We start from the raw sequence: 54401 nt of genomic DNA, 5'->3' as shown, positions 1-54401 counted from the left end.
AGCTGCGCATCCCGATCGAGTACCTCGCCGAGCTGTTCACCGCGGGCGACGTCGCGCCGGTGGATGCCGCGCTGCGCAAGCTCGCCGCGATGCGCTCCTACATGAGGGGGGTCAGCATCGACGACGTGCGCGAGGAGAGCATCGCGGAGGCCGTCGGCATGACCGGCACCGAGATCGAGGAGATGTACCGCCTGCTCGCGATCGCGAAGTACGAGGAGCGGTACGTGATCCCGCCGGCGCACTACGAACAGGCGCACGACCTCGAGGAGATGGCCTGCTCGCTCGACTACGACGGCGGACCGGGCATGGGAGGTGCTGCGAGCGGAGGGCCGTTCGGCGCCGCCAGCGGTCAGTCCGTTCCGGTCGCGGTGGAGAATTTCCACGCCCTCGCCGACCGGCAGACCGCGGATCGTCCGTCGACCGGAGGCAGGGTCAACCTGCTGAACTGGGACGGCAACGGGCATCCGGACGGGCTGTTCCCACCGGAGGACCGCACATGAGCACCGTCCTCCCGGTTCCTGAGCGCCCTTCGTCTCGCTCCGCTCGCTCAGGATCCGGAGCGCAGCGACGAGACGAAGGGCACGTCACGCCTCGACGGCGGATGCCGGACGAAGCGCTGGCCCCCGTGCGGCTGACCGGCGCGCAGCGCCGGACCGTGCACATGCTCGCCTCGCTGCTGCTGGACTACCCGGATGCCGCGTGGTTCGCGCGGCTCGATCAGCTGCGCACCCACGCGGCAGGTCTCCCGGCGGCCGTGGCCGTCCCGCTGACGGAGTTCATCGACCGGGCATCCGACGCCGGGGCATCCGTCTGGCAGCGCGACTACGTGAACACCTTCGACCTGAAGCGGAAGTGCTCGCTGTACCTGAGCTATTTCGCGACCGGCGACACCCGCCGGCGCGGCACCGCGCTGGTGACCTTCCTCGACGCGTACCGCGCGGCGGGGTGGGAGTTCGATGCGGCGGAGCTGCCCGACTACCTGCCGGCGGTGCTGGAGTTCTCGGCACGTTCGGACTCCGAGGTGGCGAGCGCCCTGCTGACCGCGCACCGCGAGGGCATCGAGGTGCTGCGCGCGGCACTCGAGGGCATGGACAGTCCGTGGGCGCTGGTGGTGCGCGCGGTGACGCTGTCACTGCCGAAGGTGGATCAGCGCACCCAGGAGCGGGTGCTCGCGCTGGTCAACGAAGGCCCGCCGACCGAGACGGTCGGCCTCAGTCTGCCCATGCCGGCCTTCCGGTCGGTCTCGAATCAGGGGGTGTGATCGTGACTGCTCTGCAGATCGTGCTGTGGGTGGTGCTGCCGTACGTGTGTGCCGCGGTGTTCATCCTGGGACACATCTGGCGCTACCGCTACGACAAGTTCGGCTGGACGACCCGCTCTTCCCAGACTTACGAGAACAAGCTCCTGCAGTGGGGCTCGCCGATGTTCCATCTCGGCATCCTCATGGTGATCGCCGGTCACGTGGTCGGTCTGCTGATCCCGCGGGAGTGGCTGTACGCGATCGGGATCGACGAGCACATGTACCACATCGGCGCGACGGTGCTCGGGACGGCGGCCGCCATCCTCACCCTCGCTGGGCTGGCCATCCTGATCTTCCGGCGCCGCACAGTCGCGGCGGTGTTCCTCGCCACCACGAACATGGACAAGGTGATGTACGTCTTCCTCGGCGCGACGCTGCTGTTCGGCACCGCGGCGACCGTCGTGCACCAGGTGTTCGGCGGCGGGTTCGCATACCGCGAGACGATCTCCCCGTGGGTCAGGCAGATGATCATCTTCCGGCCGGATCCCGAGCTGATGGTGGGTGTGCCGCTGCTGTTCCAGCTGCACGTCATCACCGCGTGCCTGCTTTTCGCGCTGTGGCCGTTCACGCGCCTGGTGCACGTGTTCTCGGCGCCGGTCGGCTACCTGTTCCGGCCGTACATCGTGTACCGCTCGCGTGACGAGCAGCGCGGCAGTCGTGCGCCCAAGCGCGGCTGGGACCCGGTCGCTGCCCCGGACCCGGCCCGGCTGCGTCGCCCGTGACGGCGCTCCGCTCCGTCGAGGATCAGCTCGACCGCGTGCTCGCGGCCTTGAGGCCGCCGGCCGTCGAGCGGATGCCGCTGGGTCAGGCATCCGGTCGTGTGCTCACCGAGCCGGCGCTCGCGCGCAACGCGGTGCCGCCGTTCGACAACTCCGCGATGGACGGCTTCGCGGTGCGGTTCGCGGATGCCGCGGATGCGACGCCCGCGCATCCGGTGTCCCTGCGGGTCGTGGCCGACGTGCCGGCCGGCAGCGCTCTCGACCCGGCGATCGGGCCCGGCGAAGCCGCGCGCATCATGACCGGCGCTCCGGTGCCGTCCGAGGCCGATGCGATCGTCCCGTTCGAGGACACCGCGGGCGGACTGGCCGATTCCCTGGCATCCGCCGTCGTCCTCGCCGCACCGCGTCGCCGCGGCGCGCATGTGCGCGCAGCGGGGGAGGACGTCGCGGCCGGTGCGGAGGTTCTTCCGGCCGGCACCCGGCTCGGTGCGCGGCAGCTGTCGGCCCTGGCGTCTGTGGGGATCGCGCAGGTCGCGGTGGCCCGCCGTCCACGGGTGATGGTCGTGGCCACCGGCAGCGAGCTGGTGCCGCCGGGGCAGCCGCTGACCCGGGGCACGATCCCGGAGTCGAACAGCCTGCTGATCGCGGGGCTGGTCGCCGACACCGGGGCCGAGGTGGTCGCGCGTCGCGTCGTCGACGATTCCGGAGACGGGCCGGCCGAGGCGGTCGCGGCGGCGCGGCAGCACGCATGCGACGCGGTGATCTTCTCCGGAGGCGTCAGCGCAGGAGCCTACGAGGTGGTGCGGCAGAGTCTGGGCGACGCGATGGAGTTCACGAAGGTCGCGATGCAGCCCGGCAAGCCGCAGGGCTTCGGCGCGACGGATGACGGGATGCTGCTGTTCGGGCTGCCGGGCAACCCGGTGAGCGCGGCGGTCTCGTTCGAGGTGTTCGTGCGACCGGCTCTGCTGCGGATGCAGGGATGCGTCGATGTCGCCCGTGTGGTGTGGCGACTGCCGGCGGGCGAGGCGTGGAGCTCCGCACCTGGGCGGCGGCAGTATCTTCCGGCGGTGATCGACCGCAGCGACCCCGCACGTCCGGTCGTGCGGTCGGCGAGTAGCGGCGGTTCCGGGTCGCACCTGGTGGTGGGGCTCGGCGGAGCGGAGGCCTACGCGATCGTGCCGGAGTCGGTGACAGCCGTCGAGGCGAGCGACCTCGTGGACGTCGTGCTGCTGTAGGCACATTTCGTCCGCCACCGAAACGATTCCGTTCCAGGATGAAGACATGACCATGTACGACATCACGGTTCCTGCGCCGGACGGGGCGGCCTCGCTCGCCGGGATCGGCGCGATCCTCGGCAGGGCCGGGATCTCGCTCGAAGGCGGCGGCATGTGGGCCGGCATCGCTCACTACCTCGTCGCGGAGGGGGATGCCGCAGTGCAGGCACTCGAGTCGGCCGGCATCCGGGACGTCGTCCTGCAGCCGACGGTCGTCGTGCCGCTGGATGCTGATGTCCCGGAGCACTGGGCAGGATCATGACCAGGCTGGCTGACGCAGGGGTGCGCCTGATCGCACAGTACAGCGACCACGACAACCGCAAGGTACTGATCGTCGACGATCCGACTGCAGCGCAGGCGCCGCTGGCATGAGCGGTGAGGTGCGCCTTCCGCTCGACGAGCTCGGGCGCGTGCTCGGCGAGCCGGCGCGGCTACGCATCCTGCACGAGCTGTTCGGCGGCACGCCGCTGCCCGCGGGCGCACTGGCGACCCGGCTGGGGCTGGCGCCCTCGACGGTCAGCGCGCACCTCGCGAAGCTGCAGGATGCCGGGCTGATCACCGTCGAGCAGCGCGGGCGGGCGCGGCTGGCGAGCCTCGCCGACCCCGCCGTCGCGACGGCGGTCGAGGCGTTGCTGCAGCTCTCCGGCGAGGCTCGGGTGAACTCTGCGACGGCCTTCGACCGGCGCGCGGCCATGCGTGAGGCGCGGTCGTGCTACGACCACCTGGCCGGTCGCGCCGGGGTGTTCATCGCAGATCTCGCCGTCGAGCGATCCTGGATCTCGGACTCGGCCGGCGCCTGGACGCTGCCGGCCGGTGAGGATGTCACGGGCATCGGTGACGGCCTCGGCCTCGAGCTGCCGTGGCAGCGGTCCCCGCGGCCGGCGGTGCGCCCGTGCACGGACTGGACCGAGCGGGCGCCGCACATCGCCGGACGGCTCGGGCACAGCATCCTCGCCGCGATGATCGACGACGGCTGGCTGCGCCGACGTCGCGATGACCGCGCGCTGACGATCACCGCCCACGGCAGGGAGCGATTCGCGGCGCTGGGACACACCGGGGTGTGAGTGCGCCCCTGTGCTCCTCAAGTGCTCGTCGAGCGAGCGAGGAATGAGCGAGACGAACGTCGAGAGGATTCCCCGGCTGACGGTTCTCGCCCGCGCGGTGCAATCACGGAGATCTGCGGAATCGCGGATGCCTGCAGGCGCTTGTCTCCGCGACATTGCAGATCTCCGCGTGATGATGCGCCTCGGCGGCCGTCCGCGGGGCATGAGCGAGGCCCCGGCGTAGGCTGTGGCCGTGCCGCTCGCGATCTTCGACCTGGACGGGACGCTCGTCGATCAGGAGGGCGCCGCCCGGGAATGGGCGCGGCGGTTCGTACAGACCTGGTCGCTCGCGCCGGATGCCTGCGACCTGATCTCCGCAGCGCTCGCCGAGCGCCGTCCGAAGGACGAGGTCTTCGCGGGGATCGTTCGGCGCTACGCGCTGCCGGTGCCCGCCGAAGACGTCTGGGCCGACTATCGCGGACAGATGCCCGGACTGGTCCGCTGCTCCGATGAGGACCGCGCCGCTCTGATCGACCTGCGCTCCGCGGGCTGGAGCATCGGCATCGTGACCAACGGCATGGTCGACAGCCAGGCGGGCAAGATCCGTGCCACGGGTTTGTCCGAACTCGTCGACGGCTGGGTCGTGTCGTCTGAGATCGGCGTCCGCAAGCCGGAGCCCGAGATCTTCCACGAGCTCGCCCGCCGCCTGGACGTCGCTCTCGACGGATGGATGATCGGCGACAGCCTCGACATGGATGTCGCCGGCGGGCGGCGCGTGGGACTGCGGACCGCTTGGATCACGACCGATTCCGCGCCGAGCTCCGGCCCCGCGCCGACCTTCGCCGCGCCCACGGTGGCCGACGCTGTGCAACTGATCCTCGCCTGACTCGCGGCGGACGTCGTCGCGCGGCAGCATCGCGGATTTCGTCAGGATCTCGGCTCCTGACGGGCGATTGCGTCCGGAATACTGCAGATCTCCGACGATGTGACGCGCGGGGACCGCACCGAGCCGGGGCGTCGCGCGGCAGCACCGCGGAGTTCTGCCGGATCTCGGGTCCGGACGGGCGGCGGGGTCCGTCATTCTGCAGATCTCCGAGGATGTGACCCGCACCCTGCGCGCGGCACCCACCGATATCCCCGACGCGGATGCTGGCATCGGCAGCACTGCCCCGCAATAGTGGAGGCATGAGCGACCTGGCCCCGCACCCCGCGAGTATCGGTGCGGTCTTGCTGGTCGGCGGACGGGCGTCGCGCATGGGCGGCGGCGACAAGCCGCTGCTCGATGTCGGCGGCGCGAGCCTGTTCGCCCGCGCAGCGCGTGCGCTGCAGAATGCCGGATGCCGGCCGATCGTCGCGGTCGGGCCCGAGCTCGATGCATCCGCTGACGTGCGCTGGGTCCGCGAGGATCCGCCGTTCGGCGGGCCGGTGGCGGCGCTCGCCGCGGCTCTCGACGGTGCGGAGGCCGGCGACTGGACCGTCCTGCTCGCCGGGGACCTGCCCCGGGCGGACGAGCTCGTGCCTCGTCTGCTGGCCGGGCGCTCGGAGAGCACTGCCGGCACCGTGTTCGTCGCCGACGGGCATCCGCAGTGGCTGGCCGGTGTCTATCGGACGTCGGCTCTCCGCCGTGCGCTCGCCGATCTCGGCGGCGAAGTCGCCGGAGCATCCTGCCGCGCTCTGCTCGGCGAACTGGAGCTGACCCTGCTGCCGGATGATGACGGCGTGACCGCCGACGTCGACACCCCCGACGACCTCGCGCGGGCGCGCCTGCGCGCGGTACCTTCGCAGAGGATCGAGGAGACGACGCATGACTGAGAAGAACCGCACCCTGCCGCCCGAGGCCCTCGAGGAGTGGGCGGTCGCCCTGCGCGAGCGCTTCGGCCTCGGTGCGGAGGACGTGCCGATCGGGCTGATCCTCGACCTCGCGCGTGACGTCGCGAACGGCGTCGCCCGCCCGGCGGCCCCGTTCAGTGCGTTCGTGGCCGGACTCGTCGCCGGACGTCAGGGAGGTTCACCCGACGACGTCCGTGCCGCGGTCGCCGCCGTGGTCGAGCTCGCCGGCACCTGGCCCGACCGCGACGCCTGACCTCCCTCTGAGGAGTGTCCCTGTTTGCCGCATCAGCGGGCCGGATGCGGCCATCTGCGACATTCCTCAACGACCGAGATGGTCAGTGGTCAGAGCCGTCGAGCTGCGCGATCACATGCGCGGCGACGGAGAGGATCACCGGCATCCCGTCGCGGACCCCGCCCGGCGATCCGGGCAGGTTGACGATCAGCGCGCCGCCGGCGACGCCGGCCAGACCGCGGGTGAGCAGGGCGACCGGCTTCTGCGCGGCGCCGACGCGGCGCAGCTCTTCGGGGATGCCGGGCAGCTCGCGCTCGAGGACCCGAGCAGTGCCCTCCGGCGTGGCGTCCCTGGGCGCGACGCCCGTGCCACCGCTGGTCACGATCAGTCTGAACCCGTCGGCGATCGCCGCCCGGAGAGCCGCCTCCACGGCATCCGCTCCGTCGGGAACGACGCGGGCGTCGTCGCAGGCGAAGCCCGCCGCGCGCAGCGCCTCGACCGCCACGGGCCCCGATCCGTCGGGCCGCAGGCCCGCCGCCGAACGATCCGACACCGTGATCACTGCAGCCTGGAGCATGGCCCCAGCATAGGGGCGCGATTATTCACGGCCCCTTCTCTCGGGCCGTTCAGGAGGCTGGGTCATACTGTTGGCATGGTGACCGCCAGGCCCGTCTGCGGGCCGATCTCGAGTTATTCACGGGTGCAGATCCTGCACCTGGTCCAGACGCGAGCCGAGCGCACGATCGCGGAGATCTGCGAGGAGACCGGCCTGCACGCCAACACGGTGCGCGAGCATCTGCAGCGGCTCGCCGAGGGCGGCTACATCATCCAGAAGACCGAGCACCGCACCACCCGCGGCCGCCCGCGCACGCTGTACAGCGCTGCGACCGGTGCGCCCGGCGCCTCCAGCCCGGTGGCGCGCGAGAAGGTCAACGAAGCGGCTCGCCGCGGCGACCTGATGCGTCGCGTGCTGCACACGGATGCCTCCGAGCTGGGTCGCGAGGCCACCTATCAGCTCGATGCGCTGGTGGAGCACCTCGAGGAGAGCGGCTTCGACCCGATCATCGACGAGCGAGAGCTGACCGTCGAGCTCACCCCGTGCCCGCACGCCGCGGCCTCGCCCGAGAACCGTCCGCTGCTGTGCCAGGTGCACCTCGGACTCATGCAGGGCGTGCTCACCCAGGCCGGTGGCCCGATCGCCGCGGAGTGCGTCCGCGCCGTGGCGAACCCCTCCGAGTGCACGGTGCAGCTGCGCGTCGACGCCGCCTGACCCACGGAGGTCCGTGGCGAACGGTGGGGGTGCGCCCGCGGCATCCGGTCCGTAGCGTGGACGCATGACGAGAACAGACGAGGCGACGACGACCATCGACGCATCCTCGGTGCGCGTCTACAAGGCGCTCACCGACCCCGAGGCGCTGGAGCGCTGGCTTCCGCCGGACGGGATGATGGGACGTGTCGAGCGCTACGACCTGCGCGAGGGCGGCACCAGCCGCATCGTGCTCCGCTACGCCGGTGACGAAGCCGGCAAGGCCGGCGACGGAACGGATGTCGTGGAGGGCACCTTCGTCGAGGTGACGCCAGGCGTCCGGATCGTGCAGGATTTCGACTTCGTCTCGGACGACCCGGCCTTCGCCGGCACCATGCGGATGACGTGGGAGGTCACGGCCCGCGGCGCGGCATCCGAGGTCGTGTTCCGCGCTGAGAACGTGCCCTCCGGCATCTCGGCGGAGGACCACAGGGCCGGCCTCGAGGCCTCGCTGCGCAATCTCGCCGCGTACGTCGGCGGATAATGGACGCATGACCAAGCCCCAAGGCGCGCTCCTCGTCGGCAGCGTGAACTACGACGACGCCGAGAAGACCATGCGCACCGCCGCCGAGATGCTGGGCGGTCTGCTCCGCCGCATCCCCGACGGTGAGGTCGGCAAGAGGTTCCACTGGATCATGTTCCAGCCGGACGTCCTGGGTCAGGCCGACGGCATCGAGCGGGTGGGCGAGCACCCGATCCCGTTCAAGGCCGGCATCGACGCACGCCCGCTCCGTCTCGCCGACGGCGTGGATGCTGCCGCGATCGAGCTCCCGCCGCTCGGCTACGCCGCTGCGGCACGGGAGTCGTACGAGATCTTCCGCAGGCTGCGCGATGAGGGCGCGATCGCCCGGAGCATCCGTTTCCAGGTGTCGCTGCCCACGCCGCTGGCCGTCGTCTCGTCGTACTTCTCCGGCGATGACCGTGCCGCCATCGAGCCCGTGTACGCAGACGCGATCCTGCGCGAGCTCGATGCGATCCTTGCGACGATCCCGCACCAGGACCTCGCGATCCAGTGGGACGTGGCCAGCGAGATGGGCATCATCGAGCGTGCATCCGGGTACGGCAAGGTCATGGACGCCTGGTGGCAGGGCGACCCCTTCGACGGGCTGGTGTCGCGCTTGGTCGCGCTGACCGATGCGGTCCCCGCGGACGTCGAGGCGGGGGTGCACCTCTGCTACGGCGACGCAGGCGAGAAGCACTTCGTCGAGCCGTCGGATGCCGGGAACCTGGTGCGCTTCGCGAACGCCGTCATCGCTGCGGCCGGTCGCGACCTGACCTGGCTGCATCTTCCGGTGCCGATCGAGCGCGATGACGAGGCCTACTTCGCCCCTCTCGCCGGTCTCACCCCTGTCGATGAGCTCTACCTGGGTCTGGTGCACCGCGAGGACGGCGCCGAGGGAGCGCAGCGGCGCATCGTCGCGGCATCCGCCTTCGTGCCGGAATTCGGCGTCGCGACCGAGTGCGGAATCGGCCGCGCGCCGGCCGGAACCACGGAGGGCATCCTGCAGACCCACGCGGACGTCGCCGCGGCCTGGTGAGTGGGCCGGAACGGTCGTGCGGGTACCATATGCCACATGACCGACCATCTCCGTGGTGACCTGTGAGCGGCTTCGCCACCCTGCTCTCGCCGGCCGAGAGCCTGCGCGAGCAGGTCGAAGCGCAGCTGGCATCACGCATCGTCTCGGGTGAGATCCCCCCGGGCGAGGTGCTCACGGTGCCCACGCTCGCGGGCGAGTTCGGCGTCAGCGCGACGCCGGTGCGCGAGGCGATGCTGAATCTGGCCCGCCGGGGCTTCCTGCGTCCGATCCGCAACCGCGGATTCGAGGTCACCGAGGTCTCACCCGACGAGCTCCGTCAGCTGAGCGAGGTGCGGATGCTGCTGGAGGCGCCGCCGATGGTCGTCGTCGCCGGCACTCTCGACGACGAGACCGTCGCCGAGCTTCGCGGAACCGCCGATCGGATCGTCGCCGCTGCGCGGGACGGCCGGTTCGACGAGTACCTCGCGGCCGACACCGAGTTCCACCTGCGCATCCTGGAGTGCACCGGCAACGCCAAACTGGTCGAGACCGTGCGGGAACTGCGGCAGCAGACCCGCCTGGTCGGCCTCGTGCAGCTCGCCGAGAGCGACGCGCTGGTGGCGACATCGCTCGAGCATGCCGAGTTGGTCGACCTGCTCGTCGCTGGGCGGGGAGAGGATGCCGAGGCGCTGATGCGCCGCCACATCCGTCACGTGGGCGGTATCTGGAGTGGCCGGCACGAGGCCTGACCGGCGCCGTTCCGCTGCGGCTTCCCGGCGCGCGGCATCCAGCGCCGGGGAGAGTCGACGTTCTGCTCGAAGTAGAGTAATATGTCACACGGTACAACGTGGATCGAGCGCAGAGGAGGCGAACGGATGCGGGTTGTCGTGATCGGTGCGGGCGCTGTCGGCGCCGCTTGCGCTCTCGCGCTCACCGAGGCGGGCGCCGAGGTGATCGTGCTCGACCGCACCGGCGTCGCGGGGGAGACCTCGAGCCGCTGCGAGGGCAACATCCTCGTCTCCGACAAGGAGCCCGGCGCCGAGGCGCTGATGGCGATCGAGGCGAACCGCGCCTGGCGCGAGCTCGCCGAGCGGCTGGACGCCGATCGCGTTCCCGGCCAGCCGGCGACCGAGTTCGAGGCCAAAGGGGGCATCGTCGTGGCCTTCGCCGGCGGAGCATCCGCGTTGGAAGAGTTCGCGGAGACGCAGCGCGGGATCGGCATCCGGGCCGAGGCGCTTGACGAGGTGGCGCTGCGCGACGCCGAGCCGCACCTCTCACCCGAGGTCGCCCTCGGCGTGCACTACCCCGACGACGCGCAAGTGCAGCCCAGCCTCGCCGCGCAGGCGATGCTCGCCCGCGCCAGGCACCTCGGTGCGCAGTTCCTGATCACCGGGGTGACAGGCGGCATCGTCGACGGCGACCGCGTGCGCGGCGTGCTCACCGCGCACGGAAGCATCGAGGGTGATGCGGTCGTCAACTGTGCGGGGCCCTGGGCGGGCGACGCTGCAGCACTGTTCGGCTCGGTGCTCGACATCCGGCCGCGACGCGGCACGATCCTCGTGACGGCGCCGATGCCGCAGCGGGTGTTCCACAAGGTCTACGACGCCGACTACGTCGGCGCGGTCGGCTCGGGGGACGCCGCGCTGCAGACCTCCACCGTCGTGGAATCGACCCCCGGCGGCACTGTGCTGATCGGGTCGAGCCGTGAGCGGGTCGGCTTCTCGGGCGAAGGACTGCTCGAGCCGCTCGCGGAGATCGCCGACAAGGCGACCCGGCTGTTCCCGTTCCTCCGCGACACCATGCTGCTGCGCACGTACTACGGCTTCCGCCCCTACGCACCCGACCACCTCCCCGCAATCGGAGCGGATGCCCGCATCGCCGGCCTGTTCCACGCGGCCGGCCACGAGGGAGCCGGCATCGGGCTTGCGCCGACCACCGGCGCGCTCATCGCGCACGCCGTGCTCGGCACGCCCGCGCCGCTCGACCCGACGCCGTTCCTGCCCTCGCGCTCCACGCTGCAGGGGGTGCCCGCATGACCCGGCATCCGCTCACCGGCGGTCGCACCGTCCAGGTCGCAGTTCGTCCCGCTTTCCCGACGTCTTTCCGGGACGAAGTGCGACCTGAATCGTCGGGGGCGGCCGCTATCCCTGCCGAACGGCGACCTGGACGCACCGCCGAGGGGGTACCCGCATGACCGTCACGATCAGCTTCGACGGCGAGCAGCTCGACGGGCGCGAGGGACAGAGCATCGGCGGCATCCTGCTCGCGAACGGTCACCGCACCTGGCGCGACGCGCAGGGCGGCGAGCGCGGCATCTTCTGCGGCATCGGCATCTGCCAGGACTGCGTCATCACGGTGAACGGCGTCGAGGGCGTCCGCGCCTGTCAGCGCACCGCCTGCGAGGGCGACATCGTCGAGCGGGAGGTGCGGGCATGACACGCATCGTCGTGATCGGCGCGGGTCCCGCGGGACTCGCCGCTGCGGCATCCGCCGCCGGCGCAGGCGCCGAGGTCGTCCTCGTCGACGAGGGGGAGCGCGTCGGCGGACAGTTCTGGCGGCACCACCCCGCCTTCACCGACCCCCGGATGCAGCATCAGCTCGGCCGCTTCGGCGAGCTGCAGCAGGCTCTCGCCGGCGTCCGCACCATGTCGTCGACGAGCGTCTGGCGAGTGGAGGCAGGCGAGCCGCTTCGCGTGCACACGCTCACCGGACCCGTCGACGACGCGCAGCGCCGCGGCGAGACCCTCCAGGCCGACGCTGTAGTGCTGGCCACAGGCGCGCACGACCGTGTGCTCCCGGTGCCGGGCTGGACCCTGCCCGGCGTCACCTCGGCCGGTGCCGTGCAGGCGCTCGCCAAGCGCGACGGGGTCGCCCTCGGCACCCGCGTCGTCGTCGCCGGCGCCGGTCCCTTCCTGCTGCCGGTCGCGCAGAGCGCCGCGCTGCTCGGCGTCGAGGTCGTCGAGGTCGTCGAGGCCGCCACGGCCGGCACGCTCGTGCGCGGCTGGGGCCGCAGGCCCTGGGAGCTCACCACCGCTGCCGCCAAGGCCGGCGAGCTCGGCTCTTACGCTGCCACCCTGCTGAAGCACCGCACCCCGTACCGCCTGGGCAGCGCCGTCACCCGCATCCATGGCGCGAGGTCGGTCGAAGCCGTCACCGTGCAGCGCATCGACGAGGACTGGCGTCCGATCGCCGGCACCGAGCGCATCGTCGAGTGCGACTCCGTCGCCCTCGGGCACGGCTTCACGCCTCGACTCGAGGTCGCCATCCAGTTCGGATGCGAGATCACCTCCGACCGCTTCGTGCGGGTCGACGGGCAGCAGCTCACCAGCATCCCGGGCGTGTACGCGGCCGGAGAGATCACCGGGATCGGCGGGGCGGATGCCGCGCTCGCCGAAGGCGCGATCGCCGGACTGGCCACCGCCGGAGTCCCCGGAGCCGACCTGCGCTACCGCAAGCCGCTGAACGCCCGCCGCCGGATGCGCGCTTTCGCGCAGCGCCTGCAGACCCATGCCGTCCGCCCCGGCTGGACCGCCTGGCTCGACGACGACACCGTCGTCTGTCGCTGCGAGGCCGCGACCGCGGCAGCCCTCCGCGAATACGCGGACGCGTCGAGCAGGGGCATGCGCCTCGCCACCCGCGCCGGCCTCGGCCCCTGCCAGGGCCGCACCTGCGGCCGCAGCGTCGAGGACATCATCGGCGCGGCATCCGGATTCGACCGCAGACCCGTCCTCTCCTCGGTGCGCATCGGCGAACTCGCCGCGCACCGGCACACCCACGAATGAAAGAGCAGAAATGACCGAGCAGAACATGGACCTCGGCGGCGTCGTCGTCGCCACGACCCTCGCGTTCAAGGAAGACGCGTCGGCTCCGGCAGGTCTCGCCGTCGACTACGACAAGTTCGGCGAGCACGTCGACTTCCTGATGTCCAACGGATGCCGCGGCGTCGGACCGAACGGATCGCTGGGCGAGTACTCCTCGCTCACGGACGAGGAGCGCCGCCAGGTGATCCGCGTCGCGGTCGAGGCAGTCGACGGCCGCGGCATCGTGATCGCCGGCGCGCACGGGGTGGGCAGTCACCAGGCCCGCCAGTGGGCCGAGTACGCCCGCGAGGACGGTGCCGACGGCGTCCTGCTGCTGCCGCCGACCCTGTACCGCGCCAACGAGGGCGAGGTCATCGCGCACTACGAGGAGGTCGCGAAGGTCGGCCTGCCGATCATGGCCTACAACAACCCCTACGACACGAAGGTCGACCTGGTGCCGTCGCTGGTCGCGAAGCTCGCCGAGATTCCCGAGGTCGTCGCGATCAAGGAGTTCTCCGGCGACGTGCGCCGCGTCTACGAGATCAAGGAGCTCTGCGACATCGACATCATCGCCGGTGCCGACGACGTGCTCTTCGAACTCATGGTCAACGGCGCCGTCGGCTGGTTCGCCGGCTACCCGAACGCGTTCCCGCGCGAGGCCGTCGAGCTGTACGACCTGCTCACCGCCGGCCGGTGGCAGGAGGCCAAGGCGCTCTACGAGCAGCTCGTCGCCGTGTTCCGCTGGGACTCGCGCACCGAGTTCGTTCAGGCCATCAAGCTGTCGATGGACATCTGCGGCAACTCCTACGGCGGCGTCACCCGCCCGCCGCGCGGACCGCTGAGCGACGAGCAGCGCGCGCAGGTCACCGCCGACACCGAGCGCGCGCTCGCGGCGCTCGCCGCGCGCGCAGCCGTGCTCGCGTGACACATGTGATGATTCTCGACGGGGATGCCGCATGCCGGCGTCCCCGTCGGACCCGCACGATCCACGGAGGCAGCTGATGCGCGCTCGCCGCACCATCCAGGCCGTCGACTCCCACACCGAGGGGATGCCGACGCGCGTCGTGACCGGCGGTGTCGGTCGCATCCCCGGGGCGACGATGAACGACCGTCGCCTGTACGCGATGGAGCACCTCGACGGGCTGCGCGGGTTCCTGATGAACGAGCCCCGCGGGCACGCGTCGATGTCGGGCGCGCTGCTGCAGCCGCCGGCCCGCGACGACGCCGACTGGGGCGCCGTGTTCATCGAGGCATCCGGATTCCTGCCGATGTGCGGGCACGGAACGATCGGGGTCGCGACCGTGCTGGTCGAGACCGGCATGGTGGAGGTCACCGAGCCGGTCACCGAGATCCGCCTCGACGTGCCTGCAGGGCTCGTGATCGCGCGCGTGCGCGTGGAGGACGGTCGCGCCGTCGACGTCACCATCGAGAACGTGCCGAGCTTCGTCGACCGGCTGGACGAGCGCATCGAGGTGCCGGGGATCGGCGAGATCACCTACTCGGTCGCGTTCGGAGGCAACTACTACGCGCTCGTCGATCTCGATCAGGTGGGGCTTCCGTTCGATCGGTCCCGGCAGGGCGACATCCTCGCCGCGGGGCTGAAGATCATGGACGCGATCAACGATCAGGCGCCTCCCGTGCATCCGGTGCTTCAGGGCGCGAACCACGTGCACCACGTGGAGTTCATCGCGCCCGGCTCGGATGCGGTGCGCTCGCGGCACGCGATGGCGATCCACCCCGGATGGTTCGACCGCTCGCCGTGCGGCACCGGCACCAGCGCCCGGATGGCCGAGCTGCACACCCGCGGTGAGTTGGCGCTGGACGCCCCGTTCGTGAACGAGTCGTTCATCGGCACGGAGTTCACCGGACGCCTGGTGGGCGAGACCACGGTCGGCGGCAAGCCGGCAGTGATCCCCACGATCACCGGCCGCGCCTGGGTCACCGGGCTCGGCCAGTACATGCTCGACGAGAACGACCCGTTCCCCGAGGGGTTCGTGTTCTGACCGTCGGCGCCGAGCGCACGGCATCCTGCCGAAAGCACGGCTTCTCGAGGTGAACAGCCCGTGCGCTCGGCAACAGGTCGCGCGCTGGCGCACAGCACAGGAGGAATCATGACCGACACCACCATCGACGAGGTTGCCGCCGCGGCGGCGGGCGCCGCGCGCACGTTCGCACGCACCAGCCCGCGGGACCGCGGGGCGGCGCTGGTCGCCGTCGCGGACGCGCTGGATGCCGCGGCATCCGACCTCATCGCGATCGCGATGCGCGAGACCGGCCTGGGCGAGACCAGGCTGACCGGCGAGGTGCGCCGCACGTCATGGCAGCTGCGACTGTTCGCCGACACGATCGTCGACGGCGCCTACCTCGACGCCCGGATCGACCGCGCCGACCCCGAGTACGTCATCGGCCCGCGTCCGGACCTGCGCCGGATGCTGGAGCCGGTCGGCCCTGTGCTGAACTTCGCCGCGTCGAACTTCCCGTTCGCGTTCTCGGTCGCCGGCGGTGACACGGCCGCCGCGCTCGCCGCGGGCTGCCCCGTCGTCGTGAAGGCGCACTCGGGGCATCCGGAGCTGTCGCGCGCGACCGCCGCCGTCGTCATCGACGCGCTGCGCGGTGCCGGGATGCCGGACGGCGTGTTCCAGCTGATCGAGGGACAGCAGAACGGGGTCGCGCTCCTGAAGGACGAGCGCATCCGCGCCGGAGCGTTCACCGGTTCGACGCACGTCGGGCGGATGCTGGCCGACATCGCCGCCGCGCGCGAGGTGCCGATCCCGTTCTACGGCGAGCTCGGCAGTGTGAACCCCGCGTACGCGACCTATGTCGACGAGGCGCTGCTGGACGGCTTCGTGACCTCGGTGTCGGGCTCGGCGGGCCAGCTCTGCACGAAGCCGGGCTTCCTGTTCGTGCCGGAGGATGCCGACCTGGCATCCGTCACGGGTACGGCGGGGGCAGTAGCCGAACACCGCCTGCTCAACCCCGGTATCGGGCGCGCGTTCGCGCAGCGCCGGGAGGATGTGCTCGCAGCGGACGGCGTGACCGTGCTGTCGGCGGGGGAGACCCGCACCGACGAGGACGGGCAGACCTTCGCGACCCCGACCGTCGTGACGGTCGACGTCGACGGGCTGGTCGCCGCAGGCGACGCGCTGCTCGAGGAGTCGTTCGGACCGCTGTCGGTGATCGTGCGGTACTCCGACCTGTCGACCCTGCCTGCGCTGCACGCGGGGCTGTTCCCGGGCAATCTCACCTCGACCGTTCACGCGCGGCCGGCGGAGCTGGAGGACGGCTCACTCGCCGAGCTCGTCGAGGTGCTGGCCGAGACCAGCGGACGCGTGCTGTTCGGCGGCTGGCCGACCGGCGTCTCGGTGACCCCGGCGATGCAGCACGGCGGGCCCTACCCGGCGACCACGAGCGACGGCACGAGCGTCGGCACCGCCGCCATCACCCGTTTCCTGCGCGGCGTCTCCTACCAGAACGCGCCGCAGGCGCTGCTGCCCGAGCCGCTGCGCGACGACAACCCCTGGGACGTACCGCAGAGCTTCAGCGAGGCCGGCCGCTCGACGGACTGGGGCGCGTTCGCCCGCTGATCCGCGCTCGTCACGGACGCCGAACTGGTGGGCCTCGAGCGCGCTCGCTGGCGGCGAGTGGACCCCTTGCCGTCGAGTGCACCGGTTGTTGACGTCGATAAGTGGTGCACTCGTCGCCAGTTCGTTCGCTCGGCGTACCCCGGCGCTACGCGACGACGAGGCCCCCGCGGACCACGGCGACCCGAGCATCCTGCTCCCACAGCGCCGAGGGGGCGGCGAGCGGGTCGGCGCTCAGCAGCACGGCATCGCCGTAGGCGCCGTCGCCGAGATGTCCGAGCGCGTCATCGCCGATCAGCTCGGCGTTCACCGCCGTCATCGAGCGCAGCGTCGCGGCGGCGCCGGATGCCTCGACCTGCAGCCGCACACCGGCGAGCTGGTCGTCCTCGAGGTCGCCCATCAGGTCGCTGCCGAAGCCGACGCGCACGCCGGTCTCGTGCGCGAGTCGCACAGCATCCTGTCCCTTCGTCAGCACCTCGGTGTTCTTCGCGAGCGAGGTCGCGTTCAGGCCGATGGATGCGCCGCGCCGGTCCATGGCGTCGTAGGCGGCGAGCGTGGGCACCAGGAAGGCGCCGGCATCCGCCATCCGCTCGGCCGTCTCACGGTCGATGAGGTTGCCGTGCTCGATCGAACGGATGCCGGCGGCGACCGCGTGCTGCACCGCCTCGGAGGAGTACGCGTGCGCGCAGACGTAACTGCCGCGGCGCGTCGCCTCCTCGACCACGGCGCGCAGCTCCTCCTGCGAGTACTGGGGCACGCGGATCGGGTCCGTCAGGGAGAACACTCCGCCGGATGCCATGACCTTGATCGCGTGCGCGCCGGTGCGCAGCCGGTTGCGCACCGCGAGTCGCAGGTTGTCGACGCCGTCTACGACCTCGCACATGTGCCCGTGCGAGAAGCACACGTCGACGTGCGCCGCGCGGGGATCGCCGTGCCCGCCGGTCTGGCTGAGCGCCGGGCCGGTGAAGTGGTAGCGCGGCGAGTCGAACAGGTCGGCGTCGATCGCCTGCGCGAGCCCGATGTCGCCGCCGGCCACGTCGCGCACGGTCGTGAAGCCGCGACCGAGTGCGCGCGACAGGCGCCGCGCCCCGTTCAGCGCCGCGTAGCTGAGCGGCCCCCGTTCGTTCTCGAAGCCGTCCATGCTGGTCGCATAGGCATGAAAATGCGCGTCGATGAGGCCGGGGATGAGCCAGTGTCCGGTGCCGTCCAGCGTCGCGGCATCCGATGCCGCGGCCGGTGTGACCCGGCCGTCCGCGATGTGCACGTCGCGGGGCGCGAAGGACGTGCCGTCCCAGACCTGTGCGCCGGTGATGGTGAGCGATCCTGTGCGCATGTCGTTTCCCTTCAACGCAGACTGAAACCGTCGGCGACCGGGTCGCCTTCGTCGAGCTCGAAGACCGACGCACCCACACGGTACGCGTTGCCGCGGACTTCCGGAATGACCCCATCGGATGTCCGTTCGGCGACGGTCGCCAGGAAGCGGGTGCCGATGATCGAGTCGTGCGTGAGCGTTTCGCCCTCGCCGAGCTCGCCGGTCGCGGCCAAGAGCGCCACGCGAGCGGCGGTGCCGGATCCGCAGGGACTGCGGTCGACCTCGCCGTCGGCGAAGACGGTGACGTTGCGCTGGTGCGGTCCGTCGGCGGTACGGCCGAGATCGTCGAACAGGATCGTCCCGTAGACGCCGGAGAGCCGGGCATCCGCCAGCTGCGCGGCCGGGTGCTCGTTCAGCGCCCACTTGATCTCGCGGCCGATCGCGATGAGATCCGCCGTGTCCGACGGCGTCACCGACAGGCCGACGGCGGACGCCGGGAGCGTGGCGTACACGGCGCCGCCGAACACCAGGTCGACCGTGACCTCGCCGCGGGAGGTCTGCAGCGGGATTCCTCGCGACAGCACCCGCGACTCGACGTTGCGGAACACGATCTCCTCGATCCGGCCGCCGCTCTGCCGCACGCGTGCCTGCACGCGTCCGCTCGGCACGTCGATGGTCACGACGGTCTCGCCGTCGGGGTCGGATGCGACCAGCCCGGTGCGCACCGCCCACGCGCCGAGCGCGATCGTGCCGTGCCCGCAAGCGGTCGAGAAGCCGTCCTTGTGCCAGAACAGCACGCCGAAGTCGGCGCCCTCATCGTCCGGCGGCGTGATGAATCCGCCGTACATGTCGTCGTGGCCGCGCGGCTCCAGGCAGAGGAAGCGACGGATGCCGTCAGCTTCGCCCGTGATGGCCTCGACGCGCCTCTCGGCGACGGTCGCGCCGTGCGTCGGCACGTCCTGCACGATGCGGAACGGCTCGCCGGCGGTGTGCCAGTCCTCGGTGCTCCAGCGCATCAGGGTTTCCTTTCTCAGAAGTGTCGCCGATGGTCGCTTCCCGTCCCGGGAAGCGGCAAATTGCGACATTCCCCAGGGGTGGGAGCGGGATCAGAGGGCCAGGCGGGCGACGGCGAGGTCCTGCCAGCCCATGCCGCAGGTCTTCACGATGCGGGGACGATCGGATGCCGCGGACACGGCGCCCGTGAACAGCTCGTGCTGCGTCACCAGGTCGCCCTCGTGCAGGGTTCCGGCCGCGATCGCACGGATCACGTCGCCGGCCTCGGACAGCCCGACGCGGCGGCTCTCCACCACGACCTGCGAGCGCCCGACCAGCGCCGGGTCGAGCTCGGCCTTCTGCGGCTCGTGCGAGCCGATCGCGACGAGGGTCGCGGCGTCGCGGGCCAGAGAAGCGGGGAACAGCGGTTCGGACGCCGTGGTCGCGCAGACCACCAGGTCGGCGGATCGCACGTCCGCCACATCGCCTGCCTCGATCTGCGCCTCCGGCGCCAGCAGGCGCGCGGCGCGCACGGCCGACGTGGTGCGGTCGGCGTCCCGCCCGATCATCCGCACGGTGCGCAGCGGACGGATCGCCTGCAGCGCCTCGACATGCCGGACGGCCTGAGGCCCGGTGCCGAAGACGACCAGGTCACCGGCATCCGATCCGGCGAGCAGATCGACCACGGCGGCCGACATCGCCGGCGTGCGCAGTGAGGTCAGCGCGGTGCCGTCGAGCACGGCGGTGGGGGCGAGGGTCTCGCCGTCGAGCAGGATGTACAGCGCCTGGATGCGCTCCAGTCCGCGCGCCGGGTTGGCCGGTGCGACGGTGGCGAACTTCTGACCGGCGGCGCCGTCGATGGCGGCGGGCATGAGCAGCAGCTGGCCGTGCGGCACGTCCTGGATGGTGCGGGGGAGGTCGCCCTCGGGATCGAACCCCGCGCGCAGCACGTCCTGCAGCGCACGGATGGCGGCGGGCATGCTCACGCGGTCGGCGATCTCCGCGGCGGTGACGAGCGTGAGGTCGGCGATGACGTCGGACATGTTCCCATCCTAGAGCGTGATGTGTAATATGTCACGTATCGCGGCGGCGAGGCTGCCCCGCGAGACGCCGTCCCGAGCCTGGGGCTGCGGCTCCCACCCGAGAATCGAAGGCGACTCATGGCGAGAAGAAGAATCCTCACGGCGGCGGCCGCGGCCGCAGCGGTGCTGCTGATCACGACAGGCTGCTCCACGGCGAACACGGGCGGCACCGCCTCGGACGGCGAACCCGTCAAGGGCGGCACTCTCAAGGTGCTGGCCAACGGCGACGTCGACCACCTCGACCCGCAACTGGTGGCGTACGTGCCGGTGTACAGCTTCATGCGCGCGATGTCGCGCTCGCTGCTCAGCTACGAGGCCAGCGACGACGCCGACAAGCGCATCCAGCTCCAGCCCGACCTCGCGACCGCCGTTCCGGAGCCCAGCGCGGACGGCCTGAAGTACAGCATCACCCTGCGCGACGGCGTCACCTGGGGTGCCCCGGACGGCGCTCGTGCCATCGTGGCATCCGACGTGGAGCGCGGCTTCAAGCGCCTGTGCAACCCGCTCATCTCGGGCGCTCTCTCGGGCTACTTCGTCGACCTGATCGACGGCATGTCCGCGTTCTGCGCGGACTTCTCGAAGGTCGCCCCCGAGGTCGGCCCGATGAAGGAGTTCATCGAGGGCAACGACATCGCGGGCATCGCGACCCCCGACGACAAGACCATCGAGTTCACGCTCACCAAACCCGCCAGCGACTTCCCGTTCATGCTCTCGCTGGACGCTGCGGACCCGGCCCCCATCGAGGCGCTGGACTACCTGCCGGACTCGCCCGAGTACCGCAAGGCCTTCGTCTCGTCCGGACCGTACAGGGTCAAGGAGTACAGCCCGGACGCCAAGTTCGTGCTCGAGCGCAACGACGCCTGGGACGCGAAGAGCGACCCGCTGCGCAAGGCCTACGTCGACGGCATCGAGATGACGATGGGCGTCGAGGGCGACGCGGCCATGCAGCAGCTGCAGGCAGGCTCCGCAGACGTGCTGTTCGACCTCGCCCCGAGCCCGGCGAACATCACGCAGCTGAAGGCGGCGAATGACAAGAAGTTCTCCACCATGACCAACGGCGGCGTGGACCAGTTCATGTGGATCAACACCAAGTCGCCGAACAACGACGGTGCCCTGACCGACCTCAAGGTGCGCCAGGCGCTGCAGTACGCGATGGACAAGACCGCGGTCGTGCAGACCATGGGCGGCAAGGACCTCGCCGGCGTCACCAACGGCATCTTCGGCCCGGGCGTCCTGGGGTACGAGGAGTACGACCCGTACCCCGCGAACGACGGCAAGGGCGACCCCGAGAAGGCCAAGCAGCTGCTCGCCGAGGCCGGCTTCCCCGACGGCATCACCCTGAAGATGCCGTACCGCAACGTGGGCACGCAGCCCGACATCGCGCAGACCGTGCAGGCCAGCCTGAAGAAGGCGGGCATCACGATCGAACTGACGCCGGTGCCGCCGACGGACTACTACGCGAACTTCATGACCAACGTCGAGAACGCCACCACCGGCAAGTGGGATGTCGCGCTCGTCGGCTGGTCGCCGGACTGGCAGGGTGGGGCCGCGCGCAGCGTGTTCCAGCCGCAGTTCGTGTTCACGGGCACCCCGCAGGCCTACAACTACGTCGACTACAACAGCGACAAGGCGAACGACCTTGCTGCGCAGGCGCTCGCCGCGTCGACCGCCGAGGAGTCGGGCAGGCTCTGGCACCAGGTGGACGAGGCCGTGATGGCGGATTCCCCGATCGTCAGCATCGCGTACCGCCTGAAGCCGAACTACCACTCCGAGCGGGTGGCCGGTTTCACGCCCTACGCCCAGAGCCAGAACGGCGACTGGACCAACCTCTGGCTGACCAAGTAGTCGGACGACGCTGAGCCCGGCGGCGGTGCTCCCATCCGCCGCTGCCGGGCCCTCCCGAAGGAGAAACGATGCCACTTCTCGACGTGCAGAACCTCGTCGTGGACATCCCGACAGAGGACGGCACCGTGCACGCCGTGCGCGACGTGTCGTTCACGGTCGAGCAGGGCGAGTTCTTCGGCGTGGTCGGAGAATCCGGGTCGGGCAAGTCCGTGCTCGTGCAGTCGATCATGGGACTGATCCCCGGCGCCGAGACCTCGGGAACCGCGATGTTCCGCGGCCGCGATCTGCTCACCCTCGAGCCCGCCGGCATGCGGTCGGTGCGGGGAAGGGAGATCAGCATGATCTTCCAGGATCCGCTGTCCAGCCTGCATCCGCAGTACACCGTGGGCTGGCAGATCGTGGAGCAGATCCGCGCGCACGACAAGCGGATCAGCGCGCAGGGCGCGAAGGCCCGCGCGATCGAGCTGCTCGAGAAGGTGCGGATCCCGGATGCCGGTGCGCGCTTCGACGCATACCCGCACCAGTTCTCCGGTGGCATGCGCCAGCGCGTGATGATCGCCATGGGACTGTCGCTCGGGCCGGCGCTGATCATCGCCGACGAGCCGACCACCGCGCTGGACTCGACCGTGCAGGCGCAGATCCTGGACCTGCTCGGCGAGATGCGGGAGGACACCGGGTCGACGGTGCTGATGATCAGCCACGACCTCGGCGTGCTCTCCCGCGTCGCCGACCGGGTGATGGTGATGTACGGCGGGCGCCGGCTCGAGCTGGGCACTAGCGCGAGCGTGCTGGGCTCACCGGCGCATCCGTACACCGCGGGGCTGCTGCGCTCGTCGTCGTTCAACCGTGAGCCGGGCGTGCCGCTCACACCGATCCCCGGCCGCCCGCCGAGCCTGCTCGCCCCGCCGCTCGGATGCGTGTTCGCCGAGCGCTGCCCGGACGTGATGGACATCTGCCACACCCGGCCGCCGCTGCGCCGGTACGACGACGGCACCGAGGTGGAGTGCTGGCTCGAGGACGCGCCGTCCGAGCCGCCTGCTCCCGCCCCGCTGGCCGCGGTGCCGGTCGCAGCGGATGCCCCGCGCGTGATCGCCGCGGCATCCGATGTCACGCTGACGTTCACGCAGCGCCGGAAGCAGAGCCGCACGGTGCTCGACCACATCTCGGTCGAGGTGCGCCGCGGTGAGACGCTCGGGCTGGTCGGCGAGAGCGGATGCGGCAAGACGACGCTGGCACGCACGCTGGCGGGACTGATCTCGCCGACCTCCGGCTCGGTGACGTTCGACGGGCAGGAGCTGTCCGGTCTCGGCCACAAGGAGTGGCGCGAGCTGCGCCGCAAGGTGCAGGTCGTGTTCCAGGATCCGTTCGGCTCGCTGAACCCACGGCGCCGGGTCGGATCGATCATCGGCGACCCGTTCCGCATCCACCGCCTCACCTCCGGTGAGAAGCGCCGCGAGAAGGTGCAGGAGCTGATGGAGGTGGTCGGGCTCAACCCCGAGCACTACAACCGCTTCCCATCGCAGTTCTCCGGCGGGCAGCGGCAGCGCATCGGTATCGCCCGCGCGCTCGCGCTGAACCCCGAGCTGGTCATCCTCGACGAGCCGGTCTCGGCGCTGGACGTCTCGATCCAGGCGCAGGTGCTGAACCTGCTCGAGGACCTGCAGCGAGAGCTCGGTCTCACCTACGTGTTCATCTCGCACGACCTGGCCGTGGTGCGTCACATCTGCGACCGCATCGCGGTGATGGACGGCGGGCGCATCGTCGAGCTCGGCGATGCAGAGACCCTGTACCGCGATCCGCAGCATCCGTTCACGCGCAAGCTGCTCAATGCCGCCGCCCCCGAGGTGCGGCAGCAGGCGCCGACGCGCACCCTCGTCGAGGTCGGAGGAGAAGCCGCATGAAGGTCATGACCCCGCGCACCGCGCTGATCGCGGCGCGCAACTCCGCAGACGTGCAGCTGAAGGGCTCGTGGCGGCTGACGTTCGAGCGACTGCGCCGCGACCCGGCGAGCATCGCCTCGGTCGTCGTCATCCTGCTGATCGTGCTGTTCGCGATCTGCGCGCCGCTGATCGCGGCCGCCACCGGGCACGGCCCGACCGAGCAGTTCCGCGAGACCGGGCTCAGCCCGGAGGGCATGCCGATGCCGCCGAGCGCCGAGTTCCTGCTCGGCACCGATCAGCTCGGCCGCGACATCCTGGTGCGGCTGGCGTACGGCGCGCAGGTGTCACTGCTGGTCGGCGTGGTGGCATCCATCGCGGCATCCCTCATCGGCGTCACCGTCGGCGTCGTCTCCGGGTTCGTCGGGGGAGTGACCGACACCGTGCTCAGCCGCGTCACCGACCTGGTGATGAGCGTGCCGTTCCTGCTCTGCGCGATCGCGCTGGTGTCGGTGCTCGGCCCGAGCCTGGGACTCTCGATCGCCGTGATCGTGTTCTTCAGCTGGACCGGTCTCGCCCGCGTGATCCGCGGTCAGGTCGTCGCGCTGCGGCATCGCGAGTTCGTCGAGGCGGCGAGGTCGCTCGGTTCGTCGAAGTGGTCGATCATGTTCCGCGACATCGTGCCGAACCTGGTAGTGCCGATCATCGTCTACACGACGCTGATGATCCCGTCCGCGATCGTGTTCGAGGCGACGCTGTCGTTCCTGGGGCTGGGCATCGTGCCGCCGACGCCCAGCTGGGGCAACATGCTGGCGGATGCCGCGAACGGCTCGATCTACCTCGTCGCGTGGTGGATGGTCGTGGTGCCCGGCACCGCGCTGCTGGCGCTCACGCTGTCGTTCAACCTGCTGGGCGACGGGCTGCGCGACGCCCTCGATCCGTCCAGCCGATCGCCTCGGCCTGCAGCGAAGGGAGGCCGCAAGTGATCCGCTTCATCCTGTCGCGCATAGCCTTCGGCGTGCTGGTGCTTTTCCTGCTCAGCGTCTTCGTGTTCTTCCTGTTCTACGTCACGCCCTCCGACCCCGCTCGCATCATCGCCGGCGACAAGGCGACAGAGGAGCTGATGGCGCAGATCCGCGTGAAACTCGGACTGGATCAGCCCATCTACGTGCAGTACCTGCAGTTCATCGGCAACCTGCTGCACGGCGACCTCGGCTACTCGTACCGGTCGAACATGCCGGTGTCCGAACTGCTCGCCTCGCGCATCCCGGTGACGATGTCGCTGGTGTTCGGCGCGGTCGTGCTGTGGCTGGCGATCGGCATCCCGATCGGCATCACCTCGGCGCGGCATCCTGGCACGTTCCGCGATCGCGCCGGCCAGGCGTTCGCCATCATCGGGATCAGCTTCCCGACGTTCGTGCTCGGCATGGTGGCGCTGTACCTGCTGTACTTCCTGCCGTCGAAGGCGGGGATGATGCTGTTCCCGCCCAGCGGGTACGTGCCATTCCTGCAGGACCCGTTCGGCTGGGCGTGGCATCTGCTGCTGCCGTGGCTGACGCTCGCGCTGGTGGTCGCGGCTGTGTATGCGCGACTGACCCGCGGGCAGATGCTCGAGGTGTTCGGGCAGGACTACATCCGCACCGCCAGGGCGAAGGGCCTCACCGAGCAGCGCGTGACCTACGTGCACGCGTTCCGCAGTGCCATGCCGCCGCTGGTCACCCAGCTGGGCATCGACATCGGACTGATGCTGGGCGGCGTGATCGTCATCGAGCAGGTGTTCGGACTGCTGGGCGTCGGCAGCCTGGCGGTATCCAGCGTCGCGATGCAGGATCGTCCTGTGGTGATCGCGATCGTGCTGCTCGGCGGACTGTTCGTCGTCGTCTCGAACCTCATCGTCGACGTGCTGTATGCGGCGATGGACTCACGCGTCCGTACCGCCGGCCGCTGACCGCACTCCTCAGAAGGGAAATCCATGACTCTCGACCACGCACACGCCCCGGTGGCATCCTCCATGCCGGCTCCCGCCGAACGCGACCCGCGGATGCCTCGGCTCACGCTCTCACCCGGATTCATCCGGTCGATGCAGAGCGGATGGGGCGAGGCCGACCGCACTCCGCGCCTCACTGAGGGCACGGCGCAGGCCGCGGCCGCGCACCGCGCGCGTCTGTCGGCCGCGCTGCCCGGCAAGCGGATCGCGGTGGCCGCCGGGCGCGCGCCGATGCGCGCGAACGACTCCGCGTACGAGTTCCGTGCCGACAGCGACTTCCTGTGGCTGGTCGGCGCGGCGATCGAGGATGCCGTGATCGTGCTCGATCCCGCGTCGGGCGGGCATCTGGCGACGCTGTACCTGCCGGCGCCGTTCCGGCCCGGCGACGACGGATTCTTCGGCTCGGCGCTGCACGGAGAGCTGTGGGTCGGGCCGATGCCGGGACTGGCCGAATACGCCGAGGCACTGGACGTGCGCACCCGCCCCATCGAGGAGCTGGAGACGGATGCCGCGACGCTGCGCGCCGGCGTCGCCGTACAGGACCTGCCCCGATCGGAGGAACTGTCGCGCACGCTCTCCGAGCTGCGGATGTTCAAGGACGAGTGGGAGATCGCCGAGCTGCGCGCCGCGATCGACGGCACCGTCGACGGCTTCGCGGCGACCGTGATCGAGATCCCGTCCGCCGTGCGCTGGGGCGGGGAGCGCTGGCTGCAGGGCACCTTCGACCGGCACGCCCGCACCGTCGGAAACGGTGTCGGGTACACGACCATCGTCGGCTCCGGCGCGCACGCGCCGATCCTGCACTGGGTGCGGGCCGACGGCGAGGTCGACCCCGAGGCGCTGCTGCTTCTCGACATGGGTGTGGAGCGGAACTCGGGCTACACCGCCGACGTGACGCGCACTTTCCCGGCATCCGGTTCGTTCACCGCCGTGCAGCGGCAGGTGCACGACCTGGTCGAGAAGTCCCACCGTGCCGGACTCGCGGCCGTCGGGCCTGGTCGTCCGTGGAGCGACTTCCACGTCGCGTCGATGGAGGTGCTCGCGCAGGGCCTGCACGACTGGGGCGTGCTGAACGTCTCGGTGGACGAGGCGATGTCGCCCGACGGGCAGCAGCACCGCCGATTCATCGTGTGCGGCGTCGGGCACCACCTCGGCATCGACGTGCACGACTGCGCCTCTTCGTCGTACGCCGCGTACCAGGGCGCCGAGATGCAGGAGGGGATGGTGCTGACCGTCGAGCCCGGTCTGTACTTCCACTCCTTCGACGAGACCCTGCCGCCGGAGCTGCGAGGCATCGGCGTGCGCCTGGAGGACGATCTGCTGGTCACCTCGACGGGCAGCGAGGTGCTGTCGGATACCCTGCCGATCGACGCCGACGGCATAGAGGCGTGGATGAAGGGCCTCGATTCGCGCGACGGTCGCGCGTGACGTAAGCTTGTCCGCGGTGACGTGTCCGAGCGGCCGAAGGTGCAACTCTCGAAAAGTTGTGTAGGGTAACCCCCTACCGTGGGTTCAAATCCCACCGTCACCGCCAATTGTCCTGAGTCGCGACTTCGATTACATCGAGGTCGCGGCTCAGGACTTTTTTGTGGGTTCAGTGATGTTGACCGGGGGGGGTATCGGCCAGAACGTGTGGATGGGGTCGGGCGTGTTCAGCCTCTGCCGGCCCATCCGGTGCGGAGCCAGAGTCCTTCGCCGACGTCGAGTCCGGTGTCGTAGAGCGGTGGGCTGTCAAGGTCTTCGGTCGGCTCGGGGTGGTCGGGCTGGACTTGCGGCGGCGGTGCGAGGGCGAGGGTGAGGGCTTCGTCGAGGGGCATCTGCCGCAGTACGAGGAACCATTCGACGGCGCGTTGACGGTGTGCTTCGCTCATGCCGCGGTGGTGGCGGAGCAGGTCTCGGATGGGGCTGTTGATTCCGCCTTCCAGAGGGCTGGTGGTGCGCGGGTTGCCGTGGGTGATCCAAGTGAACAGGACGCCGCCCCGGGTGACCTTTCTGATCAGGAGTCAGGCTTTGCGGAGGCGGTCGTGGGTGTATCCGAATTGCCCGTTGCGGAACATGGTTCGTTCGCGGGTGAGGTGCCCGAAGGTCTGCCACCACTGCTCCAGGTGCAGCTGCCACCCGATTGCGGCGTCTTCGTCGTCGACCTCGCTGAGCCGCATTACGAGCCCTCGTAGTGCTTTGCCGGCGGGAGTTCTGGGGTTGCGGGTCAGGTGCCTTGTGGCGTTCATCTGCAGGTGGAAGATGCAACGTTGATGCACGGTCTCGGGCCAGACGGTGCGCAGCGCGCTCGGAGCCCGGATCCGCCGTCGGAGACGATCACCCCAGGAGAGGGGATCTGTTCGAGCAGCGCGGTCCATGCGGCGGTGCTCTCGCGTCCGCACCATTGCCAGGCCAGCAGGTCGCCCTCGTCGCTGATCGCGATCAGCAGGCACCAGGTGCCGATCCAGATCCCGTCGACCATGACCGCGTGGTGGATCGTCTCGGCCGGTCGCAGACGCGGGTGGATGTCCCAGCACCAGGCGGTATCGCGCCGGAAGGTCCGACCCGTCGTGGTGCCGTCGATCTCAGCCTGGGTGTTCTTCCCGGTCAGCCAGCGCACGAATCTGCGCAGCTGCTCGCGGCGGGTCACGTCCGGGCGGCGCCTGACCGATGACGCTCCGCAGGACGGGCAACGCCACCGTTGTTCTGGCGGGCTGGTAGTGCCGGGTGGGGTCGATGGTGTGCTCGGCGATGATCTCTCCGGTGTCGGCGTTGCTGGTGACGATGTCGCGGTCGTGGATGAGCATGAGCACGTGGCTGCCGGCGTGCGCGCGTCCGATGCCGAGGTGGATCATCTTGCCGGCATAACGGAGTGAGACTTTCCCGTCTTTGTCGACTTTGTCGGTGCGGGTGCGCCACTCGGTCTGCCCCGTCTTGGCCGGGGTGGCCTTGGGGAGGGCGGTGTAGGCCTGGTCGGGAGTGCGTCGGCCGATCGAGCGGTGCGGGCGGACGGTGTTGTACCAGGTCTGGAACTGGTCCAGCAGGGCTTGCAGGTCCTCGATCGTGTCGGGGTAGGGGCGGGCGGCGAGCCAGCGCTTGAGGGTCTGGTGAAATCGTTCGATCTTGCCCTGTGTCTGCGGGTGCCCAGGTCGGCCGTTCTTCTGTGTGATGTCGTGCGTGGCGAGGAGCTTCTCGAACCCGCCGCGGGCTCCCTTGTGGCGGGCGAGGCGTGTGGTGAACACGAGCCCGTTGTCGGTGAGGGTGGAATACGGGGCCCCGTAGGTCGCGATCAACTGGGCCAGGGCCTGGGCGACCATCCCGTCGGTGAACGCGGTGGCCGCATGGATGTGCAGGAGTTTGCGGGAATGGTCGTCGAGGAAGTCGAGGATCTCCACCCGGGTGCCGGAGGACAGGTACCAGTGTGTGATGTCGGCTTGCCAGCACTCGTTGGGCAGGTCGGCTTGGAAGCGGATGTAGGAGCTGCGGGGCCGTTTCTCTGGTGCCGGGGTGATCAGCCCTTCGGCGTGCAGGATGCGTCGGATCGTGGCGGTCGATGGGGCGCGGGTGCCTTCCTGTTCGAGGTGCCATCCGATCGTGACCGGCCCGGCGTCTGCACCGCCGCGGGTGAGCTGACGGCGCAGCTCGATGATCCGCTCGCGGACAGCGACCGGTGTCGTTCCTGGGCGGGAGTGAGGGGCGCGTGAGCGCGGAGCCATCCCCTCGGGACCTTGCTTGTCGTACCGGGTGACGAGGGTGTGCACCCATTGGCGGGTCACTCCGTAACGGGCGGCTGCTTCGGCGTGCGTGAGGCCCTGCTCGCGCACGGCACGGACGATGACGAGGTTCTTCGGTTTCACCCGTCAACGATGTCCCGACTCACCTGTCAACGATCACCCGTCCCGGATCATCAACGATGTCCCGGCGCAGCAGTTAACGATCATCACCGGGATCCGCGCGATCAGCTGTCAACGATGTCCTGAATTCCAACACCACCGTCACCGCCAATCGATCAGGACCCCCGAGACGAAGTCTCGTGGGTCCTGATCGATTAATGCTCCCGCTGTCGGCTCGGCAGGTCGAGATCGAGGGGTGGGGCGCAAACGGTCTCAGACCTACCGCCAGAAGGAGCAGCGTGCGCGCTGCTGGCATCTGGTTCGACGAGCAGCCGCGAGCTGAGCTGACGGCTTGGTGGCGACCAAGAGGGTGAGCACCGTGCCGGGGCGTTCGAGGTCCTCAATTGTGGTGCCTGCCCCATGCGATTGGGGTTTGCCGTCTACCTTTCGGATTCTGACGTCTTCGTGGCGACCTCGAGTTGCGCAAGCGCCCATCGGGCCCACTCCTGTTGGGCCTGGAAGCTGCGGATGCCGTACTCGAGGGCGAGGCGACCGAAGCGCAGCCGCCCGCGCTGGTGATCTTCGGCGTCTGCGGCAGAGGCGACGCCGAGAAGCTCGGCTTCGGCTGCTTCTGCGTCGGCGAGGTAGTCGAGGATGAGTCGGCGCGCGTCCTCCTCGGAGAGGGCCGAGATCAGCGCGATGCGCAGGACGCGCTCGTCACGGACACCGCGCGGGCCTGCCGGTGTCAGTAGCCACTTGCGCAGCTCCTGTCTCCCCGATTCGGTGATCGCGTAGGTCCGTCTTCCACGGGCGCCTTGCTCGACCACTTCGATGAGATGGTCGGCGATCATGCGATTCAGCTCGGGGTAAACGTGGCTCTGTCGGGCGGTCCACACATAGGCGTGCAGGGATTTCTCGAACCGGGCCGTCAGATCGTAACCGCTGGCGTGTCCATCTTCGAGAAGCCCAAGCAGCGCGTGTCTCAGAGTCACAAACCCATCATGACAGAAATCGGCTAGACGCATACGGATTGACAGGTACAAATATAGGTGTCATGATCCGATTGGCGGATCCCCCACGATACGAAAGGCCCCATGTCAACGACACCTATCCTCTTCGTCCACGGCTTCTGGCACGGCGCATGGTGCTGGACGGATGTGTTGAGTCACTGCGCGGCGGCGGGGCGAGTCGCGCACGCCGTCGACCTGCCCGGCCACGGTCTGCGGGCCGCACGACCGGCCGCCGACATCGATCTCGATCACGCCGCGGACTTCCTGGTAGACCAGATCGGCAGGCTCGGCCATGGCCACCCAGTTGCAGTGGTTGCCCACAGCATGGGCGGGGCAGTGCTTACCCGGGCCGCACAGCAGGCTCCCGACCTGTTCGCACAAGCGATCTATCTCGCCGCATTCATGCCTGCGACGGACACGCCCGCGATCGCCTACGCCCAGTCACCAGCGCTCGCCGCGCTGCTCCTTCCCGACGTCGTCGCGCGTGCGCTGCGCCTCAACGTCGCCCCAGGCGACGTCGTCGCCCGCGGGCAGCTTCGCGACACGTTCTATGGGGACGTCGACCTCGCAACCGCCGACGCAGCCATAGAGATGCTCAACTCCGACGCCCCGCTCAGTATCGCCACGGACACCACCACGCTGACCGACGCCGGCTGGGGATCGGTATCACGCACCTACATCACTACGGAGCACGACGCGGTGATCCCCGTCGGCACACAACGTCGACTCATCGCCGACGCTGACGCAGCTTTCCCGGTTGGACCGACCCGCGTCGTCGCGCTCGATGCGTCGCACTCTCCGTTCCTCTCCGTACCAGAGAGGGTCGCCGAGATTGTCTGCCGTGCCATCCCTGTCTAGATTATGTTGCTCCACCCGCCCGGGCGGCTCGTCGCCGCGTCGACGGACGACATCTGACGTGCAAGCGCCACGTCATGGCAGGGGTTAGTGAAGTGTCTCGCCTCGTTTGAGCATCTCAACGTACTCCGCCACGCGTGCAGCTCGCGAGGAGGGCCGCTTGAGGTTGGACACCCGGAAAGCCATTGAGAAGCGGTTCTGCGCCGATTGAGCTGCGAATGCTCTGGCGCTCTCCGGGTCCGCGTCCAGGGCTTCCTGCAGCTCCGTCGGCAGGTCGCGGTCGCGCTGCCGATACGCGCTGTCCCATCGACCGTCGGCCTTCGCGCGGTCGATTTCGCGCTGGCCTTCGGGACGCATGCGACCTTCCTCGATCAGGCGAGTCACGTGCCCGATGTTGACCTTCGACCACATGCTGTGCGGGCGCCGTGGCGTGAAAGTCTGCAGGAAGTAGTCGGCGTCGACGGATAGTGATTGCCCATCGATCCATCCGAAGCACAGCGCGACATCGAGCGCCTCGGCGTAGGTGATCCCGGGGCGGGTCGTCGCCTTCTTGCGCAGTCGTAGTCGGACCCCATTCGGGTCGGGGCCCGAGTTCAACCACGCTTCCCACTCCGCGACTGTGTCTACGTGCAGTTCAGGCTCTTCTGCGCGGTTGGGCATGACGCGAGGATAGCCCGGGCGCAGCGAATCGCGCTGGGTTACGCGCTGCTGGGCATCCCGAGCTCAATACGGCCGCGTTGGGCGACGTTCCTACCCAAGCCCACCTCAGCGGTCGCGCGGACGCCCTTCAAGGGCCCGGTCGCAGATGTCCTCGATCAAGGCGGTGACGGCGGTCGAGTTCTCCTCCGGGGAGACGTTGGTGTCAGCGCCGGGCACCACCTCAAACTTGTTGGTCGTGGTTCACGCATCGCCGCGAGGCCGTGCGGGTGATTCGCGACAGGCGCCGTATGCGGCTCGGTATGGTTTCGATGCTGCGACTGGTCGTTCCTGAACGTGACTCTGATCTCGGCCCGAGACCGTTGGTCGGCTGGCGGATGAGGCTGATCGCATAGCTCCTGCGGGATGCCCTTCCTTCCAAGTGTTTTCTCAACTCGGCGAGAAGCCAATGCGCCTAGGCGAGCTGGAGGGACGTTGACCACCCAACATTCCTGACGCTGTCCGATCTTGGCGGTGTCGTTCGTTGACTTGGTGAAGGGAACCTGGTGAGCGGGTCCCGAGACCAAGGAGTACAGAATGAAGCTGACGACGATCACGCAGGTCACTCTCGACGGGGTAACTCAGGGTAACGGCGGTTCGACTGCGGCGGACCGCGAGGGCGGGTTCGTGAGGGGCGGGTGGGCTCGAGGCGCGGGTGACGACTCGACGCGAGATCACATCGCAGCGACTTTCCAGCGCGCCGATGCCTTCCTGTTCGGTCGTCGAACCTACGACATCCTCCTCTCGTTCTGGGGAACAATGGATGACCTGAAGCGGCATCCGATCGGCGTGGCTCTGAACGCGAAACCGAAGTACGTGGCATCTCAGACGCTTACGGCACCGGAATGGGCGAACACCGAGGCCCTCGGGGACGATCTCTTCGCCGCCATTACTGCACTGAAAGCGAGCGGCGAAGGCGAGCTGCAGGTGCACGGCAGCAGCCGGCTCATCCAATGGCTGCTGGAGAAGGATCTCGTGGACGAGATGGAACTCATCACGATCCCCGTCGTCGTCGGGCAGGGGGAACGGCTGTTCGCACAGTCCGGCCGCGATGTCTCGATGCAATTGGTCAGCTCACGCGCCGACTCGAAGGGCGTGATGATTCAGACCTATCGACCCGCCGGTACCCCGTCCTACGTGACCCACTGATCGGCGGTGACCGTATCAATGCTGTTCAACACGCCAGGAGCGACCCCATGACAGATGCACCAGACCGCACCATCGACGAGGTCATCGATCGATACAACGAAGCCTTTCGTGTCCACGACCCCACGCTTCTGGATGACCTGATCGCCGACGAATGCGTCATCGAGGACACGAATCCGGCTCCCTACGGGGCTCGCCATGTGGGGAGACAAGCCTGCCTGGCACGCTGGTCTCAGCTCGCGGGGGATACCGACCTGGGTTTCTCGCCAGAACCGTCCGAGATCTTCGGTGATCTCGCCGTGGCGCCGTGGATCCTGCGTTGGGGGCCGGGGAAGAACGACCGCGTGCGCGGCGTGAACCTCATCCGTGTCCGGGGCGGCCGTATCGTCGAGGCACGCGGCTACATGAAGGCGTAGGTAGATCTGACATGGCGGGTGTCGACGACGTTCGCGCGAGGAGAGGGTAGAGCGATGCAGTATTTCGTTTCCGTGATCGATGACGAGGGCAGCCCGGGCAGCATGGACAGGCGCCCAGCGATCAGCGCGTTCAACGAACGCTTGATCGAGGGCGGATATTGGGTGTTCGCCGGCGGCCTCGCCGCTCCAGAAGCAGCGACGGTCATCGACAATCGGGGGGAGACCCCGATGATCAGTGACGGTCCGTTCTTGGAATCGAAGGAGTATCTCGCCGGAGTCTGGGTATGGGAGGCGCCCGATCTGGATATCGTGCTGACTCTCGCTGCCGAAGCGTCGCAGATCTGCGATCGGAGAGTCGAGGTGCGACCGTTCGCATGAGCGATGTCGATACCGCGATCACGCGGGCATATCGTCACGAATGGGCTCGTGTGGTCGCGGGGCTTGCCCGGCGCTTCGGAGACCTCGACATCGCCGAGGACGCGACGGCCGACGCCTTCGAAGCAGCCGTCGCACGATGGCCTGCCGACGGCGTGCCACCCAGCCCCGGTGCATGGCTCACCACCACCGCCAACCGCAAGGCGATCGACCGACTCCGACGAGAGAACCAACGCGAGGGCAAGCACAAGGAGGCTCTGGTCATGCACGACAGCAGCCCTTTGGAATCGACCGGTGTCATCGACGACGATCGGCTCCGGCTCATGTTCATCTGCTGCCACCCGGCATTGGCGCTGGAGGCCCGGGTCGCTCTGACACTGCGCTTGGTCGGCGGCCTGACAGTACTCGAGATCGCCCACGCCTTCCTCGTCTCAGAGAGCGCGATGGGCCGGCGGATCACTCGGGCGAAGGCCAAGATCAAGGCAGCAGGCATCCCATACCGGGTGCCGACTGCGGAGGATCTGCCCAGACGCCTCGCCGGTGTCCTCGCTGTGCTCTTTCTGGTCTACAACGAGGGCTATCTCGCGACCGACCCCGATGCAGTGCCCGTCCGCGCCGACTTGACGACCGAGGGCATCCGTCTTGCACGCCTGCTGCACGCTCTCATGCCAGAGGAGGGTGAAGTCACAGGGCTGCTGGCGTTGATGCTCCTCACCGAAGCTCGCCGGACCACCCGTGTCTCTGCAGACGGCGAGCTCGTTCCCCTTGACGAGCAGGATCGTCGAGCCTGGGACACCGCACTGATCACCGAGGGCCACCGTCTGGTGCGCGAGCGGCTGGCTGCGATTGCGGCCTGTGAGGTCCCGGGTCGCTATCAGATCCTCGCGGCGATAGGCGCCGTGCACACCTCAGCCCGTCACTTCCGCGACACCGACTGGTCACAGGTTCTCGCTCTCTACGACCAGCTCGTCGCCGTCGACCCGTCGCCGGTCGTCGAACTGAACAGAGCCATCGCGGTCGCCGAGCTCGATGGCCCCGAAGCGGCCATCGCGATCGTCGATCGGCTGGAGAACCGGCTGCACGACTACCACGCCTTCCACGCCACGCGCGCCGAGCTTCTGCGCAGGCTGGGTCGTAACCAGGATGCCCGAGCCGCTTACGAAGCAGCTATCGAGCTGGCGGGTAACACCGCCGAGACGGCCATCCTGCTGCGCCGTCTCGACCGACTGCACTAGGGCGTGTCTGACAATGTTCTCGTCCTGGCGATGGCGGTGTGGATGAGGACGGCGGCGCGGTAGACGATCGCGTGTTTGTCGTAGCGGGTCGCGAGGCCCCGCCATTGCTTGGTGTGGCAGAAGCGGCGCTCGATCACGTTGCGGTTCTTGTAGTCGTCGGCGTCGAGTCCGACGGGCCTGCCGCCGCGTGATCCGCGCCGCTTCCGATGGCCTTGCTGGTCTCGCGGTTCGGGGATCACGGCCTTGATCCCGCGCCCGCGCAGGTGCGAGCGGATCGCGCGTGACGAGTAGGCCTTGTCGCCCCGGACGGCATCCGGGCGTGTGCGGGGACGACCAATCGGACGGTTCACGCGGAGCTGCTCCAGCATCGGCAGCAGCATGGGTGAATCGCCGGCTTGGCCGGGCGTGACCACGGTGACCAGCGGGAGCCCGTTGCCGTCGACGAGTTGGTGGATCTTCGTCGACAACCCGCCTCGGGAGCGGCCGATGCCGTGATCAGGCGGCTCGACGCCCAGATTCGTGTAGTTCGATCCAGCCCCCTGTGGGGCGGGTCGTGTTCGTCGCGTGCTGATGCGCGCGAGCGATCGTCGAGTCCACCGATACCGACCAGTCGACCAGTCCCTCGGCGTCGGCCTGCGCGATTAGCGCGCGCACGATCGTGTCCCACGTTCCCTCGGTCGCGAGCCGATGATGCCACGTCCATACGGTCTGCCACGGGCCGAACACCTCGGGCAGATCACGCCACGCGATCCCGCACCGATACCGGTAGATGATGCCCTCGAGCATCGTTCTCGCGTCCGAGAACTTCCGCCCCGGCCGACCCGTCGGCCTCGGCAACATCCCCTCGATCAGGGACCACTGAGCGTCAGAAAGCAACTGGAACCGCGACACCAGTCCAGACTCTCAGCCGATCCCATCAACCTTTGTCAGACACGCCCTAGTCTCTAACCATGACCGACGACGTCCGCAATGTGCAGGAAGCCCTTTCGACGATCACGGAGCACTGGCAGCCGCATCGCCTGACCAGCATCAACGACTACGACGTCAAGGTGGTCAAGCTGCAGGGCGAGTTCGTCTGGCACACGCACCCCGACACCGACGAACTGTTCATGGTGGTCACCGGCCGGCTGACGATCCAGCTGCGCGACCGTGATGTCGTCCTGAATCCTGGCGACGTATTCGTCGTGCCGCGTGGCGTCGAGCACTGCCCGAAGGCGGACGAGGAGGTCCACGCCGTCTTGTTCGAGCCGAAGGGAACGGTCAACACCGGCGATGCCGGCGGCGAGATGACGGCGGCGCTGCAGGAACTCGCCTGAAGCTCCTGTCAGGGCGCAACTCATGAGGGTCGTGTTCATGTGCGGTCCGGCGGGGTCGGGGAAATCGACCGTCGCGCGGAGGCTCGAGGGGGAGGGGTTCGTCCGTCTGTCCTTCGACCGGGAGGCCTGGTCGCGTGGCATCCGCCGGATGCCGCTGGCCGACGACGTTCACCGTGATATCGATGCCGGCCTGCAGCGGCGCCTGCTCGAACTCGTGCGCGACGGGCGTGACGTCGTGCTCGACTTCTCGTTCTGGTCGCGGACGATGCGCGACCAGTGGCGTGGCCTGCTGGTGCCCCACGGCGTGATTCCCGAGACCTACTACCTCGACACGGACCGGGCGACCTGCCTCGAGCGGTTGGCTGCGCGCACTGGCGCACATCGCGACGACTTCGTCTTGGACGAGGCCACGGCCGCGGCGTACTTCGACGGCTTCGAGCCTCCCTCGGCCGAGGAAGGGTTGCTGACGATCTGCTCGCTCTCCTCGTAGTCCGTCCGCCCTGTTCTCCAGACCGACGACGAGCGGATCCTTGACGGTGCCTGGTTCGTCGCCGTCGGGATCCGGACGACACGGAGCCAGAAGATGGGGAACACCCTGCGTGCTGTGTTCGAATGGCGCCAGCACCGTTGTCCTCATGTCACGCGGATGAGCGTGGATTGCCACCCGGTGGAGCCGTCGGGGGCGATCGGTGCGCGCTGTTGTTCCTGCAGCTCGCCGCTGCGGTCTCTGGCGCGGACGGCCAGTGTGTGGTTGCCGCTCACGGCGTCCCAGTCGAGCGACCATTGCACCCAGGTGTCGCTGTTGATGGCCTTCGCCAGCGTCGCGGGCTGCCATGGTCCTCCATCGATCTGAACCTCGACGCTCTCGATGCCGACCGTCTGCGCCCACGCGACACCCGCGATCTTCGCGGGACCGGCGGGGATCGCCTTGTCGATTCGCGGGGTGTCGATGCGGCTTGAGAGCTTGATCGGTGCCCGCGGGCTGTATCCGCGGGGTGTCCAATACGCCTGGTCTTTGGCGAAGGTGGTGACCTTCAATTCGGTGAGCCATTTCGTCGCCGAGACGTACCCGTACAGGCCGGGCACGACCATACGTACCGGGAATCCGTGCTCGAGCGGCAGAGGCTCTCCGTTCATGGCCACGGCGAGGATGGCATCGCGGTTCGGATCGGTCAGGGCTTCGAGCGGGGTGCTCGCGGTGAATCCGTCGATGCTTCTCGAGAGGACCATGTCGGCATCCTTCTCGGGGGCGGCGAGAGCGAGGACCTCTCGTACGGGAACGCCGAGCCAGCGGGCATTGCCCACGAGGTTGCCACCGACCTGATTGGATACGCAGGTGAGAGTGACCGCGTACTCTCTCAAACGCAGATCCAGGAGCTGATCGAAGGTCAGCTGGACTCGCTCGTCGACCATCCCGTCGATCGTCAGCCGCCAGTCTCCGGGGTCGATGGACGGCACCTCGAGTGCGGTGTCGACACGATAGAAGTCCGCGTTCGGAGTGAACAGCGGCGACAGCCCCGGAATGCTGAGCTCCGCGCCGGCGGGCACGGTGACCGTCGACACCGGTGCAGGAAGCTTCAGCGCCTTCCGCACCGCAGCGACGGACGACGTGGCCATGGATCCGATGCGTGATCCTGTTCCTACGATGACGGCGCCGAGGGCGCCGACCGCAGTGAGGATCAGGAAGCGACGTCGATCCGCTTCCGTGCCCGCCTCCTCGTGCGGCGTACGGCTCCGCCACCGACCCAGAGCGGTGATGGAGTACTTCAGGAACGTGACGCCTGCGGCTGTGCCGACGAGGGGCGGGACGAAGGACAGGGGCGATGCCTCGGCGCGGGTCGTGGTCGTGATCAGCGCGACGACACCGACCACGACGAACAAGGCAACCCCCGCCCACCGCCGCCATCGTTCGAGGACCCCCGCCAAGACTGCGGCGAGCAGGACGGCGAAGCCGAGGGTGATCAGGAGGACGAGCTTGTCGTGGGCCCCGAACAGCTCGATCGCGAGCTCTTTCGCCCACTGCGGAACGACGTCGATGACAAACGATCCTGCGGCAAGGAACGGACTCGCTTCCCGCGCCACAGGGAACGCGGCGAGCTCTGCAGCGGCGACGAAGACCGCACCGCTGACCGCTCCCGCGATCCCGGCCCAGATCCACGGACGGAAGCGATCTGTTCTCGTACCCATACGAGTGCTTCGGAGCAGAAGCCGAAACAGATTCGATCCAGCGCTGACGCTGAGACCAATCCGATTGCGTGGGTGCCTCCGAACGAGTTCTGACAGTCGGTGAACCGACCGGCATGCACCAGTCAAAGGAGAAGACCATGCGATCCACCACACGACTCAACCGCCGCGCATCCCTCGTCGCCGCGAGCCTGCTGGCAGCCACAGCCCTCGCCCTCGCGGGATGTTCCTCGAGCGCCGACTCGCCATCTTCGGAGTCGCCGAAGAGCGCACCCTCAACCGCGCCCTCGGAGACCATGGATCCGGCGGCAGACCTGGTCGGCCCCGGCTGCGCCGCCTACGCGGAGCAGGTTCCCGACGGCGCGGGTTCCGTCGCCGGGATGGCCGAGGATCCGGTCGCGACGGCCGCGAGCAACAACCCGCTGCTGACCACGCTGGTCGCGGCCGTCTCGGGCAAGCTCAACCCGAAGGTCGACCTGGTCGACACGCTCAACGGCAGCGAGTTCACCGTGTTCGCCCCTGTCGATGACGCGTTCAAGAAGATCGACCCTGCGACCATCGACACGCTCAAGACGGATGCGGGAGCTGACACGCTGAGCAAGATCCTGACCTACCACGTCGTCGCCGGCCAGATCTCGCCGGAGGACATCGCCGGCGCGCACAAGACCGTCGAGGGCGGCGAGGTGACTGTGACCGGCTCGGGCGACAGCCTCAAGGTGAACGACGCGAACGTGATCTGCGGCGGCGTCCACACGGCCAACGCGACCGTCTACCTCATCGACTCCGTCCTGATGCCCCCGATGAACTGACGACCCGCAGACGGAGAACGCGCCAGTGCCGAGGGGCACTGGCGCGTTCTGCGCTTCCGATGATCAGGTCGACGCCCTCTCCTTCCTCAGGGACCGATCTGTCACCGGTAGTACGGATACCCCGGATACACGTATCCGCCGCCCCAGAAAGGCATGAATCCGTAGTACTCGAGGAAGCCGCCGTAGTCCTCCTGCCGGCGGACGAGCTCGGGGTCGTAGGCCGGTGCGCCGGCGACACGCTCGCGGGTCTGATCGATGCGGACCTCATCCTCGGTGATCGAGGTGATGGCATCGATCGGGATGAGGGTGGTGTCCTTCCCGATCCCGAGGAAACCGCCAGAGGCGACCTCCATGAACCGGACCCTGTTCTCCGCACCGTCGACGAGCAGATCCTTGACGGTGCCGAGTTCCTCGCCGTCGCGATCCCGGACGTCACGGCCGCGGATGTCCTCGTCCGGCTGGCGGACGATCTCCTCGGTCTCGCTGAGCTTGAACAGTGTTCCTGGTGCGTTCGCGTTCATGATGTCCTCTCTTCGTGCATGGCTCGTCAGCCGGAAGCGGGGTATCCGTCCTGCTTCAGCAGCCGTGCGAGGTGCACGGCATTGGCCGCAGCCGTGTCGATCGACGCCTGCACGGCTGACGGCGGGCCGGCGAGATCCTTGTAGTCGGTCTTGTGCATGGCCTCGCCGTTCCAATAGACGCAGCCCTGAGCCGGAATCGTGAGTCCGACGTCGTTCAGGGCCTGGTAGAGGACGGCGACGATGTGGTGAGCACCGTCCTCGTTGCCGACCACACCGGCGATCGCCACCTTGTCGAACAGGAGGGGGCGCCCCTCGGCGTCGGTGCTGGACAGCTCGGCATCCAGCCGCTCGAGCACGCGCTGGGCGACACTCGAGTGTTGTCCGAGCCAGGTCGGTGTGACCACCACCAGGATGTCGGCGGCGAGGACCTTCTCGCGCAGTGCGGGCCAATCGTCGCCTTCTCCCATGTCCTTTCCGACACCGGGGAGGATGCGATGGTCGACGGCCCGCACGTGCTCGTGCGCTACTCCGTGGCTCGCCAGCGCCTCCGCCAGCTGCCCGCTCATGAGTTCAGAACTCGACTCGCCGGGCGACGGCTTCAGCGTGCAGGAGATCGTCAGAGCAGTCAGAGGGGAAGTCATCTGCCCTCCGCTCACACGCTCGTGTTGCGTCCGCCGATGACACGGATGAGGAACGCGATGAGCGCGATGGCGCCGACGATCAGAGCGACCCAGAGCAGCCAGCTCAGCGCGGCGTTCAGGCCGGAGAAGATGGCCACGATGATCGCGACGACGATGATGATGACGAGAGCGATGTTCATGTTGAACTCCTTCGCGTGAGGCGAGCACGGAGGCTCCGTGCTGCGTCGTTACCCTGCGACTCTGGCACCGCCGGCACCCGCCGTCGCGGGGGTTGACTCACCAGACCCGCGATGCTATTTCGGCCCCCGCGGACTCCTCGAACAGGACACCGCGCCGTGCCTGTCAACCCCCTTACTGCCGTCCGCAATGGACGAGCATGCTGGCACGCCACGGGAACATCGAGACGAGGAGGCATCATGCCCCGCGGACGCGGTTCGAACAGCCTGAAGGATCCGGAGCTCTACGAGGAGCTTCGCGACGACGGAGCATCGAAGGAGAAGGCGGCCCGCATCTCCAACGCGGCGGCCCGTGACGGCCGCAAGTCCGTCGGGAAGCGCGGCGGCACGGCGGAGGACTACGAGGACCGCACGGTCGACGAGTTGCGGGCCAGAGCCAAGGAACTCGGGCTCACGGGGTATTCCGGCAAGCGCAAGGCGGAGCTGATCTCCATGCTCCGCAATCACTGACCGACGGGAGAGCATCATGGCGCAGCGAACGAACAAGCAGAACACCGAGAGCGGATTCCACGCGTCTCCGCAGCTCACCGAGAGCCTGCAGCGGGTGCTGGTCGACCTGCTGGAGCTGCAGTTCCAGGGCAAGCAGGCGCACTGGAACGTGGTGGGGAAGAACTTCCGTGACACGCATCTGCAACTCGACGAGATCGTCGCCGCAGCCCGCACCCTCGCGGACACGGTCGCGGAGCGGATGCGGGCCTTGCATGCGGTGCCCGACGGGCGCAGCCGGACGGTGTCGGAGACGACCTCGCTGTGGGCCTTCCCACAGGGAGAGGTCAGCACGAGCGAGACGATCAATCTGATCACCGAGCGTCTGGAAGCGGCGGTGTCCACGGTGCGCGACGTGCACGACGCCGTCGACGAAGAGGACCCGACCACGGCGGACATCCTGCACGTGGTGCTGGAGCAGCTCGAGCAGTACGCCTGGATGGTCAGTGCCGAGAACCGCACACCTCAGTGACCTCAGCCGCCGAGCAGCTCGACGAGCTGACCCTCGACCCCGCGTCCTGATCCGATGTCCACGAGGATGCCGCGATCGTAGAGATCGAATACTCGAGGATCCACGTAGCTCGCGCGCGCCACTGCGGGAGTGTTCCCCAGTGCCGCGGCGACTTCCCGCACAGCCTGCGCCGTCACGCGCCTGCGTGCCGAAGGGGACGCACGCAACCCCGCGCGGGCGATGCTCGATGCCGCGATGACTGTGGCGTGCAGCGTGCGGAAGTCCTTGGCGGTGAAGTCCCCGCCGGTGCGTTCGCGCACGTCGTCGTTGATCTCGGCGGCCCGCAGCGGATGCCACGCCCCGTCCTCCGACCAGGCCAGCAGGTGCGCCGCCGGTGTGCGCCTGCGCCGCAGCTCTCCGACGAGCGCGGCGAGGTCGGCATCCTCTATCTCGGATTCCCAGGGCTGACCGCTCTTGCCGGGGAACCGCAGCGCGACCACATCTCCGGTCACGGAGGCGTGCGCGCAGCGCAGCGTCGACAACCCGATGCTGCCGTGCTCCCGCGCGTACTGCTCGGAGCCGACGCGCAGCAGCGCGGCGTCGAGCATGCGGAAGGCAGCGGCGAGGACCGACCGTCGTCCGGTGCCCTCGGCGCGCAGATCCCTGGTGACACCGCGGCGGGCCGCCGGAAGCGCCTGCGCCAGCAGCAGCATCCTGTCGAACTTCTCGGCGTCGGCACGCGCGCGCCACGCCGGATGGTAGAGGTACTGCGTGCGGCCTGCGTCGTCGACACCTGTGGCCTGCAGGTGTCCGTTCGGAGCCGTGCAGATCCACACGTCGGCCCACGCCGGCGGGATGGCGAGGGCGCGGATGCGGGCGAGCTGCTGCTCGTCGTCGATGCGCGCCCCGGTGACGTCCCGGTACTCGAAGCCCTTGCCGCGGCGCACCCGGCGCAGGCCCGGCTCGTCGGCGCTCACTCTCCTCAGTCGCATCCGGCCTCTATTCGAATGCCGGCGGACCGCCAGGGCGTCATTCCCACGGCGAGAGGTGCGCGATCCGGGTGGGGGCCTCCGACCTCCGGGGCCGCGGCGCCGCTGCACCGCCCGCGACGACATCGAGATCGGCCACCACATCGGCGATGTCCCGGTACCTCGTCCGAGCAGGGCACGGACTGCGGAGCCACAGCACGTCATGGAGTCCCAGGGCATCCCGTTCGACATAGGCGACGAGAGAGTCCGCGTCGTTCGCCCGGCAGGCGCCGTCGTGGATGCACCATCTCGCGTCGTCGATGGCCGTGACCTCCCAGCGCGGTTGCGCGGGGCCATCCTCGCTGATCAAGGTGCTCACCCGCCCGCTCGCGGGAACACCGGGGGCGAGAGGCCCTCGATGCTGTGCGCATCCGCCCTGGTGATCTGCGCCTTGTTCATGGCGTCCTCCGTTCTCGTCGGAGTCGACCATAGGCACGTCATCCGCCTTCCCGTACCGGGGTTGACTCCGCCCCGAGCCGGGCGCTAGTTCGTGCCTCCGGGCTCACAACGGTTTGCCGCCGGTCACCCCGATCACGGTCCCGGAGACGTACGTCGCCTCGTCGGAGGCGAGGTACACGTAGGCGCCGGCCAGCTCGACGGGCTGCGCCGGACGCCCGAGCGGAGTGTCCTGGCCGAAGCTCGCCAGCTTCTCGGCATCCCATCCCGTCGCGGGGATCAGCGGGGTCCACACCGGTCCCGGTGCGACGGCGTTCACCCGGATGCCGCGCGGCCCGGCCTCTTCGGCGAGCGCTTTCACGAAGGCGACCTGTGCCGCCTTCGTCATCGCGTAGTCGATGAGTCCGGGCGAGGGCTGGAACGCCTGGATCGACGCGGTCACGATGATGCTCGCTCCTGGCTCGAGCTCGGGGAAGGCGGTGCGCGCGGGAACGATCGTCCCGAGCAGGTTCGTCTCGAAGACCCGCCGCATGTCATCGGTGCGCAGATCCGCGAACCCGTCGATGTCGTGCTGGTAGGCCGCGTTGAGCACGACGACGTCGAGGCCGCTCAGCTCCTCGAGCGCACGATGTACCGCGTCGATCGCGAACGATTCGTCTCGGAGATCGCCGGGGATGCTGATGCCGAGCCTTCCCTCGGCGCGGATCAGCCGCACGGTGTCATCCGCGTCCTTCTGCTCCTCCGGCAGATGCACGATCGCGACGTCGGCGCCTTCCCTGGCGAACGCGATCGCGACCGCCCGACCGATGCCGGAGTCGCCTCCGGTGATCAACGCGCGGCGCCCGGCGAGCCTGCCGTGGCCGACGTAGTGCTCCTCGCCGTGATCGGGCGGAGGGACGGTCCTGCGCGTCTTGCCCGGCTGGTCCTGCTGCTGCGGCGGTGCCGGCTCCTCACGATGCGCGTGCCGCGGATCAGTCGCGCCGCTGTCCCTTGTCATCGCCTTCTCCTCACTGCTCTGCGTTCGGCACGACCGTCGCATGCGCGAGGCACTCACCCCAGGGGGTTGACGACGTGCATGCGGTCTCGTACGCGCCCGGCGTGCGCCTGTCAACGGGGACCCGGCGATGCCCCCGCTGATGCACACTGGTCGCCCGCGACGCAGAAGGAGGAGCATCATGTCCGATCCGTTCGATGCCCCTAGAGAGGCACGACCGTCCGTCGACCCGTTGGCCGGTCCCGGCGTCGTCGAGCAGGAGATCGAGGACCAGCTCGACGAGGAGGAGCTCCGCGACGACGGGCTCCGGGAAGAGGCGCTGGACGACCCGCTCTGGGATGAGGACGAGGAATGAGTGGCGTGGGCGATCAGGGTCTCACCCCTGACTACGTGCATCCGCAGGGCGCCGATGACGGCTCCGAGTGGTCGAGCGCACCTGCGGAGCAGGATGCCGCCGAACGGGATGCCGTCGAACGGGATGCCGTCGAGCAGGACGACTTCCCGTCGGAGGGCCATGAACGCAAACGCGAGCAGCACCGGATCGACCCGACGAAGGCTCCGCCCTCGGGCGAGTCAGACGGGGATCAGTCCGAGGACGGACGCTCCCACAGGAGCCAGCGGAAGCCGTAACCGTCGAGCCGGACCCCGAGCCTCACTCTTCGGGCGCTCCGACCCTCAGCTCGTCGGTCGTCGGTCCGTCGCCGGCATCCGGCGGCTCGGGCACGAGGTAGAGCCCACCGGGCGAGTTCGCGGTGAAGGCGAGCGCCTCCACCCATCCACGATTGATCGCCGGCTGCCGGCTGCCGTAGTACTTGAACACCAACGAGCTGGCGGGCTGCATCCACACAGTGACCCTGCCACCTCCCACGCTGGCATCCTCGCGCCAACTGAACGGAAAGGGCTCTCCGCGCCTCAGCTTCGCCGTGATGACGAGCTGCAGGTGCAGCAGTGCTCGGTCCTCGATCTCGGTCTTGACGCCGCCTTCGTAGATGAACTTGCCCACCGATACCGCCTTCCTCCGACTGAGCACTAGGTTAGGCGTCATGGGGCTTCTTTACTACGGCGGAGGCGCCGCGCCGATTCCGGTCGAGGATCGTGCGCTCGCGCATCTCAAGGTCGTCATCGCGACCAAGCTGCGTCGCAACGAGAGCTTCACGCTCTCGTGGCAGCATCCGGAGGGCGATGAGCCGGGCCGGTCGACCATCTGGCTGCACCCGTCCATCCCGTTGCGCTTCGTCTTCGATGAGCCGGAACCGCCTGAGCTGCACGCGGAGTGGATCACGGCCATGGCGCATTCCGCGAACAGCAGCGGGGGCATCACCATGATCCCGGAGGACATGACTCCGCCGGAGTAGGCCGCGCGGGGCTTGTCAGCGACCCGCTTCCCGCAGTCAACCCCCTGTCCGGTCGTCGTCGGCATCCCTGATGATCGAGCGATGAATCCGGCGGCGCACGAGGAGAGCAGCTTCGACTGGGTGGCGCTGGTCGATCCCGGCCAGCGCGAACTGGATGAGGCGCTGTCACGTCTCCGTGTGCACCCAGTGCTGCGCGAGGACGCGGTGAGGAGCGGGCAGCCCCCGAAACTCGTGCTGCTCGACGAGCAGTTCCTCGTCGTGGCCTGGGATCTCGATCCCGATGCTGTGGTCCGCCGGCCCGCGGAGACAGTGCTGCTCGTGGGGGACTCGTGGCTGCTGTCGATCCAGTACACGCAGGGGCAGGACGTTCGGCCACTCCAGTCGCTGGTCGAGGATGACGGCGAGCCGGCGTGCACCACGCCGCTGCGCGCCGCGTACCGCATCCTCGCCGCGATCATCCGCGACTACGAGGATTCGGCGACGAGCATCGAGCGCGAACTCGACGACGTCGAGGCCGAGGTGTTCGACGCGACCGTCGAGGAGGACTATGAGCGCATCTACCGCCTGCGTCGCCGCATCGGTCATGTCGACCGTGCCGCATCTGCGTTCATGCGAGGGTTCGAGGACGATGCCGACCAGCTCGAAGAGCTTCTGAAGCAGGACGAGACGCTCCGCCCGTACCTTCGCCGCGCGCGCGGCGACCTGGCAGCACTTGCGGATCTGCTCTCCACGCAGCGCATGGCGCTGGACGCCGTGGTCTCCAGTCACGAGAGCAACGTGTCGTCGAGGCAGAACCGCGACATGCGCACTATCGCGGCGGTGGCGGCGCTGCTCGCTCTGCCGACCGTCGTCGCCGGTCTGTACGGCATGAACTTCAAGGACATGCCGCTGCTGCACGTGCCGTTCGGATGGGCTGTGGTGCTCGTCGGCACAGTGCTCGCGGATGTGGGACTGGCCTGGCTCTTCCGCCGGCGCGGATGGCTGGGCGGGAACAGGCAGCACGACAACTGACGGAGCGGGTCACTCCGACTCCGCAGCCGACACGGCGTGCGGCATCCCGACCGGCTTCGACTCCGCAGATCCGCGCTGCACCAGCCACACCGTGGCTCCGATGAAGAGGAAGAACTGCAGGAACTCGGACTGCCAGTTCTCGGCGACGTCCGCGACGAACTCGGGGGAGAGGACGCTGACGCTCGGCCTGTCAACCCCCTGCACGGCGCGCGCACTCCTTCCGTACCGTCGGTGCTCACACGAAAGGAGAACAAGCGATGACTCTGATGAAAGAGACCCTGACGAAGGACATCATGACCCCGGGCGCGCGCTGCATCGGCGAGAACGACTCGCTGGCGACCGCTGCGCGACTGATGGCCGATCTGGAGATCGGCTCGCTGCCGATCTGCGGGGAGGACGGGAAGCTGAAGGGAATGCTCACCGATCGGGACATCGTCGTGAAGGCGATCGCGAACGGACGCGACCCCGCACAGACGGCGGCCGGCGTGCTCGCGGAGGGACGACCGTACATGGTCGACTCCGAGGACGACGTGCGCCGTGCCCTCGAGGTGATGGAGGAGCACCAGGTGCGTCGAGTGCCGGTGATCGAGGATCACGTGCTCGTGGGCATCATCGCCCAGGCCGACATCGCCCGGGCGATGGCACCCCAGCAGACCGGTCAGACCGTCGAGCAGATCTCGCGATGAGCGGGGGAGGGTGACATGCGTGGCGATGAGGAGGCGATGGCGCGGGACATGAGCCGCAGACCGGCGAATGCCATGACGACGCACGCCGAGTGGGGCGCGGGCGACCCGCATCTGCGGGTGACGCGGGAGGACACCCGACTGGAGCATCCGCTCTCGCTGGACGAGACGCGGATCGGCTCCGATGCGGGCAACGATCTCGTCCTCGACGGAGCGGACCCGGTGCACGCGACCATCGTCCACGACGAGCGTGACGAGTACGTGCTGACCCTGCACGGCGAGGGCGAGATGAACGCCCTTCCGGAAGGAGACTCTCGCACCGAGATCCTGCGTACCGGAGCGCGGTTCACGATCGCGGACTGGACGCTGGTCTTCATGCGCGAGGAGTACGCCGATCACGGGCGCCCGTTCGGCGGACGCGAGGGCGGCGAACTATCCGACCAGCCCCCGCAGTCGGAACGCCCCGACTACACCGTCCCAGGCGATGAGCCCGGGCCCCGAGAAGAAGTCAACAAGGCCTGAACATAGGGAACACGAGAGGAAGAGATCATGAGCGCATCCGACAAGATGAAGCACACCGCGGAGGAGATGGCCGGCAAGGTCAAGGAGGGCGCGGGCAAGCTCACCGGCAACGAGGAACTCGAGGCCGAGGGAAAGATGGACCAGGTCAAGGCCGATGCGAAGCAGGCCGGCGACGCCGTGAAGGATTCGGTGAAGGATGCCGGGGAGCACGCCAAGGATGCGGCCAGGAAGATGACCGACCGCGACTGAGCGGCCGGGTGATCGGAGGACGAGGTGGCTCGGGTCGGCATCGAGGAGGAGTTCGTCCTGCTCGATGACCGGACCCTCGTCCCGCTGGGGATGGGTCCTGGAACGAGAGAGCGCATCACCGACCGGAGCGTCAGCGGCGAAGTGATGCCGGAGTACCTGACCTGCCAGTTCGAATGCGTCACCGACCCGCTCAGCACGCTCACGGAGGCGGAGGCGGATCTGCGCCGCCTCCGTGGGCTGCTGGGCGAGTACGCCGTGCAACACGGGGCGGTCGCGGCATCGACGGGCACGCCGTTCGTCTCGCCAGGAGGGCTCGCGGTGTCTCCCTCCTCGCACTATCACGAGGTCGCGGACCAGCTCGCCGAGATCACCCGTGAGCACGAGGTCAACGGGCTGCACGTGCATGTCGAGTCGGGAGAAGACGAGGAGCGCGTGCGGACGCTGAACCGATTGCGCGGATGGCTGCCGCTGCTGCTCGCCCTGACGGGGAACGCCCCGTTCGCCCACGGCGTGCCGTCCGGATTCCGGAGCTGGCGCAGCATCCTGATCCGCCGCCTTCCCTCGTCCTGGTGCCCGCCGCACTTCCATGACTACGAGGACTACCGCGGCAAGACCGAGCGACTGGTGGCGCTGCGCGCCATCCCGGAGGCAGCATCCCTTGCCTGGGCGGTGCGGCTGTCCGAACGATTCCCCACAGTCGAGATGCGCGTGTTCGACGCGCAGCTCACGCCGGTGGACACGGTGTTCGCGGTGTCGCTGACGCGAGCGATCGCGCTCGACGGCGACGCCGCCGTCGCGCCGGCGGCCGAGCTCGACGGCATCGACGCGTCGCTGTGGATGGCGGCACGCGACGGCACGGATGCCCGGGTGATCGACCCGATGACGGGTGAGGTGGACGGCGTATGGAACATCACCGCCCGTCTGATGGATGCGATCGGACCTGTCCTCCGAGAACTCGGTGAGGAGGAGTTAGTCCGAGACCACCTCGACGCGATCAGAGCCGACGGCACGGGCGCTCAGCGACAGCTGCTCGCCTACGAGCGCGACGGCGTCGCGGGCCTGCGTGACCTGTACCGAGCGGGAACGACGACGCTGCACCGCCCGTGAGCCGTGCGCGGTGAACCGACCGGACGTCGGGAGAGGTCAGCGTCTGAGAAAGCCGGAAGGCCCCGCATGGGCGAGGCCTTCCGTGGTTGCCGCGCGGTCAGCGCAGTCCGAACGCGTGGATCACGGTCTGCGTCACCGTGTTGCCGTGGTCGTCGCCTGCTGCGGCTCGCAGCGAAACAGACGTCGCACCTTCCGGAGGGGTGATGGACGCCGATCCGTTGGATACGACGGCGTCGGTCCAGGTCGAGCCGCCGTCGTAGCTGACCTCGAGCGTCGTGTTCGCGACGGTTCCCCCGCGCGCGGCATCGGGCAGCTGCCAGGCGTGCACGCCCACCGTCAGCGATGCGCCGGCAACGAGCGTCGCCGTGCCGGTGAGGTCGGTCGGGAGGTCGAAGCCGATCTGCACCAGCGGCAGTTCGCCGCGGGCATCCGCCTGGTCGTATCCGAACGACCACACGGTCTTCGTCGTCGTCGAGTTCGCCCAGATCGCTCCGTCCCGAGTGGTGTCCAGCTCGTAGCGGTACTGCTGCACGCCCGTGGCGGCCGGCACGCTCATCTGGATGGCGCCGGCGCCCGAGCGCAGGAGCTTCCCGTTCTGGAACAGGCGGGTGGCGAGCTTGCCGCTGCCGTTGCCGGCGATGTCTCCGGCACCGGACGCCGGCTGGATGAGCATCCGCATCTGCGTTCCGGCAGCCCACGGATCGGCGTAGCCACTTCCCGTGTGGGGGTTGGCAGTGCCGAACCACGTGTGGGTGGTGGTGCGGTTCGCGGGGTACGAGACGAGACCCGTCAACTGGTTCCAGCCGCTGACGTCGGCGGCGTTCGAGACGTAGGCAGTGCCGGGGGTCACCCACACCGTACGCTCGTCCTGGGTACGCACGTCGATACCGCTGGACTGGCAGACGATCAGGTAGTCCGGGCAGTCGTACCGCAGCAGGGCAGCGTCACGTACCTGGTCGTCGACGAAGCGGTCCAGGATGCCGGCGAGCTCCTTCGGCTTGGGGGTCCACGCCAGATCGGCCGTGATACCGCCGCCCTGATGCTGCACGAGGTCGTACCCGTAATCGGGGTTCCGCACGGCGTCACCCTTGAGACGCAGGGCTCCGGATTCCGCGGCATTCAGCAGCGCGGCACCCTGCTCCGCCGGGACGGACACCACGGGCAGCGTCGTCGACCCTGCAGCAGCGAACAGGACGCCGGGCCTGTCGTTCACGACGACGAGCATCGTCGCACCGGCATCCTTCGCCGCCTGGGCGCGGGCGCCCGGGGTGACTGACGGGTCGTTCGTCACGATGGCGGCCTTGCCTCCGACGTCCACGCCTGCGTACTCCTCCGCGCTTCCGGTCCCCGCGGCGACTGCGCGCACGTCCACGCGTCCGTCGAGGCGCGGCGACCCCTGCTGGTACTGCGGTGTGAATGCGGTGACGCCCGGGGCATAGGCGCGGATGTCGCCATACGGGGCGCTCAGCGTCCAGCGCACGGCGAAGTCGTACCGTCCGCCGGCGACGTCGCCGGTCGGGCTCGCGTACAGCTGCACGCTGGGGTCGACGCTGAGTGAGTAGTAGTACGTGCTCAGTTCGCCGCCGAGGCCGGAATCGTGGAACCACTCGATGCGCTTGCCCAGCTCGACGCTCGGTTTAGGGGTCTGCACCGAGATCGGGCGGGCGTCACGGGCGTCCAGGGTGATGTGCGCGTCGTCGTCGGTGACGGCGATGTGCGGTGCGCTCAACAGGGCCCGACCGGCGCGCCCGTTCGCCACCGGCATCTCGACCCAGGCCATGGCGGAGTACACCCCGGGTGCCACGCGCTGCGTCTTGACGGCTCCGGTGTCGCCGTCGCTCTCGAGCGCCCGCATGTCGGTGGTGCCGTACCGGTACAGGTCGACCTCGGCCGCGATCGGCTCTCCGTCGGCGCCGATCACCGTGACGTCGAGGTCGTATCGCTCGTCCTCGCGGGTTGCCCCCGTCGTGGTGCGGGCGACGGGAGCGCCCGACTCGTCCGTCGCGATCACCTGTCCGAGATCGTGCCCGGCCGCGGTCAGATCGGCGAAGTCGTAGCGGACGTCCACCGTCGCCGTGCCACGAGCGGGCACCGTAACGGTGGGCGCGGACAGCGTCACAGGGGAGGGGCCGTCGGCAGACGTCGCCGCGAGGGTGAGGGTCTTCGCCGCATCGCCGTCGTTCCAGTAGCGGATGGTGCGGGTCTGCGGCGCCGGATCATCTTCACCCCACTTCGCCTTGCCGAAGTACACCGAGCCGGTGGCATCCACGCCATCGAGTGCCCTGGGGATGTCGAGGCGGCCCGTGCCGACCTCGTAGACGCTGTATGCGGCCAGTTCCTTCGACGACGACATGAGCGACGCTTTCAGACGTTCGCGATCCCAGTCGGGGTGGGCGGCGGCGAGGATCGCGGCCGCACCGCTGACGTGCGGAGTCGCCATCGAGGTTCCGTTGAGCGACCGGTAGAAGCCGGAACCCGTGATGTACTGCGAGCGTGCCGCCATGATGTTCACGCCCGGGGCGGATATGTCGGGCTTGAGCGCGTCGTCGATGCCGCGCGGGCCGCGGCTCGAGAAGTCGGCCAGCTTGTCGTTGTCGTCGGTCGCCGCGACGGTGAGCGCCTCATCAGCGGTGCCGGGGCTGTCGACGGTGGCGACTCCGCCCGAGTTGCCCGCGGCGACCACGAACAGCGTGTCGTTCTTGCGGGCGAGTGCGTTGAGAGACTGCGCGATCGGATCGGTCTGGTCTGTGCGCGAGCTGTCGCCGAGGCTCATGCTCACGACCCGTGCGTGCGACGACGCCCACTCCATGCCGGCGATGATCCACGAGTCCTGGCCCGTGCCGTTGTCGCCGAGCACCTTTCCGATGAGCAAGTTCGCACCGGGCGCCACCCCCTTGTAGCGTCCGTCGCTCGCGGCTCCCGAACCGGCGACGGTGGACGCCACGTGCGTTCCGTGACCGTTGCGGTCGGTGACCTCCTCGCCGGGGACGAACGACTCGGTGGCGTCGATCGCGGTTGCCAGGTCGGGGTGCCCGGCATCCACGCCGGAGTCGAGCACAGCGACTGTTGCGCCCGTGCCGTCCAGGCCCTGAGCCCAGGCTTCGGGCGCTCCGACGAGCGGGACGCTCTTGTCGAGCGTCGCTTCGACCTTCCCGTCGAGCCAGAGCTTCGAGATGCCGCCGCCGAGGGCGGTGGAGGCGCCGCGGGCGCGGGAATGCGTCGTCAGACCCTTCCAGAACAGGTCTGCCTGGTCGGCGTCCGTCTGCAGTGCTGCGCCGCCGATGCTCGGCAGGGAACGGGCCGTGGTCGCCCCGGCCAGAGGCGCGGGCTTGGCACGAAGCCGCGGGTCGTATTGGGCGATCAGCGGGATACCACCGTGCGCGTCGTCGTAGCCGTATTCGACGAGCTCGGACACGTTGAACAGCTCCCGATCGAGCGCGCCGGCCACGAGGTACTGATCCGCGACCTCCGGCACCGCATAGGTGTCGCCACCGATCTGCTCGATCGCGACGGGGCCGGTCGAATCGTCATCAGCGATGACGTCGACGAGGATGCGACCATCAGGCCCGTCAAGGACGTCGACCTTGTCGCCGGTGATGAGGGTCACGCGAGTGCGAGCGGCATCACCGGAGGGGGAGGCGGAAGTGCCGTCAGCGCCGTCGGCTCCGCCGTCGCCGGATGCTGCGGTGGCGGCAGTCGAGCCGGCCACGGCGAGAGTGGAGGCGACCGCGAGTACGGCCACCAATCGGGGGAGTGGACATGACATATCTGTCGCTTTCGGGAGGCTTCGGAGGGCAGGGGCCCAGTAGACAGTCGCAGACTCGTCGCCTGGGGGACAATGGAGGGATGCGTCGGGAACATGCCAAGGCGGTTTCTCGTCACGAGCAGCGGATGATCGACCTCGACCCTCACCTGCTCGCGGCATACCGGGTCGCAGTCTCGGTGACATCGCTCGAGCCGGGTGTGCTGGCAGCACGGCTCGCCGTCGGTGAGCACGAGGCCGAAGCCGCTCTTGAGTCGCTCGCCGTCTTCGGATTCGTCACTCGTCTGAATCATGACCCGGTGCCGCGCTATGTCGCGGTGTCGCCGGATGTCGCCATCGGCGACGGTCTGAGAGCGCGTGAGGATGCCCTGCGCACCGCCATGCGGGACGTCGCGCATCTGCAGGAGGTGTACGACCTCGCCTCAGCCGAGGCGTCCGCTGCCGAACTCGGTGAGGTCATCGAGGTGATGCGCGGTGCCGAGCAGGTTGCACAGGGGTTCGCTCGCATTCAGGCGTCCGCCAGGCGCGAAGTGTGCGCCCTGGTGAGCAATCCGGTCGCAGTGACTTCATCAGCCGTCAATGCTGTCGAGGACGAGGCCGTCGCACGAGGTGTGCAGTACCGGGTACTGATCGAGCGAGAACTGGTCTCCGCGCAGGACGGGGAGTGGGGCCGCCTCCGCGAGGCTGTGGTGGGCGGTGAGGAGGTGCGCGTTGCCGAACGCGTACCGCTGAAGCTCACGATCGTCGATCGCGAAAGAGCGTTCCTGCCGGTGCTCGCCGATCCCGAGCGGGCATCGGCGGCCGCCCTGATCGTGCGGCCGAGTGCGCTGCTGACCGGACTCGTCTCGCTGTTCGACAAGTGCTGGGATGCGGCGATCCCCATGAACGTCGACGTGGCGCCTGGACTCGACGATCTCGGCGCGCAGGTGCTCTCTCTGTTGATGGTCGGTCACACCGATGAGGCGTGCGCGCGGATCCTCGGAGTCTCGCTGCGCACAGTCCAGCGTCGGGTCCGCGAGCTCATGGAGATCACCGGTTCGCAGACACGGATGCAGCTGGGATGGCACGCGGCGCGCGAGGGCTGGCTGACCTGACAGTGCCGACGTGGACGCGGGCTAGGGCGCGACACGCCCGGGGTGAGTGGCCCGATTTGCCAGAACGGCTGGATCCACGTAAATTATTACCTGTTCGCCCCAAGCGGTTGAGCGAAAGGCCGGAAGGCCCAGCTCCCCTCCAAGCGGCGGACACACCACCTCCACTTCACTTCCGGGTGAACGGCCTCGTGCCGAGGAGCGTGGGAGAGATCAACTGCTCTGTTGAGACGGTCGCGAGACCCGACTTCAGATGCGTCCGATCCTTGAGAACTCAACAGCGTGCACTTGTCAAATGCCAAATAACCTCGTCTC

The 54401-nt window shown here is 68.9% G+C and carries 62 protein-coding genes, 1 tRNA gene and 2 pseudogenes (1 of these 65 running past the window's edge); 45 read left to right on the top strand and 20 right to left on the bottom strand.

Features of this window, described 5'->3' with window-relative positions; translation table 11 throughout:
• From narH to GON06_RS14550, 9 genes are all read left to right on the top strand, one after another.
• Window positions 1-500, top strand: partial view of a nitrate reductase subunit beta gene (gene narH / locus GON06_RS14590; RefSeq protein ID WP_157313057.1) — the 3' portion only. Its footprint begins 1150 nt before the window's first position; 500 of the gene's 1650 nt are visible here — the last part of the coding sequence; the start codon falls outside the window, past its left edge; it ends in the stop codon at window positions 498-500.
• Window positions 497-1261, top strand: coding sequence for a nitrate reductase molybdenum cofactor assembly chaperone (gene narJ, locus GON06_RS14585; RefSeq protein ID WP_157313056.1), 765 nt, complete (start codon window positions 497-499; stop codon window positions 1259-1261). Before narH ends, narJ begins: the two co-directional genes overlap by 4 nt.
• 11 nt (window positions 1262-1272) lie before the next feature.
• Window positions 1273-2022 carry a respiratory nitrate reductase subunit gamma gene (gene narI / locus GON06_RS14580; RefSeq protein WP_157313752.1) on the top strand — a complete coding sequence of 250 codons (750 nt, stop codon included), beginning with the start codon at window positions 1273-1275 and terminating at the stop codon, window positions 2020-2022.
• Window positions 2019-3254: a molybdopterin molybdotransferase MoeA gene (locus GON06_RS14575; RefSeq protein WP_332837592.1), complete on the top strand. Its 1236-nt coding sequence runs from the start codon at window positions 2019-2021 to the stop codon at window positions 3252-3254. Before narI ends, GON06_RS14575 begins: the two co-directional genes overlap by 4 nt.
• A gap of 46 nt (window positions 3255-3300) precedes the next feature.
• Entirely contained in the window at window positions 3301-3555 is a 255-nt protein-coding gene (locus GON06_RS14570; RefSeq protein WP_157313055.1) for a hypothetical protein, read from the top strand.
• A 106-nt stretch (window positions 3556-3661) separates the two neighbouring features.
• A complete protein-coding gene (locus tag GON06_RS14565) occupies window positions 3662-4357 on the top strand; it encodes an ArsR/SmtB family transcription factor (protein WP_157313054.1) in 696 nt (231 codons plus the stop codon).
• A gap of 232 nt (window positions 4358-4589) precedes the next feature.
• On the top strand, window positions 4590-5222 hold the full coding sequence (locus tag GON06_RS14560) for an HAD family hydrolase (RefSeq protein ID WP_157313053.1): 633 nt from the start codon (window positions 4590-4592) through the stop codon (window positions 5220-5222).
• Window positions 5223-5521: 299 nt separating this feature from the next.
• Window positions 5522-6148, top strand: coding sequence for a molybdenum cofactor guanylyltransferase (gene mobA, locus GON06_RS14555; protein WP_157313052.1), 627 nt, complete (start codon window positions 5522-5524; stop codon window positions 6146-6148).
• A complete protein-coding gene (locus tag GON06_RS14550; RefSeq protein WP_157313051.1) occupies window positions 6141-6419 on the top strand; it encodes a DUF6457 domain-containing protein in 279 nt (92 codons plus the stop codon). Before mobA ends, GON06_RS14550 begins: the two co-directional genes overlap by 8 nt.
• Before the next feature lie 82 nt (window positions 6420-6501).
• Here GON06_RS14550 and GON06_RS14545 read toward each other — a convergent pair whose 3' ends face one another.
• Window positions 6502-6975 carry a MogA/MoaB family molybdenum cofactor biosynthesis protein gene (locus GON06_RS14545; protein ID WP_157313050.1) on the bottom strand — a complete coding sequence of 158 codons (474 nt, stop codon included), beginning with the start codon at window positions 6973-6975 and terminating at the stop codon, window positions 6502-6504.
• A 75-nt stretch (window positions 6976-7050) separates the two neighbouring features.
• Here GON06_RS14545 and GON06_RS14540 point away from each other — a divergent pair, with 75 nt between their 5' ends.
• The 10 genes from GON06_RS14540 (at window position 7051) to GON06_RS14495 (ending at window position 16605) form a co-directional block, all read left to right on the top strand.
• On the top strand, window positions 7051-7668 hold the full coding sequence (locus tag GON06_RS14540; protein WP_157313049.1) for a helix-turn-helix transcriptional regulator: 618 nt from the start codon (window positions 7051-7053) through the stop codon (window positions 7666-7668).
• A gap of 64 nt (window positions 7669-7732) precedes the next feature.
• Window positions 7733-8188: an SRPBCC domain-containing protein gene (locus GON06_RS14535; protein WP_157313048.1), complete on the top strand. Its 456-nt coding sequence runs from the start codon at window positions 7733-7735 to the stop codon at window positions 8186-8188.
• A gap of 7 nt (window positions 8189-8195) precedes the next feature.
• A complete protein-coding gene (locus tag GON06_RS14530; protein ID WP_157313047.1) occupies window positions 8196-9242 on the top strand; it encodes a hypothetical protein in 1047 nt (348 codons plus the stop codon).
• 62 nt (window positions 9243-9304) lie between these two features.
• On the top strand, window positions 9305-9970 hold the full coding sequence (locus GON06_RS14525; protein WP_332837590.1) for a GntR family transcriptional regulator: 666 nt from the start codon (window positions 9305-9307) through the stop codon (window positions 9968-9970).
• Window positions 9971-10096: 126 nt separating this feature from the next.
• A complete protein-coding gene (locus GON06_RS14520) occupies window positions 10097-11257 on the top strand; it encodes an NAD(P)/FAD-dependent oxidoreductase (protein ID WP_157313046.1) in 1161 nt (386 codons plus the stop codon).
• A gap of 154 nt (window positions 11258-11411) precedes the next feature.
• Window positions 11412-11657 (top strand): (2Fe-2S)-binding protein, encoded by a 246-nt coding sequence (locus tag GON06_RS14515; protein WP_157313045.1) that lies wholly within the window; start codon window positions 11412-11414, stop codon window positions 11655-11657.
• Entirely contained in the window at window positions 11654-13003 is a 1350-nt protein-coding gene (locus tag GON06_RS14510) for an FAD-dependent oxidoreductase (protein WP_157313044.1), read from the top strand. Before GON06_RS14515 ends, GON06_RS14510 begins: the two co-directional genes overlap by 4 nt.
• Before the next feature lie 10 nt (window positions 13004-13013).
• On the top strand, window positions 13014-13946 hold the full coding sequence (locus GON06_RS14505; protein ID WP_157313043.1) for a dihydrodipicolinate synthase family protein: 933 nt from the start codon (window positions 13014-13016) through the stop codon (window positions 13944-13946).
• Between the two features lie 76 nt (window positions 13947-14022).
• A complete protein-coding gene (locus GON06_RS14500) occupies window positions 14023-15024 on the top strand; it encodes a proline racemase family protein (RefSeq protein ID WP_157313042.1) in 1002 nt (333 codons plus the stop codon).
• A 108-nt stretch (window positions 15025-15132) separates the two neighbouring features.
• The gene (locus tag GON06_RS14495; RefSeq protein ID WP_157313041.1) at window positions 15133-16605 is read left to right on the top strand and encodes an aldehyde dehydrogenase (NADP(+)); all 1473 of its coding nucleotides are present in this window, start codon (window positions 15133-15135) and stop codon (window positions 16603-16605) included.
• 145 nt (window positions 16606-16750) lie between these two features.
• On the opposite strand, the gene GON06_RS14490 is transcribed toward GON06_RS14495, so the two are convergent.
• The 3 genes from GON06_RS14490 to GON06_RS14480 form a co-directional block, all read right to left on the bottom strand.
• On the bottom strand, window positions 16751-17935 hold the full coding sequence (locus GON06_RS14490) for a metal-dependent hydrolase family protein (RefSeq protein WP_157313040.1): 1185 nt from the start codon (window positions 17933-17935) through the stop codon (window positions 16751-16753).
• Window positions 17936-17946: 11 nt separating this feature from the next.
• A complete protein-coding gene (locus GON06_RS14485) occupies window positions 17947-18930 on the bottom strand; it encodes a proline racemase family protein (RefSeq protein WP_157313039.1) in 984 nt (327 codons plus the stop codon).
• A gap of 90 nt (window positions 18931-19020) precedes the next feature.
• Entirely contained in the window at window positions 19021-19950 is a 930-nt protein-coding gene (locus tag GON06_RS14480; RefSeq protein ID WP_157313038.1) for an ornithine cyclodeaminase family protein, read from the bottom strand.
• Between the two features lie 117 nt (window positions 19951-20067).
• Between GON06_RS14480 and GON06_RS14475 the strand changes: the two genes are divergently transcribed.
• From GON06_RS14475 to GON06_RS14450, 6 genes are all read left to right on the top strand, one after another.
• Entirely contained in the window at window positions 20068-21834 is a 1767-nt protein-coding gene (locus GON06_RS14475) for an ABC transporter substrate-binding protein (RefSeq protein WP_157313037.1), read from the top strand.
• 68 nt (window positions 21835-21902) lie between these two features.
• Window positions 21903-23735, top strand: coding sequence for a dipeptide ABC transporter ATP-binding protein (locus GON06_RS14470; RefSeq protein ID WP_157313036.1), 1833 nt, complete (start codon window positions 21903-21905; stop codon window positions 23733-23735).
• Entirely contained in the window at window positions 23732-24697 is a 966-nt protein-coding gene (locus tag GON06_RS14465) for an ABC transporter permease (protein ID WP_198346716.1), read from the top strand. Before GON06_RS14470 ends, GON06_RS14465 begins: the two co-directional genes overlap by 4 nt.
• The gene (locus GON06_RS14460) at window positions 24694-25659 is read left to right on the top strand and encodes an ABC transporter permease (protein ID WP_332837589.1); all 966 of its coding nucleotides are present in this window, start codon (window positions 24694-24696) and stop codon (window positions 25657-25659) included. The genes GON06_RS14465 and GON06_RS14460 overlap by 4 nt, the downstream gene beginning before the upstream one ends.
• A gap of 24 nt (window positions 25660-25683) precedes the next feature.
• Window positions 25684-27126 carry an aminopeptidase P family protein gene (locus tag GON06_RS14455; RefSeq protein WP_232528502.1) on the top strand — a complete coding sequence of 481 codons (1443 nt, stop codon included), beginning with the start codon at window positions 25684-25686 and terminating at the stop codon, window positions 27124-27126.
• A 15-nt stretch (window positions 27127-27141) separates the two neighbouring features.
• Window positions 27142-27232: transfer RNA gene (locus GON06_RS14450), tRNA-Ser, on the top strand.
• Window positions 27233-27350: 118 nt separating this feature from the next.
• Here GON06_RS14450 and GON06_RS14445 read toward each other — a convergent pair.
• From GON06_RS14445 to GON06_RS14425, 5 genes are all read right to left on the bottom strand, one after another.
• Window positions 27351-27569, bottom strand: a complete 219-nt coding sequence (locus tag GON06_RS14445; protein WP_157313035.1) for a hypothetical protein — start codon at window positions 27567-27569, stop codon at window positions 27351-27353.
• A gap of 132 nt (window positions 27570-27701) precedes the next feature.
• Window positions 27702-27857, bottom strand: coding sequence for a hypothetical protein (locus tag GON06_RS14440; RefSeq protein ID WP_157313034.1), 156 nt, complete (start codon window positions 27855-27857; stop codon window positions 27702-27704).
• Window positions 27858-27922: 65 nt separating this feature from the next.
• A complete protein-coding gene (locus tag GON06_RS14435; RefSeq protein WP_157313033.1) occupies window positions 27923-28327 on the bottom strand; it encodes a hypothetical protein in 405 nt (134 codons plus the stop codon).
• Entirely contained in the window at window positions 28263-29534 is a 1272-nt protein-coding gene (locus GON06_RS14430; RefSeq protein WP_378734865.1) for an IS481 family transposase, read from the bottom strand. Before GON06_RS14430 ends, GON06_RS14435 begins: the two co-directional genes overlap by 65 nt.
• Window positions 29535-29950: 416 nt before the next feature.
• Window positions 29951-30502: a PadR family transcriptional regulator gene (locus GON06_RS14425; RefSeq protein ID WP_198346715.1), complete on the bottom strand. Its 552-nt coding sequence runs from the start codon at window positions 30500-30502 to the stop codon at window positions 29951-29953.
• A 102-nt stretch (window positions 30503-30604) separates the two neighbouring features.
• Between GON06_RS14425 and GON06_RS14420 the strand changes: the two genes are divergently transcribed.
• Window positions 30605-31378, top strand: coding sequence for an alpha/beta fold hydrolase (locus GON06_RS14420; RefSeq protein WP_157313031.1), 774 nt, complete (start codon window positions 30605-30607; stop codon window positions 31376-31378).
• A gap of 84 nt (window positions 31379-31462) precedes the next feature.
• On the opposite strand, the gene GON06_RS14415 is transcribed toward GON06_RS14420, so the two are convergent.
• On the bottom strand, window positions 31463-32035 hold the full coding sequence (locus GON06_RS14415) for a YdeI/OmpD-associated family protein (protein WP_157313030.1): 573 nt from the start codon (window positions 32033-32035) through the stop codon (window positions 31463-31465).
• A 573-nt stretch (window positions 32036-32608) separates the two neighbouring features.
• Between GON06_RS14415 and GON06_RS14410 the strand changes: the two genes are divergently transcribed.
• From GON06_RS14410 to GON06_RS14395, 5 genes and pseudogenes are all read left to right on the top strand, one after another.
• Window positions 32609-33220 carry a dihydrofolate reductase family protein gene (locus GON06_RS14410; protein ID WP_157313029.1) on the top strand — a complete coding sequence of 204 codons (612 nt, stop codon included), beginning with the start codon at window positions 32609-32611 and terminating at the stop codon, window positions 33218-33220.
• Between the two features lie 47 nt (window positions 33221-33267).
• A complete protein-coding gene (locus GON06_RS14405) occupies window positions 33268-33633 on the top strand; it encodes a nuclear transport factor 2 family protein (RefSeq protein ID WP_157313028.1) in 366 nt (121 codons plus the stop codon).
• Window positions 33634-33687: 54 nt separating this feature from the next.
• Window positions 33688-34011 (top strand): YciI family protein, encoded by a 324-nt coding sequence (locus tag GON06_RS14400; RefSeq protein WP_157313747.1) that lies wholly within the window; start codon window positions 33688-33690, stop codon window positions 34009-34011.
• Window positions 33918-34226: pseudogene (locus GON06_RS19115) on the top strand (sigma factor); the annotation flags it as partial. The gene GON06_RS14400 and the pseudogene GON06_RS19115, both read left to right, overlap by 94 nt.
• Before the next feature lie 45 nt (window positions 34227-34271).
• Complete coding sequence (locus GON06_RS14395; protein ID WP_332837717.1) at window positions 34272-35243, top strand: RNA polymerase sigma factor; 972 nt, start codon at window positions 34272-34274, stop codon at window positions 35241-35243.
• On the opposite strand, the gene GON06_RS14390 is transcribed toward GON06_RS14395, so the two are convergent.
• A protein-coding gene (locus GON06_RS14390; protein WP_332837588.1) for an IS5 family transposase occupies window positions 35240-36134 on the bottom strand; the annotation gives its coding sequence in 2 pieces (ribosomal slippage) (window positions 35240-35782 and window positions 35784-36134; 894 coding nt in all). The two genes, GON06_RS14395 and GON06_RS14390, sit on opposite strands and share 4 nt — an antisense overlap.
• 59 nt (window positions 36135-36193) lie before the next feature.
• Between GON06_RS14390 and GON06_RS14385 the strand changes: the two genes are divergently transcribed.
• Both GON06_RS14385 and GON06_RS14380 read left to right on the top strand, forming a co-directional pair.
• On the top strand, window positions 36194-36559 hold the full coding sequence (locus GON06_RS14385) for a cupin domain-containing protein (RefSeq protein ID WP_157313026.1): 366 nt from the start codon (window positions 36194-36196) through the stop codon (window positions 36557-36559).
• Window positions 36560-36581: 22 nt separating this feature from the next.
• Window positions 36582-37049 (top strand): AAA family ATPase, encoded by a 468-nt coding sequence (locus GON06_RS14380; protein ID WP_198346714.1) that lies wholly within the window; start codon window positions 36582-36584, stop codon window positions 37047-37049.
• Window positions 37050-37192: 143 nt separating this feature from the next.
• Here GON06_RS14380 and GON06_RS14375 read toward each other — a convergent pair whose 3' ends face one another.
• A complete protein-coding gene (locus GON06_RS14375) occupies window positions 37193-38746 on the bottom strand; it encodes a molybdopterin-dependent oxidoreductase (RefSeq protein ID WP_157313025.1) in 1554 nt (517 codons plus the stop codon).
• A 137-nt stretch (window positions 38747-38883) separates the two neighbouring features.
• Between GON06_RS14375 and GON06_RS14370 the strand changes: the two genes are divergently transcribed.
• Entirely contained in the window at window positions 38884-39552 is a 669-nt protein-coding gene (locus tag GON06_RS14370; protein WP_157313024.1) for a fasciclin domain-containing protein, read from the top strand.
• Between the two features lie 101 nt (window positions 39553-39653).
• Here GON06_RS14370 and GON06_RS14365 read toward each other — a convergent pair whose 3' ends face one another.
• Genes GON06_RS14365 through GON06_RS18555 form a run of 3 tightly spaced genes read right to left on the bottom strand, consistent with a single transcriptional unit; the run spans window position 39654 to window position 40893 of the window.
• Window positions 39654-40073 carry a PRC-barrel domain-containing protein gene (locus GON06_RS14365; protein ID WP_157313023.1) on the bottom strand — a complete coding sequence of 140 codons (420 nt, stop codon included), beginning with the start codon at window positions 40071-40073 and terminating at the stop codon, window positions 39654-39656.
• A 26-nt stretch (window positions 40074-40099) separates the two neighbouring features.
• Complete coding sequence (locus GON06_RS14360; protein WP_157313022.1) at window positions 40100-40714, bottom strand: flavodoxin family protein; 615 nt, start codon at window positions 40712-40714, stop codon at window positions 40100-40102.
• Between the two features lie 11 nt (window positions 40715-40725).
• Window positions 40726-40893: a hypothetical protein gene (locus GON06_RS18555; RefSeq protein WP_198346713.1), complete on the bottom strand. Its 168-nt coding sequence runs from the start codon at window positions 40891-40893 to the stop codon at window positions 40726-40728.
• Between the two features lie 237 nt (window positions 40894-41130).
• Between GON06_RS18555 and GON06_RS14355 the strand changes: the two genes are divergently transcribed.
• Entirely contained in the window at window positions 41131-41400 is a 270-nt protein-coding gene (locus GON06_RS14355) for a DUF7218 family protein (RefSeq protein WP_157313021.1), read from the top strand.
• A gap of 16 nt (window positions 41401-41416) precedes the next feature.
• Window positions 41417-41908 (top strand): Dps family protein, encoded by a 492-nt coding sequence (locus GON06_RS14350; protein WP_157313020.1) that lies wholly within the window; start codon window positions 41417-41419, stop codon window positions 41906-41908.
• Window positions 41909-41910: 2 nt separating this feature from the next.
• Here the strand turns inward: GON06_RS14350 and GON06_RS14345 are convergent, their stop codons facing one another.
• Together GON06_RS14345 and GON06_RS14340 are read right to left on the bottom strand one after the other, a co-directional pair.
• A complete protein-coding gene (locus GON06_RS14345) occupies window positions 41911-42879 on the bottom strand; it encodes a DNA topoisomerase IB (RefSeq protein WP_157313019.1) in 969 nt (322 codons plus the stop codon).
• A gap of 538 nt (window positions 42880-43417) precedes the next feature.
• Window positions 43418-44308, bottom strand: a complete 891-nt coding sequence (locus GON06_RS14340) for an SDR family oxidoreductase (protein WP_157313018.1) — start codon at window positions 44306-44308, stop codon at window positions 43418-43420.
• 178 nt (window positions 44309-44486) lie between these two features.
• Here GON06_RS14340 and GON06_RS14335 point away from each other — a divergent pair, with 178 nt between their 5' ends.
• Window positions 44487-44660: a hypothetical protein gene (locus GON06_RS14335; protein ID WP_157313017.1), complete on the top strand. Its 174-nt coding sequence runs from the start codon at window positions 44487-44489 to the stop codon at window positions 44658-44660.
• The gene (locus GON06_RS14330) at window positions 44657-44935 is read left to right on the top strand and encodes a hypothetical protein (RefSeq protein WP_157313016.1); all 279 of its coding nucleotides are present in this window, start codon (window positions 44657-44659) and stop codon (window positions 44933-44935) included. Before GON06_RS14335 ends, GON06_RS14330 begins: the two co-directional genes overlap by 4 nt.
• A 22-nt stretch (window positions 44936-44957) precedes the next feature.
• Here GON06_RS14330 and GON06_RS14325 read toward each other — a convergent pair whose 3' ends face one another.
• Entirely contained in the window at window positions 44958-45308 is a 351-nt protein-coding gene (locus tag GON06_RS14325) for a DUF7882 family protein (RefSeq protein WP_332837586.1), read from the bottom strand.
• 40 nt (window positions 45309-45348) lie between these two features.
• On the opposite strand from GON06_RS14325, the gene GON06_RS14320 reads away from it, so the two are divergent.
• Both GON06_RS14320 and GON06_RS14315 read left to right on the top strand, forming a co-directional pair.
• Complete coding sequence (locus tag GON06_RS14320; protein ID WP_157313014.1) at window positions 45349-45660, top strand: DUF7882 family protein; 312 nt, start codon at window positions 45349-45351, stop codon at window positions 45658-45660.
• 81 nt (window positions 45661-45741) lie between these two features.
• Window positions 45742-46671, top strand: coding sequence for a CorA family divalent cation transporter (locus tag GON06_RS14315; RefSeq protein ID WP_157313013.1), 930 nt, complete (start codon window positions 45742-45744; stop codon window positions 46669-46671).
• Between the two features lie 45 nt (window positions 46672-46716).
• Here the strand turns inward: GON06_RS14315 and GON06_RS19110 are convergent.
• A pseudogene (locus tag GON06_RS19110) lies at window positions 46717-46845 on the bottom strand (DUF6766 family protein); the annotation flags it as partial.
• 83 nt (window positions 46846-46928) lie between these two features.
• Between GON06_RS19110 and GON06_RS14305 the strand changes: the two are divergent.
• From GON06_RS14305 to GON06_RS14290, 4 genes are read left to right on the top strand one after another with little or no spacing between them, the layout of a single operon-like run.
• Entirely contained in the window at window positions 46929-47357 is a 429-nt protein-coding gene (locus GON06_RS14305; protein ID WP_232528501.1) for a CBS domain-containing protein, read from the top strand.
• Between the two features lie 15 nt (window positions 47358-47372).
• Window positions 47373-47876, top strand: coding sequence for an FHA domain-containing protein (locus GON06_RS14300; RefSeq protein WP_232528500.1), 504 nt, complete (start codon window positions 47373-47375; stop codon window positions 47874-47876).
• Window positions 47877-47903: 27 nt separating this feature from the next.
• Window positions 47904-48125: a CsbD family protein gene (locus GON06_RS14295; RefSeq protein ID WP_157313011.1), complete on the top strand. Its 222-nt coding sequence runs from the start codon at window positions 47904-47906 to the stop codon at window positions 48123-48125.
• Between the two features lie 24 nt (window positions 48126-48149).
• A complete protein-coding gene (locus tag GON06_RS14290) occupies window positions 48150-49232 on the top strand; it encodes a YbdK family carboxylate-amine ligase (RefSeq protein WP_332837583.1) in 1083 nt (360 codons plus the stop codon).
• 97 nt (window positions 49233-49329) lie between these two features.
• Here GON06_RS14290 and GON06_RS14285 read toward each other — a convergent pair whose 3' ends face one another.
• Window positions 49330-52974: a S8 family serine peptidase gene (locus GON06_RS14285; protein ID WP_198346712.1), complete on the bottom strand. Its 3645-nt coding sequence runs from the start codon at window positions 52972-52974 to the stop codon at window positions 49330-49332.
• Window positions 52975-53078: 104 nt separating this feature from the next.
• Here GON06_RS14285 and GON06_RS14280 point away from each other — a divergent pair, with 104 nt between their 5' ends.
• Window positions 53079-54089: a hypothetical protein gene (locus GON06_RS14280; RefSeq protein WP_157313009.1), complete on the top strand. Its 1011-nt coding sequence runs from the start codon at window positions 53079-53081 to the stop codon at window positions 54087-54089.
• The last annotated feature ends 312 nt before the right edge of the window (window positions 54090-54401 follow it).

Origin of the sequence: Microbacterium sp. MAH-37 (assembly GCF_009758255.1) — a bacterium.
In the GTDB taxonomy this organism is placed as follows: domain Bacteria; phylum Actinomycetota; class Actinomycetes; order Actinomycetales; family Microbacteriaceae; genus Microbacterium.
The sequence above is the reverse complement of the archived record's forward strand: the minus strand, read 5'-3'. Positions and strand labels throughout refer to the sequence as shown.

Excerpts from the sequence above, each read along its gene's own strand:
- GON06_RS14570 (WP_157313055.1), top strand. The coding sequence starts at position 3,301 with ATGACCATGTACGACATCACGGTTCCTGCGCCGGACGGGGCGGCCTCG.
- GON06_RS14565 (WP_157313054.1), top strand. The coding sequence starts at position 3,662 with ATGAGCGGTGAGGTGCGCCTTCCGCTCGACGAGCTCGGGCGCGTGCTC.
- GON06_RS14305 (WP_232528501.1), top strand. The coding sequence starts at position 46,929 with ATGACTCTGATGAAAGAGACCCTGACGAAGGACATCATGACCCCGGGC.
- GON06_RS14335 (WP_157313017.1), top strand. The coding sequence starts at position 44,487 with ATGTCCGATCCGTTCGATGCCCCTAGAGAGGCACGACCGTCCGTCGAC.
- GON06_RS14315 (WP_157313013.1), top strand. The coding sequence starts at position 45,742 with ATGAATCCGGCGGCGCACGAGGAGAGCAGCTTCGACTGGGTGGCGCTG.
- GON06_RS14330 (WP_157313016.1), top strand. The coding sequence starts at position 44,657 with ATGAGTGGCGTGGGCGATCAGGGTCTCACCCCTGACTACGTGCATCCG.
- GON06_RS14505 (WP_157313043.1), top strand. The coding sequence starts at position 13,014 with ATGACCGAGCAGAACATGGACCTCGGCGGCGTCGTCGTCGCCACGACC.
- GON06_RS14420 (WP_157313031.1), top strand. The coding sequence starts at position 30,605 with ATGTCAACGACACCTATCCTCTTCGTCCACGGCTTCTGGCACGGCGCA.
- GON06_RS14490 (WP_157313040.1), bottom strand. The coding sequence starts at position 17,935 with ATGCGCACAGGATCGCTCACCATCACCGGCGCACAGGTCTGGGACGGC.
- GON06_RS14510 (WP_157313044.1), top strand. The coding sequence starts at position 11,654 with ATGACACGCATCGTCGTGATCGGCGCGGGTCCCGCGGGACTCGCCGCT.
- GON06_RS14540 (WP_157313049.1), top strand. The coding sequence starts at position 7,051 with ATGGTGACCGCCAGGCCCGTCTGCGGGCCGATCTCGAGTTATTCACGG.
- GON06_RS14400 (WP_157313747.1), top strand. The coding sequence starts at position 33,688 with ATGCAGTATTTCGTTTCCGTGATCGATGACGAGGGCAGCCCGGGCAGC.
- GON06_RS14365 (WP_157313023.1), bottom strand. The coding sequence starts at position 40,073 with ATGAACGCGAACGCACCAGGAACACTGTTCAAGCTCAGCGAGACCGAG.
- GON06_RS14295 (WP_157313011.1), top strand. The coding sequence starts at position 47,904 with ATGAGCGCATCCGACAAGATGAAGCACACCGCGGAGGAGATGGCCGGC.
- GON06_RS14440 (WP_157313034.1), bottom strand. The coding sequence starts at position 27,857 with ATGCGGCTCAGCGAGGTCGACGACGAAGACGCCGCAATCGGGTGGCAG.
- GON06_RS14385 (WP_157313026.1), top strand. The coding sequence starts at position 36,194 with ATGACCGACGACGTCCGCAATGTGCAGGAAGCCCTTTCGACGATCACG.
- GON06_RS14360 (WP_157313022.1), bottom strand. The coding sequence starts at position 40,714 with ATGACTTCCCCTCTGACTGCTCTGACGATCTCCTGCACGCTGAAGCCG.
- GON06_RS14545 (WP_157313050.1), bottom strand. The coding sequence starts at position 6,975 with ATGCTCCAGGCTGCAGTGATCACGGTGTCGGATCGTTCGGCGGCGGGC.
- GON06_RS18555 (WP_198346713.1), bottom strand. The coding sequence starts at position 40,893 with ATGAACATCGCTCTCGTCATCATCATCGTCGTCGCGATCATCGTGGCC.
- GON06_RS14415 (WP_157313030.1), bottom strand. The coding sequence starts at position 32,035 with ATGCCCAACCGCGCAGAAGAGCCTGAACTGCACGTAGACACAGTCGCG.
- GON06_RS14515 (WP_157313045.1), top strand. The coding sequence starts at position 11,412 with ATGACCGTCACGATCAGCTTCGACGGCGAGCAGCTCGACGGGCGCGAG.
- narJ (WP_157313056.1), top strand. The coding sequence starts at position 497 with ATGAGCACCGTCCTCCCGGTTCCTGAGCGCCCTTCGTCTCGCTCCGCT.
- GON06_RS14530 (WP_157313047.1), top strand. The coding sequence starts at position 8,196 with ATGACCAAGCCCCAAGGCGCGCTCCTCGTCGGCAGCGTGAACTACGAC.
- GON06_RS14280 (WP_157313009.1), top strand. The coding sequence starts at position 53,079 with ATGCGTCGGGAACATGCCAAGGCGGTTTCTCGTCACGAGCAGCGGATG.
- GON06_RS14480 (WP_157313038.1), bottom strand. The coding sequence starts at position 19,950 with ATGTCCGACGTCATCGCCGACCTCACGCTCGTCACCGCCGCGGAGATC.
- GON06_RS14465 (WP_198346716.1), top strand. The coding sequence starts at position 23,732 with ATGAAGGTCATGACCCCGCGCACCGCGCTGATCGCGGCGCGCAACTCC.
- GON06_RS14380 (WP_198346714.1), top strand. The coding sequence starts at position 36,582 with ATGAGGGTCGTGTTCATGTGCGGTCCGGCGGGGTCGGGGAAATCGACC.
- GON06_RS14320 (WP_157313014.1), top strand. The coding sequence starts at position 45,349 with ATGGGGCTTCTTTACTACGGCGGAGGCGCCGCGCCGATTCCGGTCGAG.
- GON06_RS14375 (WP_157313025.1), bottom strand. The coding sequence starts at position 38,746 with ATGGGTACGAGAACAGATCGCTTCCGTCCGTGGATCTGGGCCGGGATC.
- GON06_RS14350 (WP_157313020.1), top strand. The coding sequence starts at position 41,417 with ATGGCGCAGCGAACGAACAAGCAGAACACCGAGAGCGGATTCCACGCG.
- GON06_RS14370 (WP_157313024.1), top strand. The coding sequence starts at position 38,884 with ATGCGATCCACCACACGACTCAACCGCCGCGCATCCCTCGTCGCCGCG.
- GON06_RS14405 (WP_157313028.1), top strand. The coding sequence starts at position 33,268 with ATGACAGATGCACCAGACCGCACCATCGACGAGGTCATCGATCGATAC.
- GON06_RS14485 (WP_157313039.1), bottom strand. The coding sequence starts at position 18,930 with ATGCGCTGGAGCACCGAGGACTGGCACACCGCCGGCGAGCCGTTCCGC.
- GON06_RS14495 (WP_157313041.1), top strand. The coding sequence starts at position 15,133 with ATGACCGACACCACCATCGACGAGGTTGCCGCCGCGGCGGCGGGCGCC.
- GON06_RS14520 (WP_157313046.1), top strand. The coding sequence starts at position 10,097 with ATGCGGGTTGTCGTGATCGGTGCGGGCGCTGTCGGCGCCGCTTGCGCT.
- GON06_RS14455 (WP_232528502.1), top strand. The coding sequence starts at position 25,684 with ATGACTCTCGACCACGCACACGCCCCGGTGGCATCCTCCATGCCGGCT.
- GON06_RS14470 (WP_157313036.1), top strand. The coding sequence starts at position 21,903 with ATGCCACTTCTCGACGTGCAGAACCTCGTCGTGGACATCCCGACAGAG.
- mobA (WP_157313052.1), top strand. The coding sequence starts at position 5,522 with ATGAGCGACCTGGCCCCGCACCCCGCGAGTATCGGTGCGGTCTTGCTG.
- GON06_RS14475 (WP_157313037.1), top strand. The coding sequence starts at position 20,068 with ATGGCGAGAAGAAGAATCCTCACGGCGGCGGCCGCGGCCGCAGCGGTG.
- GON06_RS14550 (WP_157313051.1), top strand. The coding sequence starts at position 6,141 with ATGACTGAGAAGAACCGCACCCTGCCGCCCGAGGCCCTCGAGGAGTGG.
- GON06_RS14345 (WP_157313019.1), bottom strand. The coding sequence starts at position 42,879 with ATGCGACTGAGGAGAGTGAGCGCCGACGAGCCGGGCCTGCGCCGGGTG.
- GON06_RS14500 (WP_157313042.1), top strand. The coding sequence starts at position 14,023 with ATGCGCGCTCGCCGCACCATCCAGGCCGTCGACTCCCACACCGAGGGG.
- GON06_RS14410 (WP_157313029.1), top strand. The coding sequence starts at position 32,609 with ATGAAGCTGACGACGATCACGCAGGTCACTCTCGACGGGGTAACTCAG.
- GON06_RS14300 (WP_232528500.1), top strand. The coding sequence starts at position 47,373 with ATGCGTGGCGATGAGGAGGCGATGGCGCGGGACATGAGCCGCAGACCG.
- GON06_RS14395 (WP_332837717.1), top strand. The coding sequence starts at position 34,272 with ATGCACGACAGCAGCCCTTTGGAATCGACCGGTGTCATCGACGACGAT.
- GON06_RS14340 (WP_157313018.1), bottom strand. The coding sequence starts at position 44,308 with ATGACAAGGGACAGCGGCGCGACTGATCCGCGGCACGCGCATCGTGAG.
- GON06_RS14355 (WP_157313021.1), top strand. The coding sequence starts at position 41,131 with ATGCCCCGCGGACGCGGTTCGAACAGCCTGAAGGATCCGGAGCTCTAC.
- GON06_RS14445 (WP_157313035.1), bottom strand. The coding sequence starts at position 27,569 with ATGAGCGAAGCACACCGTCAACGCGCCGTCGAATGGTTCCTCGTACTG.
- GON06_RS14535 (WP_157313048.1), top strand. The coding sequence starts at position 7,733 with ATGACGAGAACAGACGAGGCGACGACGACCATCGACGCATCCTCGGTG.